Annotated in this window: 60 protein-coding genes, 2 pseudogenes and 1 riboswitch (2 of these 63 cut by a window edge); of the genes and pseudogenes, 21 read left to right on the top strand and 41 right to left on the bottom strand. The window is 36.6% G+C overall.

The window, feature by feature from the left end; genetic code table 11:
• Positions 1-722: the 3' portion of a Gfo/Idh/MocA family protein gene (locus QJV27_RS08340; protein ID WP_281448472.1), read on the top strand. It extends 421 nt beyond the left edge of the window; only the last 722 of its 1,143 coding nucleotides appear in the window; the start codon falls outside the window, past its left edge; its stop codon occupies positions 720-722.
• A gap of 52 nt (positions 723-774) precedes the next feature.
• Here the strand turns inward: QJV27_RS08340 and QJV27_RS08335 are convergent, their stop codons facing one another.
• The gene (locus tag QJV27_RS08335; protein ID WP_281448471.1) at positions 775-2,280 is read right to left on the bottom strand and encodes a glycosyltransferase family 2 protein; all 1,506 of its coding nucleotides are present in this window, start codon (positions 2,278-2,280) and stop codon (positions 775-777) included.
• 243 nt (positions 2,281-2,523) lie between these two features.
• Between QJV27_RS08335 and QJV27_RS08330 the strand changes: the two genes are divergently transcribed.
• From QJV27_RS08330 to QJV27_RS08320, 3 genes are all read left to right on the top strand, one after another.
• Complete coding sequence (locus tag QJV27_RS08330) at positions 2,524-3,567, top strand: NAD(P)-dependent alcohol dehydrogenase (RefSeq protein WP_281448470.1); 1,044 nt, start codon at positions 2,524-2,526, stop codon at positions 3,565-3,567.
• Positions 3,568-3,655: 88 nt separating this feature from the next.
• Positions 3,656-4,933, top strand: coding sequence for an MFS transporter (locus QJV27_RS08325; protein WP_281448469.1), 1,278 nt, complete (start codon positions 3,656-3,658; stop codon positions 4,931-4,933).
• Between the two features lie 183 nt (positions 4,934-5,116).
• The gene (locus tag QJV27_RS08320; protein WP_281448468.1) at positions 5,117-5,926 is read left to right on the top strand and encodes a universal stress protein; all 810 of its coding nucleotides are present in this window, start codon (positions 5,117-5,119) and stop codon (positions 5,924-5,926) included.
• A gap of 1 nt (position 5,927) precedes the next feature.
• Here QJV27_RS08320 and QJV27_RS08315 read toward each other — a convergent pair whose 3' ends face one another.
• Positions 5,928-6,869 (bottom strand): COG2958 family protein, encoded by a 942-nt coding sequence (locus tag QJV27_RS08315; RefSeq protein ID WP_281448467.1) that lies wholly within the window; start codon positions 6,867-6,869, stop codon positions 5,928-5,930.
• Between the two features lie 81 nt (positions 6,870-6,950).
• Positions 6,951-7,697: an SDR family NAD(P)-dependent oxidoreductase gene (locus QJV27_RS08310; RefSeq protein ID WP_281448466.1), complete on the bottom strand. Its 747-nt coding sequence runs from the start codon at positions 7,695-7,697 to the stop codon at positions 6,951-6,953.
• Positions 7,698-7,881: 184 nt separating this feature from the next.
• Between QJV27_RS08310 and thiM the strand changes: the two genes are divergently transcribed.
• From thiM to QJV27_RS08295, 3 genes are read left to right on the top strand one after another with little or no spacing between them, the layout of a single operon-like run.
• Complete coding sequence (thiM, locus tag QJV27_RS08305) at positions 7,882-8,700, top strand: hydroxyethylthiazole kinase (protein ID WP_281448465.1); 819 nt, start codon at positions 7,882-7,884, stop codon at positions 8,698-8,700.
• A gap of 33 nt (positions 8,701-8,733) precedes the next feature.
• A complete protein-coding gene (locus tag QJV27_RS08300; RefSeq protein WP_281448464.1) occupies positions 8,734-10,113 on the top strand; it encodes an MBOAT family O-acyltransferase in 1,380 nt (459 codons plus the stop codon).
• A complete protein-coding gene (locus QJV27_RS08295) occupies positions 10,088-11,128 on the top strand; it encodes a hypothetical protein (protein ID WP_281448463.1) in 1,041 nt (346 codons plus the stop codon). Before QJV27_RS08300 ends, QJV27_RS08295 begins: the two co-directional genes overlap by 26 nt.
• A gap of 200 nt (positions 11,129-11,328) precedes the next feature.
• On the opposite strand, the gene QJV27_RS08290 is transcribed toward QJV27_RS08295, so the two are convergent.
• Together QJV27_RS08290 and QJV27_RS08285 are read right to left on the bottom strand one after the other, a co-directional pair.
• Positions 11,329-11,946: a glutathione S-transferase family protein gene (locus tag QJV27_RS08290; protein WP_281448462.1), complete on the bottom strand. Its 618-nt coding sequence runs from the start codon at positions 11,944-11,946 to the stop codon at positions 11,329-11,331.
• A gap of 49 nt (positions 11,947-11,995) precedes the next feature.
• Positions 11,996-12,685: a TVP38/TMEM64 family protein gene (locus tag QJV27_RS08285; RefSeq protein WP_281448461.1), complete on the bottom strand. Its 690-nt coding sequence runs from the start codon at positions 12,683-12,685 to the stop codon at positions 11,996-11,998.
• Between the two features lie 118 nt (positions 12,686-12,803).
• Between QJV27_RS08285 and QJV27_RS08280 the strand changes: the two genes are divergently transcribed.
• The gene (locus QJV27_RS08280; protein WP_281448460.1) at positions 12,804-13,853 is read left to right on the top strand and encodes a COX15/CtaA family protein; all 1,050 of its coding nucleotides are present in this window, start codon (positions 12,804-12,806) and stop codon (positions 13,851-13,853) included.
• A gap of 50 nt (positions 13,854-13,903) precedes the next feature.
• Positions 13,904-15,355: a metalloprotease TldD gene (tldD, locus tag QJV27_RS08275; RefSeq protein WP_281448459.1), complete on the top strand. Its 1,452-nt coding sequence runs from the start codon at positions 13,904-13,906 to the stop codon at positions 15,353-15,355.
• Here the strand turns inward: tldD and QJV27_RS08270 are convergent.
• Entirely contained in the window at positions 15,352-15,951 is a 600-nt protein-coding gene (locus QJV27_RS08270) for an IMPACT family protein (protein ID WP_281448458.1), read from the bottom strand. The genes tldD and QJV27_RS08270 overlap by 4 nt on opposite strands.
• 621 nt (positions 15,952-16,572) lie before the next feature.
• Here QJV27_RS08270 and QJV27_RS08265 point away from each other — a divergent pair.
• From QJV27_RS08265 to QJV27_RS08255, 3 genes are all read left to right on the top strand, one after another.
• On the top strand, positions 16,573-17,811 hold the full coding sequence (locus QJV27_RS08265; RefSeq protein WP_281448457.1) for an MFS transporter: 1,239 nt from the start codon (positions 16,573-16,575) through the stop codon (positions 17,809-17,811).
• 197 nt (positions 17,812-18,008) lie between these two features.
• A complete protein-coding gene (locus QJV27_RS08260; RefSeq protein WP_281448456.1) occupies positions 18,009-20,450 on the top strand; it encodes a mechanosensitive ion channel family protein in 2,442 nt (813 codons plus the stop codon).
• A gap of 80 nt (positions 20,451-20,530) precedes the next feature.
• Positions 20,531-21,244 (top strand): MarC family protein, encoded by a 714-nt coding sequence (locus tag QJV27_RS08255; RefSeq protein ID WP_281448455.1) that lies wholly within the window; start codon positions 20,531-20,533, stop codon positions 21,242-21,244.
• 53 nt (positions 21,245-21,297) lie between these two features.
• Here the strand turns inward: QJV27_RS08255 and QJV27_RS08250 are convergent, their stop codons facing one another.
• From QJV27_RS08250 to QJV27_RS08220, 7 genes are all read right to left on the bottom strand, one after another.
• Positions 21,298-22,284: a HesA/MoeB/ThiF family protein gene (locus tag QJV27_RS08250; RefSeq protein WP_281448454.1), complete on the bottom strand. Its 987-nt coding sequence runs from the start codon at positions 22,282-22,284 to the stop codon at positions 21,298-21,300.
• Entirely contained in the window at positions 22,250-22,861 is a 612-nt protein-coding gene (locus QJV27_RS08245; protein WP_281448453.1) for a thiamine phosphate synthase, read from the bottom strand. The genes QJV27_RS08250 and QJV27_RS08245 overlap by 35 nt, the downstream gene beginning before the upstream one ends.
• Positions 22,862-23,620 (bottom strand): thiazole synthase, encoded by a 759-nt coding sequence (locus tag QJV27_RS08240; RefSeq protein WP_281448452.1) that lies wholly within the window; start codon positions 23,618-23,620, stop codon positions 22,862-22,864. It abuts the gene before it with no gap.
• Between the two features lie 2 nt (positions 23,621-23,622).
• Complete coding sequence (thiS, locus tag QJV27_RS08235; RefSeq protein WP_281448451.1) at positions 23,623-23,820, bottom strand: sulfur carrier protein ThiS; 198 nt, start codon at positions 23,818-23,820, stop codon at positions 23,623-23,625.
• Between the two features lie 2 nt (positions 23,821-23,822).
• Positions 23,823-24,749 carry an FAD-dependent oxidoreductase gene (locus QJV27_RS08230; RefSeq protein ID WP_281448450.1) on the bottom strand — a complete coding sequence of 309 codons (927 nt, stop codon included), beginning with the start codon at positions 24,747-24,749 and terminating at the stop codon, positions 23,823-23,825.
• A 131-nt stretch (positions 24,750-24,880) separates the two neighbouring features.
• Positions 24,881-25,002, bottom strand: a riboswitch (TPP riboswitch).
• 189 nt (positions 25,003-25,191) lie between these two features.
• Positions 25,192-25,770 carry a uracil-DNA glycosylase family protein gene (locus tag QJV27_RS08225; RefSeq protein ID WP_281448449.1) on the bottom strand — a complete coding sequence of 193 codons (579 nt, stop codon included), beginning with the start codon at positions 25,768-25,770 and terminating at the stop codon, positions 25,192-25,194.
• A 9-nt stretch (positions 25,771-25,779) separates the two neighbouring features.
• Positions 25,780-26,505 carry an NAD-dependent deacylase gene (locus QJV27_RS08220; protein WP_281448448.1) on the bottom strand — a complete coding sequence of 242 codons (726 nt, stop codon included), beginning with the start codon at positions 26,503-26,505 and terminating at the stop codon, positions 25,780-25,782.
• 216 nt (positions 26,506-26,721) lie between these two features.
• On the opposite strand from QJV27_RS08220, the gene QJV27_RS08215 reads away from it, so the two are divergent.
• Positions 26,722-27,561 (top strand): SDR family NAD(P)-dependent oxidoreductase, encoded by an 840-nt coding sequence (locus QJV27_RS08215; RefSeq protein ID WP_281448447.1) that lies wholly within the window; start codon positions 26,722-26,724, stop codon positions 27,559-27,561.
• A gap of 94 nt (positions 27,562-27,655) precedes the next feature.
• Positions 27,656-28,207: an adenine phosphoribosyltransferase gene (locus QJV27_RS08210; RefSeq protein ID WP_281448446.1), complete on the top strand. Its 552-nt coding sequence runs from the start codon at positions 27,656-27,658 to the stop codon at positions 28,205-28,207.
• A 21-nt stretch (positions 28,208-28,228) separates the two neighbouring features.
• Here the strand turns inward: QJV27_RS08210 and accC are convergent, their stop codons facing one another.
• The 3 genes from accC to aroQ are packed head-to-tail and all read right to left on the bottom strand — an operon-like array spanning position 28,229 to position 30,478.
• Positions 28,229-29,578 carry an acetyl-CoA carboxylase biotin carboxylase subunit gene (gene accC / locus QJV27_RS08205; protein WP_281448445.1) on the bottom strand — a complete coding sequence of 450 codons (1,350 nt, stop codon included), beginning with the start codon at positions 29,576-29,578 and terminating at the stop codon, positions 28,229-28,231.
• Between the two features lie 4 nt (positions 29,579-29,582).
• Entirely contained in the window at positions 29,583-30,026 is a 444-nt protein-coding gene (locus QJV27_RS08200; RefSeq protein WP_281448444.1) for an acetyl-CoA carboxylase biotin carboxyl carrier protein, read from the bottom strand.
• Complete coding sequence (gene aroQ, locus QJV27_RS08195; protein ID WP_281448443.1) at positions 30,026-30,478, bottom strand: type II 3-dehydroquinate dehydratase; 453 nt, start codon at positions 30,476-30,478, stop codon at positions 30,026-30,028. Before aroQ ends, QJV27_RS08200 begins: the two co-directional genes overlap by 1 nt.
• A 366-nt stretch (positions 30,479-30,844) precedes the next feature.
• On the opposite strand from aroQ, the gene QJV27_RS08190 reads away from it, so the two are divergent.
• Complete coding sequence (locus QJV27_RS08190; protein ID WP_281448442.1) at positions 30,845-31,387, top strand: septal ring lytic transglycosylase RlpA family protein; 543 nt, start codon at positions 30,845-30,847, stop codon at positions 31,385-31,387.
• Between the two features lie 48 nt (positions 31,388-31,435).
• Here QJV27_RS08190 and QJV27_RS08185 read toward each other — a convergent pair whose 3' ends face one another.
• Positions 31,436-32,389 carry a YihY/virulence factor BrkB family protein gene (locus tag QJV27_RS08185; protein ID WP_281448441.1) on the bottom strand — a complete coding sequence of 318 codons (954 nt, stop codon included), beginning with the start codon at positions 32,387-32,389 and terminating at the stop codon, positions 31,436-31,438.
• A gap of 185 nt (positions 32,390-32,574) precedes the next feature.
• On the opposite strand from QJV27_RS08185, the gene QJV27_RS08180 reads away from it, so the two are divergent.
• From QJV27_RS08180 to QJV27_RS08170, 3 genes are read left to right on the top strand one after another with little or no spacing between them, the layout of a single operon-like run.
• The gene (locus tag QJV27_RS08180) at positions 32,575-32,769 is read left to right on the top strand and encodes a hypothetical protein (RefSeq protein ID WP_281448440.1); all 195 of its coding nucleotides are present in this window, start codon (positions 32,575-32,577) and stop codon (positions 32,767-32,769) included.
• A gap of 30 nt (positions 32,770-32,799) precedes the next feature.
• Entirely contained in the window at positions 32,800-33,930 is a 1,131-nt protein-coding gene (locus tag QJV27_RS08175; RefSeq protein ID WP_281448439.1) for a type III PLP-dependent enzyme, read from the top strand.
• Positions 33,931-33,967: 37 nt separating this feature from the next.
• A complete protein-coding gene (locus tag QJV27_RS08170) occupies positions 33,968-34,357 on the top strand; it encodes a hypothetical protein (RefSeq protein ID WP_281448438.1) in 390 nt (129 codons plus the stop codon).
• Positions 34,358-34,376: 19 nt separating this feature from the next.
• On the opposite strand, the gene metW is transcribed toward QJV27_RS08170, so the two are convergent.
• Together metW and metX are read right to left on the bottom strand one after the other, a co-directional pair.
• On the bottom strand, positions 34,377-34,973 hold the full coding sequence (metW, locus tag QJV27_RS08165; RefSeq protein ID WP_281448437.1) for a methionine biosynthesis protein MetW: 597 nt from the start codon (positions 34,971-34,973) through the stop codon (positions 34,377-34,379).
• Complete coding sequence (metX, locus tag QJV27_RS08160; RefSeq protein WP_281448436.1) at positions 34,963-36,150, bottom strand: homoserine O-acetyltransferase MetX; 1,188 nt, start codon at positions 36,148-36,150, stop codon at positions 34,963-34,965. Before metX ends, metW begins: the two co-directional genes overlap by 11 nt.
• A gap of 225 nt (positions 36,151-36,375) precedes the next feature.
• On the opposite strand from metX, the gene QJV27_RS08155 reads away from it, so the two are divergent.
• The gene (locus QJV27_RS08155) at positions 36,376-36,957 is read left to right on the top strand and encodes a hypothetical protein (RefSeq protein ID WP_281448435.1); all 582 of its coding nucleotides are present in this window, start codon (positions 36,376-36,378) and stop codon (positions 36,955-36,957) included.
• A 316-nt stretch (positions 36,958-37,273) separates the two neighbouring features.
• Here the strand turns inward: QJV27_RS08155 and QJV27_RS08150 are convergent, their stop codons facing one another.
• Together QJV27_RS08150 and QJV27_RS08145 are read right to left on the bottom strand one after the other, a co-directional pair.
• Positions 37,274-38,758 carry a SulP family inorganic anion transporter gene (locus tag QJV27_RS08150; RefSeq protein WP_281448434.1) on the bottom strand — a complete coding sequence of 495 codons (1,485 nt, stop codon included), beginning with the start codon at positions 38,756-38,758 and terminating at the stop codon, positions 37,274-37,276.
• Between the two features lie 1,460 nt (positions 38,759-40,218).
• Positions 40,219-40,962 (bottom strand): HesA/MoeB/ThiF family protein, encoded by a 744-nt coding sequence (locus tag QJV27_RS08145; RefSeq protein ID WP_281448433.1) that lies wholly within the window; start codon positions 40,960-40,962, stop codon positions 40,219-40,221.
• A gap of 279 nt (positions 40,963-41,241) precedes the next feature.
• On the opposite strand from QJV27_RS08145, the gene QJV27_RS08140 reads away from it, so the two are divergent.
• Complete coding sequence (locus QJV27_RS08140) at positions 41,242-42,834, top strand: alginate export family protein (protein WP_281448432.1); 1,593 nt, start codon at positions 41,242-41,244, stop codon at positions 42,832-42,834.
• Between the two features lie 99 nt (positions 42,835-42,933).
• On the opposite strand, the pseudogene QJV27_RS08135 reads toward QJV27_RS08140, so the two are convergent.
• Positions 42,934-43,647, bottom strand: a pseudogene (locus QJV27_RS08135) (IS6 family transposase).
• Between the two features lie 237 nt (positions 43,648-43,884).
• Between QJV27_RS08135 and QJV27_RS08130 the strand changes: the two are divergent.
• A complete protein-coding gene (locus tag QJV27_RS08130) occupies positions 43,885-44,031 on the top strand; it encodes a nucleotide-binding protein (RefSeq protein WP_281448431.1) in 147 nt (48 codons plus the stop codon).
• A gap of 73 nt (positions 44,032-44,104) precedes the next feature.
• Here QJV27_RS08130 and QJV27_RS08125 read toward each other — a convergent pair whose 3' ends face one another.
• The 19 genes and pseudogenes from QJV27_RS08125 to QJV27_RS08045 form a co-directional block, all read right to left on the bottom strand.
• Entirely contained in the window at positions 44,105-44,335 is a 231-nt protein-coding gene (locus QJV27_RS08125) for a recombinase family protein (protein ID WP_456305221.1), read from the bottom strand.
• Positions 44,336-44,488: 153 nt separating this feature from the next.
• Positions 44,489-45,034: a hypothetical protein gene (locus QJV27_RS08120; RefSeq protein WP_281448430.1), complete on the bottom strand. Its 546-nt coding sequence runs from the start codon at positions 45,032-45,034 to the stop codon at positions 44,489-44,491.
• Positions 45,035-45,064: 30 nt separating this feature from the next.
• A complete protein-coding gene (locus QJV27_RS08115) occupies positions 45,065-45,208 on the bottom strand; it encodes a hypothetical protein (RefSeq protein ID WP_281448429.1) in 144 nt (47 codons plus the stop codon).
• On the bottom strand, positions 45,208-45,426 hold the full coding sequence (locus QJV27_RS08110) for a hypothetical protein (RefSeq protein WP_281448428.1): 219 nt from the start codon (positions 45,424-45,426) through the stop codon (positions 45,208-45,210). Before QJV27_RS08110 ends, QJV27_RS08115 begins: the two co-directional genes overlap by 1 nt.
• The gene (locus QJV27_RS08105; protein ID WP_281448427.1) at positions 45,423-46,139 is read right to left on the bottom strand and encodes a hypothetical protein; all 717 of its coding nucleotides are present in this window, start codon (positions 46,137-46,139) and stop codon (positions 45,423-45,425) included. The genes QJV27_RS08110 and QJV27_RS08105 overlap by 4 nt, the downstream gene beginning before the upstream one ends.
• An 18-nt stretch (positions 46,140-46,157) precedes the next feature.
• On the bottom strand, positions 46,158-46,652 hold the full coding sequence (locus tag QJV27_RS08100; RefSeq protein WP_281448426.1) for a phage neck terminator protein: 495 nt from the start codon (positions 46,650-46,652) through the stop codon (positions 46,158-46,160).
• A 334-nt stretch (positions 46,653-46,986) separates the two neighbouring features.
• On the bottom strand, positions 46,987-47,133 hold the full coding sequence (locus tag QJV27_RS08095; protein ID WP_281448425.1) for a hypothetical protein: 147 nt from the start codon (positions 47,131-47,133) through the stop codon (positions 46,987-46,989).
• 367 nt (positions 47,134-47,500) lie between these two features.
• Positions 47,501-49,756, bottom strand: coding sequence for a Hint domain-containing protein (locus tag QJV27_RS08090; protein WP_281448424.1), 2,256 nt, complete (start codon positions 49,754-49,756; stop codon positions 47,501-47,503).
• Positions 49,757-50,458: 702 nt separating this feature from the next.
• Positions 50,459-50,722: a YkgJ family cysteine cluster protein gene (locus QJV27_RS11150; RefSeq protein WP_408869623.1), complete on the bottom strand. Its 264-nt coding sequence runs from the start codon at positions 50,720-50,722 to the stop codon at positions 50,459-50,461.
• Positions 50,712-51,680: a hypothetical protein gene (locus QJV27_RS08085; RefSeq protein ID WP_281448423.1), complete on the bottom strand. Its 969-nt coding sequence runs from the start codon at positions 51,678-51,680 to the stop codon at positions 50,712-50,714. The genes QJV27_RS11150 and QJV27_RS08085 overlap by 11 nt, the downstream gene beginning before the upstream one ends.
• 29 nt (positions 51,681-51,709) lie before the next feature.
• On the bottom strand, positions 51,710-52,267 hold the full coding sequence (locus QJV27_RS08080) for a hypothetical protein (protein WP_281448422.1): 558 nt from the start codon (positions 52,265-52,267) through the stop codon (positions 51,710-51,712).
• A gap of 96 nt (positions 52,268-52,363) precedes the next feature.
• On the bottom strand, positions 52,364-53,419 hold the full coding sequence (locus QJV27_RS08075) for a chemotaxis protein (protein WP_281448421.1): 1,056 nt from the start codon (positions 53,417-53,419) through the stop codon (positions 52,364-52,366).
• Between the two features lie 108 nt (positions 53,420-53,527).
• A pseudogene (locus QJV27_RS08070) lies at positions 53,528-54,181 on the bottom strand (IS6 family transposase); the annotation flags it as partial.
• Complete coding sequence (locus QJV27_RS08065; protein ID WP_281448420.1) at positions 54,160-54,414, bottom strand: KilA-N domain-containing protein; 255 nt, start codon at positions 54,412-54,414, stop codon at positions 54,160-54,162. The gene QJV27_RS08065 and the pseudogene QJV27_RS08070, both read right to left, overlap by 22 nt.
• A 17-nt stretch (positions 54,415-54,431) precedes the next feature.
• Positions 54,432-54,674 (bottom strand): type II toxin-antitoxin system death-on-curing family toxin, encoded by a 243-nt coding sequence (locus QJV27_RS11145; RefSeq protein WP_408869639.1) that lies wholly within the window; start codon positions 54,672-54,674, stop codon positions 54,432-54,434.
• Positions 54,675-54,826: 152 nt separating this feature from the next.
• A complete protein-coding gene (locus QJV27_RS08060) occupies positions 54,827-55,051 on the bottom strand; it encodes a type II toxin-antitoxin system Phd/YefM family antitoxin (protein WP_281448419.1) in 225 nt (74 codons plus the stop codon).
• Positions 55,052-55,599: 548 nt separating this feature from the next.
• Positions 55,600-56,514 (bottom strand): GIY-YIG nuclease family protein, encoded by a 915-nt coding sequence (locus QJV27_RS08055; protein ID WP_281448418.1) that lies wholly within the window; start codon positions 56,512-56,514, stop codon positions 55,600-55,602.
• Between the two features lie 3 nt (positions 56,515-56,517).
• The gene (locus tag QJV27_RS08050) at positions 56,518-56,808 is read right to left on the bottom strand and encodes a hypothetical protein (protein WP_281448417.1); all 291 of its coding nucleotides are present in this window, start codon (positions 56,806-56,808) and stop codon (positions 56,518-56,520) included.
• A gap of 3 nt (positions 56,809-56,811) precedes the next feature.
• Positions 56,812-57,671 carry the 3' portion of a DEAD/DEAH box helicase gene (locus QJV27_RS08045; RefSeq protein ID WP_281448416.1) on the bottom strand. The gene runs 1,075 nt beyond the window's last position, so only the last 860 of its 1,935 coding nucleotides appear in the window; the start codon falls outside the window, past its right edge; the stop codon is at positions 56,812-56,814.

Genomic DNA, 57,671 nt, shown 5'->3' with positions numbered 1-57,671 from the left:
CTATGATGATCACCGCCAAAGAAATTATTCAAAGTGGGGAAATTGGAGAAATCACGGGATATCGTGGGATTCATTCCGAAGGGTTTATGGCAGATGCTGCACCCTATAACTGGCGTTGTGAAAAAGATCAATATGGTGGTGCATTAGGAGATATTGGTTCCCACGCATTGGCAACAGCACGGTTTTTATTGGGGGAATTTGATAGCGTTTGTGGAAAACTGGACACGATCCATACCACCAGACCGACATTGGATGGACAGACAAAATCTGTTTCCATTGATGATCAAGTCAATGCTCTGGTCAGATTTACCAACCACAATTTCACAGGGATTATTACTTCGTCTTGGTTGGCAACAGGGTGGGAAATGCATCACGGTTTTGAAATCTGTGGCACGAAAGGATCGATAATTTTTGATCAGGCCCGTTTTAATGAATTACATCTTTACAAAGCCAACCAAAAAACAGGGCGTAAAGGCTTCACCACCATTGCAGCAGGGCCAGAACATGGTGATTATGGTGCTTTTTGCCCAGCAGGCGGACATCAAATTGGTTTTAATGATTTAAAGACACTTGAAGTCAAAAAACTATTGGAATCTATACAAAATAACCAACAAACTGATGCCAGTTTCAAAGATGCTTTAACCATTGTTCGGGTATCTGAAGCCATCGCAGTATCGTCACATGAAAATCGTTGGGTTAACCTGAACGAAATTCGTAGTTAAAACTATATTCAAACCATCCAAACGGCTATCTGGATGGTTTGAAAAAGTTAATCTACAGGAATGGCCACAATAAGCCAGGCGCAATATACTCAGAAATATAATCCCTTACAGAACTAGGAACGGCGTGTAAAACTCGTAAAAATTGTTCTCCACTTGGAACCTCTTCAGCTGTAGATACCCATTTTATAATATCATCGACAGTTGTCGCGTTATTAATAATAAATGGTAACGGCTTTTCTTGAAATTGATCACCACTATACCAGAAATCAACATTAACAGTTTCATAGTCTTTTGCTTCTAATCGATCTGCTGAAATCAATCCACGTCGGCCATCTGTTGGTAAGAAACATGTATAAAAATGTAAATTACCAGATAAACTTAGTAACGCTTTTTTACCTTCTTTAACTTCAGCAAGTCTAAAAATTAATCTTTCATACACAAAAGGAGAGCTTTGCAACCTTAAAAATTTAGAAGCATTATCTTTTGCATGCATAACAATCAAATCGGGGGTAGAAGGATACATTAACCCCATCATTGGTATCCACCCTTGCGCGTTGGCATGCTCCTCTGTCGCGTGGATAACATGACCTGTTGGATCACAGTATAAAAAGGTCTCAAAGTAAGTTCTGACCCTTACAACAGAAGGTATTTCCATTTCATTGGATGAATTTACAGTGCTATATTCTCTTGGTGTATTTTTATCAACATAAGTTAGATTCCTAATCTTTAAAATAGCACTTTTAAGCATTTCACGATGGATAGGCTCCATCACTTCATAAACCTTGGGAATAAATCTTAGAGGTTCTTCATCTTTCATAGAAGAATGGTCGAAACGTTTCCAATATGTGTGGTTATCTGGACGCTTTTTTACACGTTGAATAAAATGATCCATGCTCCGACAAATATAATGCATTACAAAGGCATCTGACCAATCGATTTCCTGGTCTGGTCCACCCCATTTTACTTTTCCGCCATGCGGCCTAACGTAGCGATCGATACTAATATCGTCAAACCAATGTGGACTGTGATAGGTAGTGCCCATTTTGTCTGGTCGTACAAAACTTTTAATTAAATGATTGTCACCCAATTCTGGTGTAGAATGTTGTAGATAAGCTTCAACAGCTGTTTTACGAGGTCTTAAAATTTGATTTGAATGCCCGTAAATACGCCACGAAAAAGCGACTGCATCCGCATGATCAAAGCGATAAAAAAATTCTGGAAGGCTGTCAAAATGCTTAATATATACATATTCATCACCATCCAGAAATCCCAACCAATCATACTTCCCACGGCACTCTGCCAAAGCTTGTAAAAAACTATCTCTTTGGCGCCAATAAAAACTAGGTTGGTTGACAGGATCCGTCCTGTACAAACGAATATCATAACATTTTGCAGCAGCTTGCAAAATATCCCATGTACCATCTGTTGAGTGATCATCAAAAATAAATAATGTTTTTACCCCAAGGGCAAAGTACCAAGAAATCCATCCCTTAATATCTGAAAATTCGTTTTTAACAAATAAAGCAACAGCAACCGTTGGTAATTGTCTCTGCATCATTACATCCACTTTGCATAATAAAATTTTTGAAATTTTCAAAAATATATATAATAATCGTGTGTTTCTAACATAATAATCAATAATAAAAAAGCTATTTTCAATATTTACAATTAATTAATAATTTCAATAATTAATTAAAAGAATCTGCATATTCAGTATCAGTCACTTTTTTTTTATTTTTCGAAAAATAAGAAAAATGTTACCAACCACAACATATCTACACTATCGTTCTTAGGAGGTTTTATGACTAAAGCTCTTGTCCTTGAAAGCAAAGGTAAACTGAACATTCGTGACATTAATGTCCCAAATGAAATGGGACCTAATGATGTACGAATCAAAATTAATACCGTTGGTATTTGCGGCAGTGATGTTCATTACTATACCCATGGAAAAATTGGTCCGTTTATCGTAAATGAACCTATGGTTTTAGGTCATGAAGCTTCTGGAACCATCACAGAAGTAGGTAAAAACGTAAAAAACCTTAAGGTTGGTGATCGCGTTTGTATGGAACCGGGTATTCCCAACCCTCAGTCCAAAGCAACAAAACTAGGTATTTATAATGTTGATCCTGATGTTGTGTTTTGGGCAACTCCTCCTGTTCATGGGTGTTTGACAGAAAGCGTTGTCCATCCTGCTGCTTTTACTTTCAAATTACCAGACAATGTTTCTTTTGAAGAAGGCGCTTTTGTCGAACCTTTTGCAACAGGTGTGCATGCTTGTATAAAAGGCAACATCAAACCTGGCGATGTTTGTTTGGTTACCGGTTGTGGTCCCATTGGTATCCTGACCGCACTAGCAGCATTGGCCTCTGGTGCTAGCAAAGTCTTCGTTTCAGATGTAGCTGCACCAAAGTTAGAAATCGCTGGACAATATGAGGGCATCGTTCCTGTTAATATTACCAAAGAGTCTTTGGAAGATAAAATCAAAGCAGAATGCGGTAAAGATTGGGGTGTAGATGTTGCTTTTGAAGCTTCAGGACATCCTTCTGCTTATGATACTATTTTAGCCTGTACCAGACCTGGTGGCACAATTGTGTTTATTGGTATGCCAGTTGATAAAGTTCCTTTTGATCTTGTTACTGCACAAAGTAAAGAAATTCGTATGGAAACTATTTTCCGTTACGCACATGTTTACGAACGGGCAGTCAATTTGATTGCTTCTGGAAAAGTCAATTTAAAACCACTTATGTCTGGAATCTATCCTCTTTCCAAAGCGATTGAAGCCTATGATCGTGCAGCATCTGTACAACCAACAGACGTAAAACTACTGATCAAAGTTTCTGAATAGTCTTTAAATCTTTTTAATAAGAATACAGCCCGTAATATTGGTGATATACGGGCTGTTTTTTTTTCAACATTTATGATGGACATCATATATGAGTAACAGTTCAACCAAATCTCGTATGGTCATCGGTATGCCTGTCTCCTTATTTTGGGGATATATTGCCGTTGCCCTTTTTATGGCTGGAGACGGCTTTGAGCAAAGCTTCCTTGCTCATTATATTCACCATGATCTTGGCATTCCAGAAGACAAAGGCAGCTTAATCTTTTCTATTTATGGATTAAGTGCCGCCATTTCCAGCTGGCTATCAGGAGTATTTGCTGAAACTTTTGGTGCAAAGAGAATTATGGTCATTGGGGTCGTCATGTGGATTATTCTTCATGCGGCCTTTATGCAATTTGGTATTATGCCACAAAGTTATTATGCTATTTTTATTTTTTATGGATTACGTGGCTTTGCCTATCCTTTATTCTTTTATGGTTTCTTTTACTGGGTCGTTAGAGAAACACCTGATAATCAGCTGGCCTCTGCGGTAGGTTGGATTTGGTCTATGTTTACCATTGGCTATGGTATTATTGGTTACTTCTTACCTTATTATTTGGTTGAAAAATTCGGTGCAGAATTTACCCTGTGGCAAGCATTAATTTGGGCCATAGCAGGTGCTGCGATTACGATTTTCCTACTAAAGACACCCAAACAGCAGAAATCTGAACTTCAGGAAAATCATTCTTTTAGCCACAGAATGAAAAATATTTGTAACGATTTAACCTTGGTATTTCGTAGCAGAGATTTGGCTATTGCCCTGATCATTAGAGCCATTTGTAATTTCTCTTTATTTGGTGTGCTAACCATCGTATTGCCTAACTTTATGACGGCCAGTAATGGTGGGCAATTTACGTTACATCAATGGCAATTAATCAGTATTTTTATCTATCCTATTCAACCCTTTACCAATGTTTTATGGGGTATTATTGGCGATCGTATCGGTTGGTTAAAACAAATGCGTTGGGTAGGCTTTGTTGGATGTGGTACAGCAACCATTTTGTTATATTATATCCCTGTTCTCTTCCCTGGAAATGTTTATGCCAGTATTGGGGCAATGCTCTTTTTTGCTTTAACAATTACTTCTTTCGTACCAATGGGGGCAATATTCCCGATGTTGGCACCTGATCACAAGGGGGCTGCGGTTTCCATTCAAAATCTGGGCGGGGGACTGAGCCAGTTTCTTGGAAATGCCTTGGTTTCTGTTATTTATTTCATTGGTTTTGGAAATTACGGGGTCTTTATCATCTATGGAATTTTATACTATATCGCTGCGGTTTTAACTTATTTCATTCGGTTAAAACAACCTGGCGTAGATTATAAAGTCTAGCACTATTGATTATTCACGACTAACCAACATAAAATAGTCGTGAATAATACCACAAATATTATTCCTGATTATTGCTTTAAATATACCACTTTAATAATAATAAATTATTATTATGTTTGATTATGTGTCGAAATAACGATAACCAGTATATTTTATACTACATGCTTTGGACAGGAATGCACCATGAATCATACAAAAATAGTTACCTGTATTGATCAATCAGATATCTCTGCTCATGTCACAGATTACGCAGCGTGGATAGCAACAAATCTACATAAACCCTTAGAATTGTTCCATATCGTTGACCAGCATCCTTCACACATCAAAAATATAAATCCAAAGACTATTGATGTACAAGAAAATTATAGCCAAAAACTGCTTGAAACCTACCATCAGCGCGCCCTGGATATTGGTTTGAACCATTCCCTAATCAAAATACATGAGGAGGAAGGGAATTTTCTAGAAAAAATTATCCAGTATGAACCTAATATTGATTTGTTGGTCATTGGCAGACGTGGCGAACAAACTGAAAAACAACAAAACGTAATTGGCAATAATATTCAACAGATTATTCGTTCCATTCATCGTCCAATTCTCAGTGTCGCTGGATCGTTCTCCCCCCCTAAAAACAGTATGATCGCATTTAGCGGTAGCAAGACCTCCCAAAATTTAATTAATCAAATGGCAGAAAAGCAATTATTCTTGTCTCTGCCTTTGTATCTTGTTATGTCTGGTAAACAAAATGATGACCGCCAAGAACTATTGGCTTGGGCACACCAGACCTTGGAAGATGTTGGATACAACGTCACATCATCTTTTATCGTCGGAGGCAGTAATATTGAAGATACTATTGTCAGAACCGTTCAAGAACAATGTATTGATATTTTGATTATGGGTGCTTTTAGTCATACTTCATTATACAATATGATATTTGGCAGTAAAACCGTCGATTTGTTAAGATATCTTAATATCCCAATATTGCACTTACACTAGGTTATTTTAATAACAAGCCACTTCTGTAGTAGCTAGCGACTCTTGTCATAAAAATTTCCATGTCTTTATTTTCTTCTACCAAACGATTAATTGATTGCCAATCAGGCTGGATTTTGAACTGCGCTGGAATAAGTATCTCGCTTTCAGAAGGGTTTTCGATATCCAATCGTATGACACCTATACCGTGCAAAGAGGATAACATCCTTAATTCCTCTTCTGTACCGCCTTCCTCTATCTTTACGCAAACCAAATACCCATAATTGGCCCAGCCAGAATTGCTGACAGTTTGGAAAAAATACTCTCGCACTGTTGAACGTGTGATTGTTTTTTTCACTTCAAACGACCACAAATGAATCATATCACCCCCACCTGCCTGAACACAGGTCTGCACCAACGTGTGCCATTTATCAGGAATAGGCTGCATGGCAACAATATCAGGATGCAACCAACGGTTTCCATGCTTGCCATGATTGTTCTTAGAGCGTTTTTCATTTAAACGCATTGAATATAGATCTGAATTCCGTAAATATTGTATCAACAAAGGATATAAATCTTGTTCTGATTTTATTTCAGATTCAGATTTACTATCTACCTCCTCAATATCTATTTCTTGTTCTAAAATTTGATCTTGGGTATAGGATGGTTCATTGTCTGCATTATGGTTAAACCAATATTTTCTGGGCCTTGGTTGATCTTGTGTCTCGATAAGCGAGTTTGAATTATTGCGCAAAATTCTGGTTGTATGGGAACTAATTTCTGCGACAATTTGGTTAATAAAATCGTTATCAGAAACAAATTTTTGTTTACTATTTTGACGTTTATAATCGTAATATTCTGGATATTGGCCAACTAGCGCAATAGCAATTTCCCTTGCAGTAAAACGTTGATTTGGATGTGACCTTAAAAAAGCAATAACTTTATTAAGTTGAGAAGTATTCTGCATTTTTAACATCCACCAAAATCAACATTTTCACATTCATATATTAAACGACTTGGTACCCTAAGATTAAACGTATTTCACAACTTATACTGACTTTGTTAATCCGCCATCAATCACCAGATTTGTTCCAGTAATGAATTGGGCTTGTTCACTTGCTAAAAATACAACACTTGCAGCAACTCCCTCAGGGGTTACCATTTTTCCCAATGGATTACTCTTTATACATTCTTGGAAAAATTCTGGCTGTTCAAGCTCAATTTTATGCCAAATTCCGCCTTTAAAATATACATTCCCTGGCGAGACCGTATTTACACGAATATTTTTATCCGCAACTCTTAATGCTAATGATTTTCCATAATGATTTAAAGATGCCTTTAATGCCCCATAAGGTTCCGCAAAACCATCAATTTCACTGGCGGAAACACTGGAAATAATGACAACATTACCTTTACCTTGTTTGATCAAATATGGCATCGCCGCATTCATCATGGCAACATTTCCCAACAGATCAATATCAATCGCTTTTTTCCAACTGTCTAAATCTTGACCAGAGGCTAGCGCACTGACATTGGAAACCACAACATCAATTTGCCCCATTTGCGCGTAACTTTTTTGAATCCAATCCTGAATTTGCTCAGGTTTAGACATATCAACAACATATCCACAGGCATTTTTACCCAACTGCTGAACAGCTTGGTCAATTCCCTGTTGATTACGTGCGCAAATATTTACATAAGCACCTTCCTCTATAAATTTTTTGGCAATGGCAAACCCAATCCCTTTGGAACCACCACTGATAAGAATATTTTTACTTTTTAATCCAAGATCCATTACTAAAATCCAATTTTGCTAATTATATAAAATAAATGATGCACATAACTAATGATAAGGTTAGAATGAAGTTTTCATCATATTTTCGATTTTTTCTTTTTAATATGCCTTACACTGCTTTACAAAATCAACAAATTCAGAAAAAATATTTTTTCCATCTATTATCAGCCAATACGACATACTCATGTTTACAGCCCACGATATCGCATCGACTTTAGACAAAATTAGAAATCAAAATCCTTTAATTCACAATATTACCAATATTGTCGTCTCTGGATTTACAGCGAATGTTCTATTGGCCCTTGGGGCATCCCCAGCCATGGTAAATGCAGCCGAAGAGGTACAAGAATTCGTACAAAAAGTAGATGCGTTAGTTATTAATTTGGGAACTTTAACCACCTCCCAAGCCCAGGCCATGCAAAGGGCTGTCGATACCGCCCATCATCGTCATATACCGTGGGTTATGGACCCCGTCGGTATTGGTGCTAGTACTTACCGATCCAATATCGCTGTTGATCTGTTACATCGTCACCCTCGTGCCATTCGTGGTAATGCCTCTGAAATCATGACATTATCGAATGTGTGCAGCAATCATGAAACAAGTACTTATGGACGTGGTGTTGACAGCCACAATCAACCTGAACAAGCCCTGGAAGTCGCAAAAAATTTAGCTATTTCCAGTCATACAGTGGTATCCATCAGTGGTCGCAGCGACTATATTACAGATGGAAAACGAACTGTTCGCGTTGATAATGGCCATAAAATGATGACAAAAGTTACAGGATCTGGATGCAGTGCCACAGCCATTACAGCCGCATGTCTTGCTGTTGAGCCTGATGCTTTGGTTGCCTGTGCCCATGCAATGGCTATTATTGGCGTCGTTGGCGAGCTTAGCATGCAAAATGCCAAAGGGCCTGGAAGCCTACAAATGCACATGTTAGATGAATTTTACTGGTTAAACGAAGAAAAACTTTTAAAAACAGTCAAAATTCAGGCTATATAAAACACTTATTTAGAACATTCGTGAAATGATAAAATGTTATTTAGTACACAAGAATATCTTCTTTTATTTTTACCCCTTGTTCTAATTGCATTTTACAGTTGTGTGCATGTCCGCATTTTGCGTCAGCTGGTACTCATTGGGGCCTCTTTATTATTTTACGGGCTATGGAACTGGCACTTTGTCCCATTTCTTATTCTTTTAACATTTGTAAATTGGTTCATTGCTTGTCAATATAGCAAGCATTTACAAAAACATTGGCTGACTTTTGGAATTATTCTAAACCTTCTGACCCTTGGTTTCTTTAAATACACCAATTTTTTTGCTGGAACTGTTGAAGATATCTTGGGAATTCAACAAACTCATTGGGCCATTGTAATGCCTTTGGGTATATCCTTTTTCGTTTTTCAAAAAATTTCCTATCTTGTTGATTTAAAACGAGGCGCAAAATCAATATATAATATTATTGATTTCTTTGAATTTGTAACCTTTTTTCCCCAATTAATTTCTGGCCCGATTGTTCGACACAACGAAATTATTCCCCAGTTTCAAACCGACCCTGTTAATCCACAATTATGGGAAAATATCAGCAAAGGTCTGTGCCTGATGAGTATTGGGTTAATTAAAAAGGCTGGTATTGCAGATAGCTTGGGCATGACGTGTAATCCATTATTTAATCAGGCATTGCAAGGGCAAACCTTAAATATGGCCCAAGGATGGGCTGCTGCTATTTCCTATAGTTTGCAAATCTTTTTTGATTTTTCTGGTTATTCAGATATGGCCATCGGTGCGGCACTTTTATTTGGTTTAAAATTACCTTTTAATTTCAATGCACCCTATCAATCCCATAATTTGCAGGAATTTTGGCGCAGATGGCACATGACGCTTTCGCGTTTTTTACGAGATTATCTGTATATCCCATTAGGGGGTAATCGATGTGGCCCCATTCGACAAAGCAGCAATTTGATCATAACCATGCTATTGGCTGGATTGTGGCACGGGGCGGGCTGGACTTTTGTTGTGTGGGGGGGATTACATGGCCTGGGGCTCAGCATTAATCACATTTGGAACCGTACTATCCCTTTCACACTGCCCAGACCCGTGGCTTGGTGCATAACTTTGATTTTTTTAATTTTCAGTTGGGTGCTGTTTCGTGCCGAAAATTTTTCAACGGCAACTGAGATTTGGCAATCTATGCTGGGTTTTAACGGCATAGGAAACTATAAAATCCGTCACAATATTGTCTTTTATACTGCTATTCTTTTAGTCTTATTTTGCCCATCCAGTCAAAATCTAATTTATACTTATCTTCGCCCCTCCAAATGGATTGCTATTCTTGGGGGAATTGCAGCGGCTTTTTTTATCTTACTTATTGGGGGACGCATTCCTGATGCCTTCATCTACTTCCGCTTCTAATTCCTGGCGTCGGTTTGCCCTGATATTTCTAAGCACTATGGGGGGCCTGGTTTTTTTTATATGGTTATTTATTGTCTTAGTTGATCCATGGGGGATGTTACCAATCTCCTTACCTGTTCATCGAATACCCATTTCTACAAATGCTCGATATAGTTTCCCAGCCCTAGCAATTAATCCTGAATTTAACTCAGCCATTTTTGGCACTTCAACCAGCAGACCTTTACAACCTGCGGTTTTAAATCAACCATTTCAGGCCCGTTTTGTTAATTTATCGATGAATACTGCCAATCCTTGGGAGCAGGAAAAGTTATTTAATTTATTTGTTCAATACCATCCAAATCCAAAAGTCGTAATTTTTAACACAGATAATATCTGGTGCTTTGCCGATCCAAATGGCGCGGCCAGACCTTTTCCAAACTGGATGTATGAAGGATCACGTTGGAAGGGCTATCTTCAAATGGCCAATCAATATGCCTTACAAGAAGCAGCGAATCAATTTGCATGGCTAATTGGATTTAAAAAGCAACGTTATGGCTCTGATGGTTTTACCCCTCTTTTACCTTCAAATTATCCTTATGTTCCTGATAAAGTTAATAAAGTTTTTGCAGAATGGTGGAAACCAGATAATAGTCTTGCAAATGGCCGTATTCACTCACAGCCCGCTTTGCATCGTTTACAAAACATGATGGCAAAACTACCTGCTGACACTAAAAAAATTATTATCGTTCCACCTTTTTCGGCCGAGTTCTATGGAAATAATAACGGATGGACAAACACAAGCTGGAAAGTATGTAAAGCAAATCTAACGAAGCTTGCACAAACAACCCCAAACAGCATTATGATCGACTTTGCTATTCCTAATAAAATTACGACACAACGAAACAGTTTTTGGGACCCCATACATTACCGTCCCTTTGTAGCAGATATCGTTATGCAGGGCATTATTCAGGCAGCATTGCATCGACAAGAATTACCAGATAATCAAAACAAGATCTTAGGATTTTCTCAGCCTTAATTCTTGAAGTATGGGGCATCTAACTGATAATTTACTTCATAATGCCCCATAAATATCGAAATCTACTGTAAATAAACTACAAATCTTAATCGATTAGAGCAAAATCTTATCTTGCTACTAGTGACCTATTATCTGTTATTTTGAATAAGCTTTTTAATAAGAGGAACCAAAATATACAAATAATATATTGCTTGTGTCTTCTAGGACAACTGCAGTCCCTCTGCTTCAAACGCAGCAATAACACCATGATCTTTAGTCATTTTCTGATAAAATTTATTTAGATGCTCAAAAGAAGATAAATCAATCTTTAATAACTCAGCCCATCTTAAAGTCATAAATAAATACGGATCGGCAACACTGCGAAACCCAGCAATCCATTCTTTGCCTGATAATTGCACGTTTGCCTGCGTATACAATTTTTGTAATCGTGCACGTGCCCCTTTATCCAATGCATCAATCACAGCAGGATCGTTGCTATATTTTTTACCACCAAAAATCAAACTGAAAGCTGGGTGAATATCCGCATTAACAAATGCCAGCCAACGTAATGCTTCTGCCTTTTGCAAAATAGATCCATCCCCCAGTAATCGAGATTGTGGAAATTTTTCAGCGATATAAGTCAATATGGCAACATTTTGTGTCAAAACAAAAGAACCATCAACCAATACAGGAATTTGTCCCGATGGATTTAACTTCAGAAAATTTGCGTCTTGTAAAGTTTCAGGGGTAACATTCTCACTTTCGAATTCAGCTCTACTCCAATGCAAAGCAATATGATCTGCCGTTGAACAGGCCCCTGGTTTTGTATAAAGTTTCATCTTGAACCTTCCCGTTTAAATTGAATCATACCCCTATTAAGGAACAAATCTAAGGTAATAACAAATCATTTTTTTTTCCTAGGGTTCGTTTCATCAAAAAAATTCCTAACCCCGCGGACAGGAAGAACAAGACAGCACTTAAAATAATCTGACCTGTGTGACCTATACGAACCCCACCACCCAACAAAACGAAAACAATCGTTTGAGGGGTACTACCTAAAAATGTTGCAGTAATAAAAGGAAGTAACCGAATACCTACAACGCCCGCTGTTGTATTTAGTAATACAGAAGATCCAACTGGCATCAACCGACAAATCAACACAGCATGAAAAGGATTAGCACGTATAAAACGGTCAATTTTTTGCAGTTTTTTATGTGCTAAATATTTTTTTGCCCAATCACGTCCCAACCATAATGCCCAAGTATAGGTTATAAAAGCCCCAACAACCGTGGCAATTATTGCATACAAGCAACCCCATACAAATCCATAAACTACCCCCGCGGTAAGGCATACCACCTGTCGAGGGAATCCGACAGAACACATTAAAATTGCAATTAATAAAAACAAAAGCCGACCCTGTAGCCCCCGTCTTAATAAGTGATGATCATTTAAGAAAATATCGACACCATGAAAATAACGAGCCAACCATGCAACAATAATAATACCCCCAACCATGAGTAATGGTTTATAAAACTGCTGCAATAAAGATATTTTCGTGGGGGATTTACTGCTTTTCATCGTTAATCTTTGGTTGGGATAAAATGCTTGACTTGCTAAAAGCTTTTTATAACGCTAGAAATTAATATCACATTCTAAAATGCACCTTTATAACCCTTATTAAGATAATTCTCTAGCCATGAATAATAATAAATATATTTCAAACTGGTTATTCTTTATTTGCTTCCTTCTTTTGTGCATGATTGCACTGGGGGGATATACACGATTAACTGGCTCTGGGTTATCCATTATGGATTGGAAACCTATTACAGGGATGCTGCCCCCCCTTAGCCATGATGAGTGGGTTAGGGAATTTGATTTATATAAAACAATTCCTCAATATAAAATTTTAAATAACGGCTTTGGTCTGGAAGGATTCAAGCAAATTTTTTGGGCGGAATGGAGTCATCGCTTTTTAGGCAGGATTATCGGATTGGTAATTTTTATTCCTTTAATCTTTTTTTATTATAAAAAAATGATTTCCAAAGCACTTTCTCTTCGGTTGATTTTGTTTGTTATCTTAGGGGGATTACAGGGGGGTATTGGTTGGTTTATGGTGCATTCTGGCTTTAGACCTGATAGTACAGCCGTTGAACCTGTAAGATTAGTTTTGCATCTAATGTGTGCGCTGGCACTTTATATTGCGATTTTATGGACTGCATTGTCAGTACGTCATCCAGAACCAAATAGGATGCGCAGATCCGTTGCAGAAATTACATTTACAGTCCGTAAACTCCTTTTCGTTGATTGTGCACTTCTGTTAATAACTATTGTTGCTGGTGGCTTTACCGCTGGCACTCATGCAGGACATTCCTTTAATACGTTTCCCTTAATGAATGGCCATTTAGTTCCCAGCGATTATGCCTCTATGTCCCCATTTTTGGCAAACTGGTTTGAAAATATTGCAGCCATTCAATTTAATCACCGTTTATTGGCAACCATTACGGTTATTATGATTTTAACAACAGTTTTTATCGGGTTAAAGGCAACTTTGGATAAACCAATCAAAGATTCACTAATGCTGATGGGATGGGCTGTAATTATTCAATATGTGCTTGGTATAACCACCTTATTGCTTGTCGTCCCAGTATGGGCAGGAACTGTTCATCAGGCGTTTGCCGTTGTCCTGTTAACAACCCTTATCATTGCCCTACATCGCTCACGCACCCCTAAAACGGTCACAGACTGATTCCAATTATCTCTTAAACTCTTAATTTTTTTGAACTGAAAGTATTCCTTATGACTGATCCCATCAATGCACTGGCTATGACTGATGAATTATTTTTTAATCCATCTTCCAGTCAGCTTGACCGTCACCAAACCGAAAAATCTGTCCATGAAACATTAACAGGAATGGATGACGGAGAATTGTTTTTGGAGTATCGCGAAAGCGAAATGATCAGTATTGATGACGGCACCATTCGTACTGCAACAACTGATATTACCTCTGGTTTTGGTTTACGCTCTGTCCTGAATACAGAAACTGGATTTGCCCATTCCAATGAATTAAATGACAAAGCATTAAAACGTGCCAGCGAAACAGTAAGCCAGTTAAAATTGCAACAAACTGGCACCATGTCCGATAATCCTATCCCAACCAATCAACGGCTATACCATCCTGAAAATCCTTTACAACAAGGCAGTTTTTCAGCACGGGCAACTCTGTTGCATGAGATTAACGACTATGCACGTGGAAAAGATAAACGTGTCGTGCAAGTCAGTGCCTCCATCTCTGGGGAGTGGCAAGCCGTTCAAATTATACGAGCAAATCATTTCCGTGTGGCTGATATTCGCCCTTTGATAAGATTAAATGTCACAGTTATTACCGAAGAAAACGGCCGCAGAGAGGTCGGATCGTTTGGATGCGGTGGACGGTATGGATATGACGAAATCACCCAAGAACATTTATGGAAAAGTGCCGTTGACGAAGCTTTGCGCCAATCCTTAGTCAATCAACACAGCAAACCTGCCCCTGCTGGGGAAATGGATGTTGTCTTAGGATCAGGCTGGCCTGGCATTTTGCTACACGAAGCAATTGGTCATGGATTAGAAGGTGACTTTAACCGCAAAGGTACCTCTGCCTTTGCGGGCCTGATGGGCAAGAAGATTGCCGCCCCTGGTGTGACTGTTGTTGACGATGGTACAATTTCTGAACGTCGTGGCAGTCTGAGCATTGATGACGAAGGCACCCCTACTCAACGCACAACTTTAATCGAGGATGGGATTTTAACAGGTTTTATTTATGATCGGTTAAATGCCCGATTAATGAATAAACAATCCACTGGAAACGGTCGACGTCAATCTTTTGCGTATACCCCTATTCCCAGAATGACCAATACCTTTATGTTGGCGGGGCAAGCACCATTAGATGATATGATTTCCAATACCAAACGCGGAATTTATGCGGTTAATTTCGGTGGTGGACAAGTCGATATTACATCAGGTAAATTTGTTTTCTCTACCTCTGAGGCCTATTTAATTGAAGATGGTAAAGTGACCCATCCTGTAAAAGGGGCCACCCTCATTGGCAATGGTGCAGATGCCTTAACAAAAATCACCATGATTGGCGATAAAATGGAACTTGATAAAGGTGTTGGTACTTGTGGTAAAGCGGGCCAAGGCGTACCCGTAGGTGTCGGACAACCTGCGCTTAAAATGTCTGGATTAACCGTTGGGGGAACAGATCTTTAATCTGCTTCTATTACAACAGCCTGTCCCCGAGTAAGATCCAAAACTCGATCATATAATGCGTTATATGCATCTTCGGGGACAGTAATTTTCATTTCTACCTCTGCTCCAAATTCCTCTGCAATTATTTGGGCATCATATTCTGTAATCCTTGCTTTTAATAGAGCATGATCTGAAAAAGAACACAAAATACTAGCCGTCTTTTGAGGAATATACTCCGCACAAGGGGCTTGGCGTAAACATTGGGCGGCTGTACCCCCATAGGCACGAATTAACCCACCGGCCCCCAATTTAATCCCTCCAAACCAACGAATAACCAAAATCAGCACCTGATCAAAATTTTGTTTTTCAATCACCTGTAAAATTGGACGCCCTGCTGTACCAGAGGGTTCGCCATCATCATCGCTGCGATATTTTTGACCAATGCGATAGGCCCAACAATTGTGGGTGGCCTCTGACACCCTTAACTTATGCAACCATTCGTGAACCTGATCTTCTGAAACCACAGGGATAGCATGAGCTAAAAAGATACTTTTTTTAATCTCCTGTTTATATTGATAAGGTCCAGTTAGTTGATAAATAATATTGTTTTTATCCATTAATCAAAAAATACCATTTAAAAAAATTATTAAATATTACTTATCTAATTATTTTTGTTTTCTTATAGTATCAAACCATAAAACTTGCAGGTGTCTATATAATTATTTTTACCAAATTACACGACATATTACTAAGCGCTTACAAGATATTTATCAACGCTAATTTCACAGGAATATATCTTCCCTAAGTCAAAATAAACTTGTGCGTTGCTTTTGCTTACTGATTTTATCCCATGAAATTTTATTTATCTGAATTTTTTTAATGTAAGTTATATCCATACTGAACTGAAACAAAGTAGGCCCCTTGCCCTATGCCTTTTCATACTACTAAGGGCCATAATAATCTTGCTAAATACTGTCGTCCTTAACGACATAGAGCGCTTACACTTTTCTAATTAACTTCTTATTATCCATTTACCAAAGATATGTTTCTGCCAAACCAACAGAAAAAAAATTACACATGAATAACCTTATAAAAAGGCAGCCAAACAAAAACATATTCGAATTTATATCACGTAATGCGGTTTTTATTTTGCTCTAGAATAAAAATGATCATAATGTTTACAACCTCGATAATTTTGTATCAGTTTTCATATCTCTGTATATTATTCGTTTACGGCAATGTCCTCATCTATCACATTTTCCTTTAAACAACTTATCCTTTATCCTGGCTTATGTGCAGCCATTTTGGCGCGCACCTTATCCTCGCTGGCTATGCAGACCCTGGCGGTTGCTATTGGGTGGCAAATTTATGATCTTACCCACAGTGCCGCAGCGCTGGGCTTTGTTGGATTAGCTATGTTTTTGCCGTTACTTATTTTTGTCTTACCTGCAGGGCATGTGTCTGATCGATTTAATCGCAAATATATCGTCATTATTTGCCTGTTTATCGAGGCACTTTGTGCGGCTATTTTATCATGGGGATCATTTGAAAACTGGTTAAATCCCCGTATTATTTACGGAGCACTGGTTTTGTTTGGATGTGCCAGAGCCTTTGAAATGCCTTGTCAAAAAACATTCTTAATCAATATTGTTCCGCCTAAAATTTTCCCCCAAGCCACAACTCTATCTTCATCTTTATTTCAAATAGCATCCATTGTCGGACCTGCATTAGGCGGTATTTTATATGGAATTGGGCCTGATTTTACCTATATTTTTTGCACAATCGGCTTTGTTTTAGCAGCAATTGCAACCGTTACTATTCAATTTAAACCGACACAAAAAACACCCATGCCTTTATCCATTGAAAATTTATTGGGAGGGATTTATTTCATTTTCTCAAAGCCTAGTATCTTAGGGGCAATATCGCTGGATTTGTTCGCTGTTTTATTAGGGGGTGCAACGGCAATGCTACCTATCTATGCCAGAACAATTTTGGACTGTGGGCCCATTGGTTTAGGAATATTACGCGCATCCTCTGCAATTGGGGCATTACTGGTTGCATTGTATTTGACAAAATATCCCATCCGTAATCATGCTGGAAAATGGATGTTTAGCGCAGTTTTTGTATTTGGCATTGCTACTATTATTTTTGGTCTTTCAACTCAATTATCCCTTTCTGTGATTTGTTTGATCATATTGGGGGGTGCGGATGTCATTAGTGTTGTCGTGCGCAGTACTCTGGTTCAACTACTGACCCCTGATTATATGCTGGGACGTGTTTCAGCCATCAACATGCTATTTATAGGTTCATCAAATCAATTAGGGGAATTCGAAAGTGGTATGCTGGCAGAAGCTATTGGTCCAGTTAACTGTGTTGTGATGGGGGGAATAGGCACAGTTATTATTACCTTATTATGGATGTATTTTTTCCCATCCCTTAGAAAAGTTGATCAATTACATAATATTAAACCTCATTAGTATAATTTTTGCTTCGATATTGCTGTCGTAATAACCACTAATTTTCTTGATTTTTTTTCAAGATAAACTTAAGTTTTTTACAACTCATCTACACAACTCAATCTCAATTATTAAAAATTTCCCAAGCATCGCAATATCATAGATGCTTTTTATCTTTATATTTTCCAATTATTTAAAGTCTTTGATCAGGAGCCATTATGAAATTAATTTTACGCTACCTGCTGTTTACGTTTCTACTGCTGGGAATTACGGGAATATCCCCTGCTTTCAGTCAAACCGAGAACAAAGCACCAAGTGCATCCAAAACCACATCTAACCCGCCAATTTTTATTAATATTCCTGATCCCAATACCCAACCAGCTTTGGACAGATTAATTAAAAAATTACGTAATATTAATAAGAACCTACAATCCTTGAATCGATCACAAAATCGTAATGCTTTTAAGGACTTACTGACCCAAGCGCAAGATATTTCGTCAGAATCAACCCGATTAATTAATATGTTAAAACCTAGAGTTACTGGGTATGACCAAGCCATAAAACTAATGGAAACGGTCTCTGGGGAAAAAGATAAAAGCGAAAACAGCAACTTTAACGATTATTATAAGTCGATTGTTAAAAATAAAAACGATTTAAATGCACAAATACAACAAGCAACCATCATTCAGTTAGAAGCAAATAGCCAAGTCTTTCAAATCCAACAATCATTGTCAAATATTCAGCAAGTACAACTGCTTACCCACAACCCATCTCCTTTAACGTATAATTTCTGGCGTCAAATTAATCTGACCAGTGCCAGCGATCAAAAACGAATGAGTGGCCTATATAATGACTTTATCGGTTTATTTACCAACGCCTGGAATACAAAAGATAACGGCCGTTTATTATTATTCGTTGGGATTATTAGCACAATCTTAATGGTGTTTGTTGTTCGTGCTGTTATCGAAAAAGTAATTGCCAGAATTGTCGAGAAGATTATTCCGCCCACACGGTTACGTCGCAGTATCATGACGTTATTCTCTGCTATTTTATGTTCATTCATTGCAGGGATATCTGCAACCATCTTGTTAACCTGTCTAGATTATCAAGATAGTGCAAGCCACCCAGCATTCGACTTTTCCCAAAATATTATTCATCAACTGTATTTTTGTGGATTTATCCTAGGATTGTACAGAGGATTTTTAGCGGTTCAAAAACCTCAATGGCGTCTTTTACCCATCAGCGATAAAACAGCCCAAGCGATTAATATTCTACCTAATATTTATGCCTTAATGATCTTTTTGTTAGGAATTGTAAAATATATCAATACAACCAGTGGGGTTAGCATTTTAGCGCAACAACTGTGTAATGGTTTCTTTACCTGTATTGCTTGTATTCTATTCTTGATGATCCCTATTCGATTACGCAAAATTGGCCAACAAAAACTTAGTACCCAAACTGACAAAGGACCAGATATCAGCTTTATTTTGATTGCCGTTGGATTACCAGTTTTTTGTATTATTTGTATCGCGGCTGTTCTCAGTGGATATATTTATCTTGGATTTTCGATGTGTGTATGGCTGAATTGGGTTATCTTGGTCTTTAGCACTCTCAGCCTCCTAAGAATGCTTTTAAATGATATTACCGCATTAATCTTAGATCCAGATCGTTGGTTAGGCAAAAAACTACAGCTTATTGGTATCAGAGCCCAGCGTATGGACCAACTATCAATCGTTATTACCGGATTTATTACCTTATTAACTATCATTTTAATGATTGCCTCTGTCGCATCACCTGGCAATTTTGACTTACTTTCTTTCGTTGATCATTTAACCAGTACGCTACAAAATCAAAAAATTGGTAATATCAGTATTTCTTTTTCTACTATTCTTGAGGCGTTATTTGTTTTTTTGATTGGAATTTACTGTGTTCGTTTAATACGCAATTGGTTAAACAGCAAATTATTTCCTAAAACAAATCTCGATAATGCAACCCGTAACTCTATTGACACAATATTCAATTATTTCTGCTGGGTATTAATCGCGATGGTTGTTCTCTCCATTTTAGGGGTTACAACACAAAATATTACCTGGATCGTCAGTGCATTATCCGTTGGTATTGGATTTGGTTTACAAGCCATCGTACAAAATTTCGTGTCTGGTCTGATTTTATTGGCAGAACGCCCCGTCCGTATCGGTGATACTGTGACAATTGGTGGTGTTAAAGGTACGGTTATGAGTATCAAGGTTCGTGCAACTGAAATTCAGTTAAGTGATTTCTCTACCCTTATTGTTCCTAATTCTCAATTAATTACATCTTCTGTTCAAAACGCCACACGCAGCCGTCATTTAGGATTAATTTCATTAAAACTGCCAGTTATTTCCGTAAAACAATTAGAAGCTTCACGACAGCTGATTATTGATATTATGAACAACCACCCTGAAGTCGTGGACCCCCCCGCCCCAAAAGTCTTGGTTGATAGTATTACGGAGACTTCTCTCGTGATTTCCATAACCTGTTATGTTGGTCATTCCAGCAGTACTGATGGGGTAAAAAGCGAAATCCTGTCTGAATATCTAGCTAAAATTGGTATATTAGCATCTAGTAATTATGCAATTAAATCCACAGATAAAGAATCCCTTGCATCTGAAAACGAGTAACTTATAAAAGGAATATCTATCCCCTTACTGAAAAGATATGGAATTCCATATCTTTTCTTCCATCATATTACAGTGAACCTATGCATTTTACAGAACCCCTTCCCTTACTTCATGCATTGTCCAGTGTTTCAGGCAGCTTCTTACTGTGTCTGCCTGCATTAATCTCTATCGCTGACCCCTTGGGATCATCGTTAATTTTTTACCAAGTAACTGAAGAAAGAGATGACGATGAGCGCCGTATTCTGGCCAGAAAAATCGCCATAAACTCTTTTATGATTTTAGCACTTTCAGCATTGATTGGTGAATTTGTATTACGGTTTTTTGGGATTAGTATTGACGCTGTTCGCATCGCAGGGGGATTGGTCATTGCAGTCCGCGCATGGACATTATTAAATGCACCAGAACAAAATGCCGATCGAAAACAAAAAGAAGCCGAACAAGGAGGGCGAACCATGGCGCTGCCTAACGGTTTGGATGCGGCCTTTTTTCCATTGACCATGCCCTTTACCATAGGTCCAGGCTGTATTGCCGTGACCATTGCACTAAGTTCTGTTAAACCCACCACAGGCAACGCAGCGATCTTTAGTTTTTATAATGGGCTGTTACTTGCTATTGTGGCTGTCGCGCTGATCATTTTTGTTACCTATACTTTTTGTGACAAAACAATGAGACTACTGGGAAAATCAAGAGCGCGTATTTTATCACGAATGGCAGCATTAATTTTATTATGTATTGGTGTGCAAATTATAGGGACGGGGATTCAAGGATTCTTGATGCCTATTTTTCGCACATAGACACAACTATGTTCCCTTTATTTTCCCCAACAAGGAAAATAAAAGCTTCAAAATTATCGATAGTCCGCCAAAATAGCCAAAGATTTTACCCCTTTTTGTTGTAATTGATATGCTGCCTGTGCAGCTCTGACCCCAGTTTTACAAACACATATAATCCGTTGGGACAAAGGGGGATCCCAATTTATGATTTCATGCGGTAATAACCGCAAAACATTAGGGGCAACAGTTTGCGGAGCCTCCTGAACGCTGCGTAACTCAATAATAACATCATCGGTTCTCAAATCAGCATAATCAATAAACGTTATCCCCTCTTCTTCAGGCTCTGTAGCTTGATCAAAACGAAACTGACTGAACCGCCATGTGCGACAATCAACATTAATCAATTGCCCCAAAGGGGAATTCGTAAAACCCAATAAAATACTTAAGGCCATTTGCGCTTGAATTGCACCTAATATCGCAACAACAGGCCCCATTACCCCAACACTATTACAATTTCCCTCTACGGATGCAAATTTGGGGAACACCGCCCGATAACTAGGCCCGTGACCGCAAAAGCTCCCGACATATCCATAACGTTCGATAACAGAAGCACTGACTAATGGTATAGATACCTTTTTGCATGCATCCGATAAACTATAAGTCACCATAAAATTATCCGAGGCATCGATAACCAAATCAATATTCTGTAAAGCTTCATACACATTACCAGGAACCAGTCTTTGCTGATATGTATCAATTTGACAATCAGGATTTTGCTGGTTTAAAAGAGTTTTTGCACAGAATACTTTTGGTTTGCCAATATCAGTCATACGATACAAAGATTGACGATGTAAGTTATGTTCCTCCACCACATCATGATCATATAATCGGATATAACCAACACCACCACCACACAATAATGGCAAGACCGTACATCCCAATCCCCCACACCCAACCACCAGAATTCTGGACTTTGATAATTTAACCTGGCCATCTTTGCCAATTTCTGGCAACTTCATTTGTCGTTCATATCGTTGCATAATCAACCTTTTTAATGGCACGCAGCCATTCCTGACATCGTGCCACGGGATCCAACGCCAATTGGATATCAGTTACAACAGCAACACTATCCGCCCCCATACCCAAGACCCCAGCAACACGTTGGGGGGTAATCCCGCCAATGGCGACTAGAGGGGTTTGTCCTGCTATCTGCTTCCACAAACGGACACGGTGTAGACCCTGAGGCCCCCATTTCATTTTTTTTAATTTTGTTGGATATACGGGTCCCAACGCCACATAAGCAGGGGTTAAAGATAATGCCAGCTCTAATTCTGCTTCATCGTGTGTTGATAGCCCAAATCGTATATTCGCACGACGCAATGCAGAAAAATCAGCGTTCTGTAGATCTTCCTGCCCCAAATGCACAAAATCAATACCCAACTCTAACGCCAATTGCCAATAATCATTCAAAACCAACGTCGCCCCATATTGTTGGCAACATAACTTGGCCTCAGTTATTTGTTGTCGCAATTGATCGATTGGCGCATCCTTTATTCGCAATTGTACCAATTTTACCCCAACAGGAACAAGTAATTTCAATAAATTAACTGATCCTGTGACCAAATAAAATTTCTCCATCTAGCTCAAATCCGCCAAACCATAAGCAGGGGTAGAGGTATAAGCCATATTGCGTTTTTCCATCACCCCAGCTTGATATCCTTTATGACCTGCTTTAATAGCATCTCGGAAAGCCCCTGCCATCATAATGGGATCTTTAGCTTTGGCCACAGCAGTATTTAATAAAATTGCGTCAAACCCCATTTCCATTGCCTGCACGGCCTGACTTGGGGCACCGATACCCGCATCAATGATTAACGGAACATCTGAAAAATAAGAACGCATCGTCCGTAAACCCTCAATATTGCGCAGTCCCTGTCCAGAACCAATAGGGGCACCCCACGGCATTAAAACCTTGCAACCTGCCTCTAGCAATTTATCACCGACAATTAAATCCTCGGTCGTATAAGGAAATACCTCAAACCCATCTTGACATAAAATTCGTGCGGCTTCTACCAAAGCAAAAGGATCTGGCTGCAGCGTATCCGCATGACCTATCACTTCTAACTTGATCCAAGTCGTATTAAAAACCTCTCTGGCCATGTGGGCGGTCGTAACAGCTTCCTTAACCGTATAACATCCTGCCGTATTAGGTAAAAACCGTTTTTTTACCTGACTTAGAAGATGACGAAATCCCTCCCCCGCAGACCCTTCGCGCCTAAGGCTGACCGTAATAATATCCGTTTCGGATTCCATAATAGCCTTGGCTAAGATATCTGGTGAAGGATATCCAGCCGTACCCAATAATAATCTGGAATTCAATTCATAACCGTAAATCATTACTATCCCCCTTGCATCGGGGAAAGCACTTCGACCTTTGCCCCTTGCGTTAATTTTGTCGTTTCATAAGCGGTTCTAGGCACAAAGTCGCCGTTTACTGCGGTTGCAATAGCTGTACTATCAATTTTTTGTTCTTGAAATAGCACCATTAATGTTTCTGCCTGTGTTTCAATATCTTGACCATTTAAATAAATCTTCATCTTTATCCTCCATGCGAAAGTTTCTGCATCAATTGTTGTGCCATAAACGGTGCTAATAAAAAGCCATGACGGTACATTCCATTCACAAAAAAACGCCCTTCTTGGTACAAAATCTCTGGCATGTTATCAGGGAATGAAGGACGTAATCCTGTTCCCGTTTCAATAATTCTGGCCTCTGCAAATGCAGGATGTAGTGCATAAGCAGATCCTAACATTTCCATCAAAGCACGTGCACTGATTGGACTGTTATCGTGGCTCTCGATCATTGTTGCCCCCAGCATAAATTGCCCATTGTGGCGTGGAACCAAATAACAAGGAAAACGGGGATGCAATAACCGAATTGAACGCGAGAATGTAATATCGTGGGATTCGAAGATTAACATCTCCCCCCTGACTGCACGTAGGTTAGATAAGCAATCTTCTGCCTGAATCCCACGACAGTCAATAATTTTACCACAAGGAGAATTCTTGTGAAAAACGACGCCTTTTTCAATTAAATTTTGCTTTAACTCTTGCAACGACAAACGAGGATCCAGATGGGCCTCAGTCGGAAACAAAAGACCACGTGCAAACCGACTGGATAAATCAGGTTCGACCTGTTCAGGCACAACCCATTCATAATCACTGGTCATTGTTGCAAAGCGATTTAACTCTGCTCCATCTCGTGGGGGGGCCACCACCAATGTGCCTGTCTTTTTAACACTGCTAACATGATCTGACCACCATTGAATAGCCATTACCCCATGATCAACGACTGCCTGTGGAGCGCTTTCCCCTTCACAAAAAGGGGCTAACATACCCCCAGCAAAAATAGAAGCTGTTGGAATTGTTGATGACTCGATGACTTCTACCGCCTCACCGTGTTCACATAATGTTGTGGCAATACATAACCCTGTTACACCACTGCCAATCACTGACCAAATCTTCATAATCTGATCTTTGACTTTTTAACTATATTGTAACTCATTCTTCCCTCTCATAATCAAAGACCCATTTAGATTTTCGGTAAAGAGAGGTTGGTCACTAATGTTTTCTATATCACTGACCTTACAGATCTATCTGATGACGGATCCCGTCTCCCTACGCCAGTGTAAACTGGGTCAGGTTCCAAGGGTCGCTAAACCGAGAATATTCTCTACTAGCCTCTCAGTCTCTTTGGTTGAGACTCCCCCGACATTATTTATTGTTTAAGGATAATAGGGCTGGCATATAAGTCAACAAGAATTTCTTATTTACTGCCCTTGTGCGCGTCATAAGTATTGTGATATTTTGATGTAATGCAGTATTTATTATATATGATGTGGTAAAGCACTAGAAATATAATCTATATTAATAAGATAATAATTAGATACTTATAATCTAATACATATTCTATAATCTCAATACGCGTTTTACCAATACCCTCAATTCCCCTAATATTTCTTGTTCGAAATACGGATTTTTTTTAGCCCAAGCCAGAGTGCGCCATGAAGGGTGTGGCAACGGAAAAAAATTAGGCAAATATTGCTGAAAATTTTTTACTCTCTGCGTTACTTGCCCCTTGCCTAAAACATAATTTTGAGCATAAGACCCAACCAATAGTGTTAATCGAATATTTGGTAAAACCTGTAACAGCCGATCCCGCCATTGTGGTGCACACTCTTTACGTGGTGGTTTGTCACCCCCCTTTTCCAAACGACCAGGATAACAAAACCCCATGGGAATAATGGCTATCAACTGATCGTTATAAAAAACATCGCGATCAATTTGTAACCAATCACGCAAACGATCCCCTGACGGGTCGTTAAATGTTAATCCCGTGTTATGTGCCAACGTTCCTGGGGCTTGACCTGTAATTAACAGTCGAGCGTTTGCAGACCCTGCTTGCAAGATTGGTTTAGGCCCTAGAGGTAAACCTTCACAAATATGACAAGCTTTAATTTCTTTTACTAAATCATTCAAACACTGCATAGGCACGCCTTATCTTGTCTTTGATTGATACTGCTGTAACCACGATTTAACAAATTCTGGTACTAGTTGTGTTGCTGGACCCAAACGGCTTTCATTAAAACGAGAGGTTCCAGCTGAAGGTTCTAAATTTAACTCTATTGTTTTTGCATTAGCAGAAGCAGCCAATTCAACAAATCCTGCTGCGGGGTAAACCTCCCCTGATGTTCCAATAGAAATAAACAAGTCACATTGTAGTAATGCTTTTTGTATTGCATCCATATGATAAGGTGTTTCCCCAAACCATACAATGTCAGGTCTCAAGTTTTCCTGACCACACTGGGGGCAAGGCGTATCCACAAAGCAATTTTGATTCCATGTTATTTTCATATCGCATGCAGTACACCATAACTTGTATAACTCACCGTGCATATGATAGAGATTTTTGCTGCCTGCGCGTTCGTGCAAATCATCGATATTTTGAGTCACAACCAGCAACTCAACCTCTAAATTACGTTCTTTTATCACTCGCTCCCAATCTGCCAATGCTATATGTGCTGCGTTTGGTTTAACTGTCGGTAAATCTTGACGTAATTTATTGTAAAAATCATGTAACTTTTGTGGACTTCTCTGAAAACCTCTTGGGGTGCAGACCTCTTCCATACTATATTTTGCCCATATACCATTAGCATCCCTAAAGGTATCCAATCCAGACTCTTTACTGACCCCAGCCCCAGTTAGCACAACAATTTTTTGCATTACTGGTCCCCTTTTATTATTATTTCAATAAGCTAACAATATATACCCACTCGCCCCGATAATAACAAATATTATCCGTAAAAAAAGTATCGTATTTACATATTATTTAAATCCAGTTTAACTATTATAACAAAAATATGTTATAGTGCATATTATTGCCAAAAAAGCTTAAATTATTTTAATAAATACTTCTTTCCTTAAATTGAGATTTATCTAATGCGTTTTAATATATTTACCCGTTCAAAAAAAGTTGCTGTCGTTACTGGTGCTACTGGTGGTTTAGGCAAACAACTGGTTAAACATTTATTGGCAAAACATTACAAAGTCGTAATGGTTGCTAGAAACTTAATGCAGATGGAACAAATTTCACTTCATTTTGGAAAAAACGTTACCAGTTGTATTTGTGATATTTCTCAACCCAATGAAATCCATTATTTATTACAAGAAATCCGATCACGCTTTGGTCAAATCGATGCATTAATTCACTGCGCGGGCAATATTTATCCAGGCCCTTTGGATCTTCAAAGTGATGATATGATTCAAAAGCAAATTCAAACCAATTTAACAGGTGCCATTATTGTTACTAAAGAGTTGTTACCACTGTTAAAGAGAAATAGCTCTATTATTTTCATCAATTCGCTTGGGGGTTTATTGCCATTAAAAGGAAGTGCTCTTTATTCTGCTGGCAAGTTCGGATTGCGTGGTTTTGCATTGGCATTATCAATGGAACTGCGTCCCAAACGCATTTATGTCTCTTCGATTTTCCCTGGGGCAATAGATACAAAAATGTTGCGTCAGGAAATCAAAAATGGAGGAAGCAATCTCAATTTCTGCACACCTCCGTTATCAGCTGATGAAGTTTGTCGCACGGTTATCACTGCATTACGTAAAAAAAAGCAGGAATATTATTTACCAAAATGGTCCGGAATCCAAATTAAGCTTGTTATGTTAAAACCTGCATTGGTTCAATTATTAATGCCATATATGGAAAGAAAAGGCAAAAAGGGTAAAAAAATATGGGCAAAAAGAAATAGGAATAATTTACAACAAGACTAGAAATCTTTAAAAATCTATTGCTAGACTACTATGAACCTTTTACATGTAGGGTTCTTTATATAATTTTTAATAAATACAAGAACGACCCATAACGATGAATGTAACACAGCACTCTGATTTCAATCCACCTGAAATTGACCTTAAGCAGTATATTCGCTCTATTCCTGATTACCCAAAGCCTGGCATATTATTTTACGATATTTCAACATTGCTAAGAAATGCTGATGCTTGGCAAATTGCAACTGCACGTATGGCACATGGTGTCGCAAAATGGCAACCTGATTTAATTGCGGGTATTGAATCACGCGGATTTGTCAGTGCATCCCCACTGGCATCAGCAATGGGATGTGGGATGATTATGATTCGCAAGCCTGGAAAATTACCAGGAAAAACAATTTCGATTAATTACGATTTGGAATATGGTCAAAACTGTATTCATATCCAAGAGGATGCTGTCAAGCCTGGTCAAAAAGTCGTTATTATCGACGATTTATTGGCAACAGGGGGGACGTTACAAGCTTCTATCAACCTTTTGCGCAAAGTTGGTGCGGAAATTGTGGGTGCGGCGGCACTTATTGAGTTAAAAAGTTTAAAGGGACGTGAAAAAATTGACGTCCCCTTACACTCTGTTATTACTTACGAATAAGTAACATAAATAAGAAAGTCATTATACTTTCTTATTTTTTTCAATAAAATGTTCCAACCAATGGATTGTGTAATCCCCTTTTTGGAACTGTTCATCGGCCAAAATCTTTTGTTGTAACGGGATAGTGGTTTTTATTCCAGAAACAACCATTTCCGCCAAAGCTCTTTGCATTCTTGCAATAGCAGATGGACGATCTGGAGCGTGTACAATTAGTTTTGCGACCATACTGTCGTAATATGGTGGAATAGAATATCCAACGTACAAAGCACTATCTAAACGTACACCAAAACCACCAGGGGCATGGAATACACTGATTTTCCCTGGATTTGGGGCAAAAGTTTCTGGATCCTCAGCATTGATACGACATTCGATTGCATGCCCCTTAAAATGAATATCAGCCTGTTGAACACTTAAAGGTTCACCAGCCGCTACCCGAATTTGTTCTGCAACCAAATCCACGCCTGAAATAAATTCTGTAACAGGATGTTCAACCTGTAACCTTGTATTCATTTCAATAAAACAAAAATGCCCATCTTGATACAAGAATTCCAACGTACCAGCATTACGATATCCCAGCTCGCGCATTGCATTAGAAGAAACATTCCCAATAAATTGGCGTTGTTCATCCGTTAATGCTGGGGACATGGCCTCTTCCAACACCTTTTGATGGCGTCTTTGTAAAGAGCAATCCCTTTCCCCTAAATAAACCACGTTTCCATGTTGATCGCCAATAATCTGGATTTCAATATGTCGAGGTTTATCAAGATATTTTTCCATATACACAGCATCATTACCAAAAGCCATCTTGGCCTCTGTTCTGGCAACTTGCCATGCTTCTTCGAGCTCTTCAGGGCTTTGAGCGACTTTCATCCCTCGACCCCCCCCCCCAGCAGAAGCTTTAATTAAAACGGGGTAACCGATCTCATCTGCAACTTTTTTTGCAGAATTAATATCTTTTAACTCCCCATCTGAACCAGGAACCAATGGAACGTTAAATCTTTCCATTGTTGTTTTGGCCTGAATTTTATCCCCCATCATACGAATATGTTGAGGTGTTGGACCTATAAAAACAATACCGTGTTCTTCAACCAATTCAGCAAAGTCTGCGTTTTCAGATAAAAAACCGTACCCTGGGTGAATAGCCTCTGCCCCTGTGACAACTGCGGCGGAAATAATGGCTGCCTTGTTTAAATAACTCTCTGCCAAAGCAGGAGGGCCAATACAAACACTTTCATCGGCCAACAAAACATGCATAGCATCTGCATCCGCTGTTGAATGTACAGCGACTGTCTTGATGCCCATCTCACGACAAGCCCTTAATACACGAAGAGCAATTTCACCACGATTGGCGATTAAGATTTTTGAAAACATTGTTTTATTCTATTACTGCCAGAACTTCACCGTATTCTACTGGATCACCTGAAGAAACAAGAATGCGCGTTACTTTCCCTGCCTTAGGGGCACGAATTTGATTAAACGTTTTCATTGCTTCAATTAACATCAACACCTGACCTGCTTGTACTTGCTGTCCAACAGTAACAAAAGCAGGTGCAGATGGTTCAGGTGTTAAATACGCAACCCCAATCATTGGGCTTAGTACTGCACCAGGGTCTTTTGATAAATCTTGTGTCGCAACCTGTGAACTGGTTTCAACGGCTACAGGCGCTGCAACGGGGGCAACAACGCCACCACCACCAAGATTTCTGGCAACGCGGATTCTCTGATCCTTTTCTGCAATTTCAATTTCACTTAACCCAGTTTCGGTTAAAATATCTGCTAAAGCACGAATGACTTCTGCATCGACGAGCATTTTGCCCATTAACTGTCCTCTTCTAGAATAATATCTGCTATCGCAGCAAGCGCAAGCGCGTACCCTTGTAAGCCTAGCCCACAAATAACACCTGTTGCTGCTTGCGAAACATATGAATGATGTCGAAATGATTCCCGACGATAAATATTTGAAATATGAACCTCTATAACAGGTAAATCCACAGATAACAACGCATCCAGTGTTGCAATGGATGTATGACTGTAGGCACCAGCGTTAATAATGATTCCCTTGGCCTTTCCTTTGCATTCCTGTATCCATGAAACCAGCTCACCTTCATCATTAGTCTGACGAAAATCTATAGCTATTTCTAACTGCTCTGCGTTTTGAATGCAAATTTGTTCCACATCGTCAAGGGTTGCACTGCCATAAACTTCTGGCTGACGCATCCCCAACATATTCAAATTGGGCCCATTCAAAACATATACCAGCGGTAATACCATCACCTGTTACGCCTTCAATACATAAATATCTTTTCTTTATATATAGACTATTCATCCTAATAAATATAATTTCTTTATTTAATAGGCAACTTCTAAGATCATTACAAATATACCCTAAAGATTTATTTTCTGAATCGTCTTAATTTCATTTGCATTGTTGTTTTATTTACAGCTTATTGATTTTCAAACATAGTATGCTTATATAAATTTCAATACGACATAAATACATTTTTTTCTTTTTTTTGCCATTTTTTTATAAGAGTATGATATAATTATGATTTTATCATGCCATTTATAGTGGCAATATTCTATATTATTCAGGTTCACTTACTAATCTAGGGTGAAATAAGAACAGGATTAAAATACATGCGACGACGTTGTACTAAATTGTTAGGTATTTGCCTTATCACAGGCTTAGGTCTACAAGGAATACAAAGCCATCAAGCATTTGCAGAACATAGAAGTTCAGTAAAAACAACTCATCGGAAACTTGTTAAACACACAAGAAAAAAGGCAACCCCTTATCGAATCCGCCGTCATAAGGCTTATCAAAACCCCCAAAATGAGGCTTATAATACAGATAACAGCCAATCCGAAAGTGGAACAGCTAGCTGGTATGGTGGTCGTCACAATCGATTAAGAACAGCATCAGGATCTCGTTTCAATAGCACCCAATTAACAGCTGCTCATCCCAGTTTGCCTATGGGCACTAAGGTGTTAGTACGTTCTGAAGATACTGGAAACGCTGTCGTAGTAACAATTAATGATCGTGGTCCTTATTCAGGGAATCGAATTATTGATTTATCCAAAGCAGCCGCTGCAAAAATTGGAATGGTCAGAAGAGGTACAGCTCATGTTACCATTACGCCTATTACCCAAAATATCGAAGTTGCAGAAGCACCAGAGTAACAAGATCTAAATTGAGCAGCCTCTGGTCTATATAATCATGGCACTACGTTAAGCAGAGGCTTCTTTTATAACATATTCTTCGATTTTTGAATTAAGTTGTGCACCCAGCAATACCACATAACAAGAAACTAAGAACCACATCATCACAGCAACAACTGTGCCCAAAGGGCCATAGGTACTACTAAAATTAGCTAAGTGTGCTACATAAAACGAAAATCCAAAAGCTGACAGTAACCAAAGAATCGTAGCAACCACTGCGCCTGGTAAAATCCAGCGCCAATTCACGTTTGCTCGACAAGGACCAAAACGATAAAACATCGAAAATGTCCAAATAACGAAAAACAAAACAACAATGTTACTCGCTGTTTTTGCAATGTTTAATGCTGGAATATATTCCCAAATCCAAGGGAAATAATTCATCATATCGTAAAAGACAGTTAAAGGTAGCAACTTGATAATCGCAGGCAGAGCCACAACAATAGCCAGTGTTAAAGACGTTCCCAAAATAGCGCAAAAAGTCAAAGACATCGCCAATAGTTGAAATTTAAAAAAATTTCTTGTTTCTTTGGCATTATAGGCAACATTCAATCCTGTAATCAGCCCCTTGGTACCAACTGCAGAAGCCCACATCGCTAGTACAATCGAAATAGCCAACTGAATTGTCAAGGTTGAATCAGTTTGATCGATGATGCTATGAATCATTTGTTGCAAAAAACTATAAACAGATGGTGGCAAAAAATGTGACAAAAATTTTAGCTGAGGTTCGACCGTTTGAGGATCAAAAATTAAACCATAAACTGAAATTAAACTGCTAATGGTTGGGAATAAAGATAAAGTTGAGTAAAAGGCACATCCCGCCGCAACCAACATTGATGGACCATTGATTAAGGTCCGAATGGTATTCATAATAATGGTTTTCCATCCGCGAAATGAAATTTTTAAAGGAGAATATCGCTTCTCTACAAGAATTTCTTCTGACATCGATGTATCTAAAGCATCCATTACTTTTCTATTCCAACCTTTCAAATATATTTAACAGACGTAAATAAACCATATTCTTGATTTAATTTCTATTACTATACCATTATTCTGATATTTTTTTCTTGCTTTTAAGTAACATCATTACATTAATGTCAGCGAGTAAGCTAAAAATATTCTTAAATTTTTAAAAATATAACATTTTATTGTTGATTTTATTCCAAAAAGGGATCATATCGCAAACACGCAGCAACGCACGTGCCCCTGGCCCTTTAAAGGTTACGCAACGACGTCAAGCGTTCTGGCAAATTGGTAACTCTTTTTTCAAATTTCACAAAGAAAAACCGCCATTTAAATTCGCTGGTCCGTTAGACCGTTCCGCAACATTTTTTCTGTTTAATTAAAACAGTATCATCACAAAGGGATAGGAATTCATGAATTCTAAAATCTCACAATTTATAGCCAATAATCAAATATCAACCCCATGCCTGATCCTTGATGTTGATCAGGTAGAACGCAATTATAACCAACTGCATCAAGCCATCCCTTATGGTGGAATATACTATGCAGTAAAAGCAAATCCTGCTTTGCCTATTTTAAAAAGACTGGTTGCCTTAAACTCTTTTTTCGATGCAGCGTCTTGGGAAGAAATTCAATTATGCCTTGATGCTGGGGCAAAGCCTTCTCAAATTTCTTTTGGGAATACGGTAAAAAAAATATCATCCATTCAGTCTGCTTATAAAATAGGCGTTGAAATGTATGTGTTTGATAGTATCGAAGAAATGCAAAAAATTGCCAAACATGCGCCGGGATCAAAAGTATATTGCCGGTTAATCGTTGATAATCTGGGGGCTGATTGGCCTTTATCTGGCAAATTTGGCACAACAGTTGACCATGCAGTTGAATTACTAATCCAGGCTAAAAATTTAGGGCTAGATCCTTATGGGGTTTCATTTCATGTTGGCAGCCAACAAACCGACCCCAAAGCATATACAGCCGCCATAGAAAAAGCAGCATCATGTTTTACAACATTAGCCGCACAAGGGATCGAACTGCGAATGATTAATTTAGGAGGCGGTTTTCCCATTCGTTATCGTGAAGACGTCCCTGAAATCGAAGAATTTACAACAGCAATTCAACAAAGTCTATTACACCACTTTGGTAATAACATTCCTAGAATTATTTTAGAACCAGGGCGTTTTATGGTCGGTAATGCAGGTATTGTTTCAACAGAGGTAGTACTGTCCAGTAAACGGGGGAAAACCAACGGTCCACGTTGGGTGTATTTGGACATTGGTCGTTTTGGGGGATTGGCCGAAACAGAAGGCGAAGCTATTCGTTATCAAATTGAAACTTCTTATGACGGTTCAACAACGGGCCCCGTTGTCTTGGCAGGGCCATCTTGCGATGGGGTTGATGTGATCTATCAAAAATCTAACTATCAACTTCCCTTAGAATTAACCGCTGGGGATCGTATTTCTTTGTTAAGCACTGGGGCATATGTTTCAACATATTGTTCCACACGCTTTAACGGTTTCGCCCCTTTAGAAGAATATTATATCTAGCTTTAAGATTTTTTATTCCGATGTTAAGCTTGACGACATGAAAAAATATCTTCTTATCATCGGAATATCTTTAGTATGGTCCATTCCCTTATATGCCAGTCCCGAAACGGGGATATTTATAGGAAAAAATGACATCCATACCCTTGGATATCTTAAAATTGAGCAAGCCCCTTTTAATCGACTTTATACAACGATTGATCTTAAAAATATACGATGTGGCGCACATCTAAAAGGATATACTGAACAACAGGGTAAACGTTTTGTACTACACACTGATATACTTGACCCAAGTGCCGATGACGCCCATCAATGCGCCGTAACTTTTACTAACGACAAGAACGTAATTACAATTATTCGTGAAGAAAACTGTCAGAATTGGCATGGCATTGGATGCTCTTTTACCACTTTAAAGTTTTATAAACGTTAACCCTATTAAATTGAAAATTTTAACGCGTTAACAAGAACAGAGCCTGCTCTCCAAAAAAATTGGCTAAACGGATAGAGCGTTCCCATGGGGCACGTCCTCCTTGATCGTCAATTGCCATCCACCGTTCAATTTTATACCCTTCTTTACGCGACAAATTCACAAAATCAGTCATCGTACACGGATGGATATTAGGGGTTTCATACCAGTACTTACCCCAAACATTGGTCATAGGCATTCGACCTTTTAATAAAAGCTGCAGGCGCAATGTCCAATGCCCAAAATTAGGGAAAGAAACGATGGCATAACGGCCAATACGCAACATTTGTTGCAGCACTTCCCTAGGGCGATTAACGGCTTGTAAAGTACGGGACAAAACGACGTAATCAAATCCCCCTGTCGGGTAATGTTGCAAATCGAAATCCGCGTTCCCGTGAATAACAGGCAATCCTTTACCAACTGCCTTTGTCACATAAGACATATCCACTTCAATTCCACGCGCATCACATTGGTGATAACGACATAAATAATCAATTAATGACCCATCACCACAACCAATATCCAATACTTTGGATTGTTGTTTAATCATATCTATAATGCAACGTTGATCAAGACGCATAATGTTCTAACCGCCTTTGTTCTTCAATTCCTGATAAGAACCCTCTAATAGTAATATCTAAATCGGGTTCTTCTAATAAAAAAGCATCATGTCCCTTATCCGTTGCAATTTCAACAAAAGACACCCTTGCCCCCACCCGATTAAGTGCCTGCACAATAACCCTGGACCTAGAGGTTGGAAATAACCAATCCGAAGATAAGGAGATCACGCAAAAACGCGACTTTACATGGGCAAATGCCTGAACCAAATCCCCATCATAAGCATGAGATAAATCGAACCAATCCATCGCCCTGGTAATGGTTACATAGGAATTCGCATCAAAGCGTCTGACGAAATTAGATCCTTGATAGTGCAAATAGCTTTCTACCTGAAAAACCTCGCCGAAAATAGGAAAAGAAGAGTCTTTTAATCGCTCTTGCAACCGTCGCCCAAATTTTCGATTTAACGCATCTTCTGACAAATACGTAATATGTGCCATCATACGTGCAACAGCCAATCCACGATACGGGGTAACCCCATAACGCCAATACTCCCCATCTCGCCAATCAGGATCTGAAAAGATCGCCTGACGCCCCACCTCATTAAAAGCAATATTTTGCGCCGAATGAAAAGATGAGGTTGCAATAGGAATCACTGCATAAACTTGGTCAGGGTAGCTTACAGCCCATTGTAAGGTCTGCATACCGCCCATGGATCCGCCAATAACCGCGAATAATTGTTTGATTTGAAAATGGTCTATTAACATTTTTTGGGCATTGACCATATCTTTGATTGTAATGGCGGGAAAATCAGCCCCCCAACGCCCTATTTTTTGACCATCTTCACGCATAGAGCGTGGGCCCGTCGTGCCCATGCAACTGCCTAATACATTTGTACAAATGATAAAGTATTTATTTGTATCGATCGGACAGCCTGGCCCTACCATATTGCTCCACCAACCAGCTTTTTTGCTGATTGGATTAATATCTGTAACATATTGATCCCCTGTCAAAGCATGACAAATCAAAATCGCGTTGTCTTTTGCTGCTGATAATTGACCATAAGTCTGGTATGCAATTTCCAAAGGTGCCAAATATTGACCATTCTCTAAGCAAATCCCGTCTTTAAACATAATCTTTTGGGTAAGGGGATCCTGATTTTCATCACTATTAAGATAGTTTTCTTCTGACTCAGCCATAAATGATAACGATATCCTTCCCCTTTTATCAGTCAAACCATACTTTGCTACAACAATTAATGATGATTACATATCTTTGCACTTTATAAGATATCTTATTTCATATAAACTGATAAATCTCAAAATAATTATAAATCATTATTGTTTTAATTGGCCATATAATTTTTCTTTTATTAAAAATGAGTGCAATGAATGAAAAAATATGTTTCAGAAAGGTTTTGCCCTATGAATATTCATCCATACGTTTCACCCTCTAGATTATATAAACTATTTTTTACTTTCATCGTCGCTGGATTGGTTACTGGCCCCCTTGCATATAGCGCATCACAACATCACAAAAAAACTAGCCATCATCAGCAAAATATTAAATTGGGCAAGGTCACCTTAACCCCTCAGCCCGACAATGCACTGGCAACAATTGCCCGTAATTTGAATCAAACAGATCTAAATTTTGCCATTCACCGTAATGAACAACCCCTACTATTAATTGGCACGGCCAACCTTTCCTCTACCAAGACTGCTAAAATCGTTTTATTTACTCAAATACAATCTGCCAGCCTATGCGGTTCTGGGGGATGTTCAACAACAGCTTATTTGAAAAGAAATAATCAATGGGTAAAGGTACTTGATTCAGTTACTGGGGATATTGAAATAAAAAAAACAAAGCATAAAGGGATGCATGACCTGTTAATTGGTACGTCTGATTCTTGGATCTGGAATGGCAAGACATATGTAGAATCTCAAAAAGGGCCTAAATTAACAGGATTAAAACGATCAATTGAAAATCATCAAAAAAGTAAATTGTAAAAACGTTTTCTCTTAATATTAAGACAAATAACACCGTACATATGCATCATTGACGTATAACTGTAAGATACCTCGTATAGTATAGTACAAATATGACAAAACTTGAAACAGTTTGCGCTTAGGATTGCGGGCACTCATCTTAAAGAAGATCAAATTAAATAAACTAAATAAACATTATTCTGTTCATAATTATTCATCAAGTTATCATATTCTAGGATTAAATCATCAAACCCTAGGAAACCCAATATTTATAAAACCTCGCAATGGGATTCAGAATGTAAAACCTTTATAAACTATAAAATAAAAGCTTATGCGCTTATTTTACGTTACTTTTTAATTCTAATTCTATATTTTCAGATCGATCATAACGACCAAAACGATCTACAAGGGTGGCACTGGCCTCGTTCATTCCTTGAATATCAACTTGTATTCCTTGCTCACGGAATTTTAATGCAACTTTGTCCAGTGCATATACTGAACTCGTGTCCCAAAAATGCGCATGAGTGAGGTCAATCACAACCTTTTCCACAACTTCTTTTAAATCAAAGCTTTTTATAAACCGCGTAGACGAGACAAAAAACACCTGCCCATTCACCACATAAGTCCTGACATTACCAGTCAGTGTTGATTGAACCGTCATAAAATGAGATACTTTATTAGCAAACGTTAAAGCAGCAACCAATACCCCCGCAAAAACACCATAGGCCAGGTTGCCTGTAACAACGACAATTGAAACTGTTAAAATCATGATAAAACTGGTTGAAAGTGGATGTGTACGCAATTCTAAAATGGATTTCCATGAAAATGTGCTAATACACACCATAATCATAACAGCAACCAAAGCGGCCATTGGAATCATAGCAACCCATTGCTTTAAAAATACAACCAAAATAAGCAAGAAAACACCAGCAACCATCGTTGATAAACGTCCTCGCCCCCCTGAAGTAATGTTAATCACAGACTGACCAATCATCGCACATCCAGCCATTCCTCCGAAAAAACTGGTTACTATATTGGCAACTCCCTGCCCTTTACATTCACGATTTTTATCACTGTCAGTATCTGTAAATTCGTCTACAATGGTTGCCGTCATCATGGTTTCCAATAACCCAACTGCCGCCAATCCAAAAGAATAAGGCAATATAATAAATAATGTGTTTAAGTTCAAAGGCACGTCAGGAATAAAAAACATCGGCAAGCTATCAGGTAAATGCCCTTTGTCGCCAACCGTAGGCACATGCCAACCCAACATCACTGCAATTCCTGTAATCACGATAATACATATCAAAGGGGATGGGATTAATTTCGTTATAAAAGGGAAAAGATAAATGACGGCCAAACCACCAGCAGTTAGAACATAAACATGCCATGATCCCCCGGCCAACTCGTGTATCTGAGCAATAAAAATTAAAATAGCAAGCGCATTAACAAAACCCGTTACAACAGAATGGGAAACAAAACGCATTAACGCACCCAGTTTTAAGTATCCAGCCAACATTTGAAATATACCTGCCAGAATTCCCGCCGCCAGCAAGTAATTTAAACCATGATTATGAATTAATGGTCCCATTAACAACGCCATTGATCCCGTCGAAGACGAGATCATGCCAGGTCTGCCACCAAAAATCGACAAAATAAAAGGAATACAAAAGGCAGAATATAATCCAACGCTAGGATCTACCCCAGCAATAATAGAAAAGGCAATAGATTCAGGAATAAGCGCAAGAGCAACAACCATTCCAGCCAGAACATCCGCACGGATGTTACCAAGCCAGTCCTGTCGTGTAGAAGACAGCAGCATTTGATAATCCTATATAATATATTTTACCCGTATTTCAGGGTTCTATCAGGGGAAATTTAGAATATGACACAGCCACTCTTTTCAAAAAAAGCCAAAAGAGATCCATAAACCTTAAAATTAGGTATTAACGAAAAAAATTTTCAGGGCGGTGCAATAAACATTATAAGCTGGGGTTTCTATTGTAAAATTCACAAAGACAAACGACTTTATAATAAGTAAACTCAACAATATTTTACATGAAATAAAAGGTCAAGAGTAATTTTTTAGTAATGCTTATAAGATAACTAAAACAAGGTATATTTAATAATGTGTCGTTTTTCTTAGAAACCATATGCTTGACTAGCCAATTAGTTTATTTCTTAAGGGCAAGAGAGTTATTATTCTTCAATCGAAGTTTATTCTACTGTTGAAATCACTAATTGACCAACAGATGGTGGCTTTTTTCTTGATTCGTTATCAATCTACTTAGCAAATTTCTACCTTCTATATGAATTTTACAACCGCCCCTAATCAACACTCAAGGTAAAGATGGACAGCACCAAGCATCGTGCAAGGTATATTTCGCTTGTAAACGTAAATCTAGATATTTATGAGAATACTTCATTCCTGCGCCATAATGAGAAGTACAATCTTACTTATCTTAATATTTTACTCAATATTGGCCAATTGAAATATCAACTATAGTCTTTTCTCCTACACCGCTTCCGCTTGTCTTATTTCATAGATAATCATATGAGCTGTATTTTTAAAATGATCTGCCTTTTAAAGAGCATTTCGAGCGCTATATAAAGCTGCTAAACCATACTAGTTTAAATATGAATTATCATCGCCTAGCCTAGCACTTTCATACCAATTTCATTGATCTCTTTCCATTTCAATTCCTAAATCTAGGCTAAGTTAAAAGTTAATTTTTTCTAAAGGAATTTTGAATGATTTTACTATTTCAGCAATATTATCAAAAAATTAGTAGGTTTAGTTTCATTATCTTTTCCAAACATAAACTAACTCCTTAATCAATTAAACGTTTGTTATATATTTTATCTATTATTTGCTCTATAAAAGCTAATGAACCAGAATCTATAGTATTATAACGAAGCGTGAATTCACTCACATATCGATGTAAATGTTTGAAACTTATATGATGAAATATTCCGCAATAACTACGGTTTATCATTTTTACACTCACCTACGCAGTGATTAACTGTTGACACGGCAATCTTTGCAATAACAAAGCATAGGATTGTGGTTTTACACTCAACTGTAGAAATACTTCCGCAATAAGAACAAAGCCCACCATTGTTTTTCATCTATCATATCCAAAAAAACATGAAAAATCTTACAAACCTGATACTTCTGTATCTTGCACCGTAAAAAACTATTCAACTAACTGTTCCCATTATAATAAAATAACATTTGGCTAGCTAAATGTATGATCCTTTATGAATTTATAATATAATCTATTATAAACCACAAATTTTACAATTTGGATTGCGGTCGAAGGCAATTTGATAAAATTGTAAATTCATTGCATTATAATGCAATAATTGTCCTGTAAGGATATTCCCAGTATTTAAAATAATTTTTAGAGCTTCTGAAGCTTGCATTGCTCCAATTATATTAACTAAGGGTGCAAAAACACCTAAAAAAGAACAATTATCTTGCTCGTTATTTACACCATCAAAGAGGCAAGCATAACACGGACAAGATGTATCACGATTATCAAAAACACTTAATTGCCCTTCGAAACGTAATGCTGAACCAAAAACCAGTGGTGTTTTGCTTAAAAAAGCTGCTTTATTAACATTTAATCGAGTTGGCAAATTATCACTACAATCAACGACTATATCATGTTGTTTACATAATAAAATTAAATCACTTAATACTAGTCTGCGAGTAATTACATTAACTTGCACATCTTGATTTTGTTTGTGTATGAAATTTTTTATTACTTCTGCTTTATATTGTCCAATATCTGCATACACATAATGTGTTTGTCGCTGTAAATTAGATAAATCAACTTTGTCATCATCAACGCAAGTTAAATATCCAACGCCTGCTGCTGCTAATAAAGGTATTGCAGCACATCCCAATCCTCCACATCCGATAATTAATATCTTGCTGTTTATAATAGCTTGTTGTCCTTTTAAATCGATTTGAGGCAACAATATATGACGACTATATCTTATTAATTGAGAATCATTCATTACGTAATACTACAAAAAATTGATTATACCCTTATTTCCTTTTTAAAAACTACTATCAAAATAGGTAGTAATAATTATAAAAAAGTACGCTTTTACCTTATCCATTAAAGTTATGAATTATACACTTTGTGCCAATAGGAATTAAAATTTATGAAGATAACATAATAAATATTAAAATATATTAACAAGCGGCATTATACCATGCTTCATCACTCGATGTTTTTTTTCAAAAAAATTAACACAAGTCATTTTTTGTTATCTTTTACATTTATTACATTTATGCCAAATTTAACTCAAGCAATTTCTGCTCATAGTATTGCTTCTGAAAATAACACAACTCTAAATAATAAATGCAAAAGTATAGTTACTGCATCGGGTAAATACGGTCGCAGTCGTTCTCCTGATTGGGGGGTTTTTAATAGTAATAGCGGTTTTGGGCCTATTGGAAATTATTCCTGGTTCGCTTTTGGTCCAAATGCACCTTACGCCCAAACTAGATGGGTAGAAGATTGGAGTGGATTGTGCAACGATCCTGACAAAGATAAGGATTTTTTTAATAAACTTAAATATATTCCCCTTAATGACTCTAATTCTATTTGGTTAAGTCTCAATGGAAATGGGCGTTTACGTTACGTTTTTGATAGCCGCCCATACATGGGATTTGCACAAAAAAGAGATTCTAGTCGCTTTTTACTGCGTAGTCAATATGGTGCGGATTTACGAGTTGGAAGTCATGTACGTGCATATGTCGAACTGATTAATGCGTTAGCTGGTGGTGTTCGTCAATTTGGTTATCAAACTGGGTATCAACGCAGTCGTATAAATTTACAACAAGGTTTTTTAGAACTTAAAGCACACATGTTGGGCGCTAAAATGGGTGTCATAGGAGGACGCCAATTTTTTATCGATGGTCCTCCTTCTATGATCTCCCCTCGTGAATTAACAAATGTTCGCCAAAGCTGGGATGGATTTAGAGGATACGCTTTTTGGAAACGTTTTCGTATAGATCTTTTTGATTTATGGCAAACAGATGAACATAATGATAAGTCAGCTTTTACATATGGTCCCAATTATAACGCTCGTCTTTATGGTGCATACTCCAGCTTAGCGCTTCCAAGTTTTCATGCCTTAGGTAAAAAAAGTCAGATTTTCGTTGATGCTTTTTTTATTGGTTATTTATACAATAGTCGAGGAGGTCCATCTGCTCTTCCAACAGCAAAAATCGGCGGCTGGGAAAAGGGCTCTACAAGAAGAGACAATATAGGTGGGCGTATAAGTGGTAATCTTGGAGTCCTTAACTTTGACTTAACAGGAATATATCAAGGAGGTGAATTCCGTCCCGCAAATAATGGCAAATACAGACCTGTCAGAGCTTATGCATTTAACAGTATTTTCTCATATGTTGTCCCAAACACTCCTGGAAAACTCGTTGTTGGATTACAAAGTGATTACGCTTCTGGTGGGAATTATAATAAAACCCATGGTGCGGTTAGGAATTTTGCTGTACCTTATTTCCCTCAAGCAAATTATTTAGATATGACTTTGTATCTAACCACATCAAATAGCGTTAGCACGGGTCCTTTAATTACATATAACCCTACGAAAAAATCCCTTCTTAAACTACATGCCCCTTTCCTATGGCGTGCAAGTACAAACGATACCATTTATGGCACAGGATTTACTTATCCCCTGCGAGATAACTACTCGGGTAGCTTTATCGGAAGTGTTCCACAATTTACTTTTGCTTATGAAATTGCCCCGCACCTTGTTTTCACAAGTGATATTGCTGGATTTATTGCATCTAACTCTCTTAAAAGAGCAGGTGCACAAAATAGTGCTTTTGTTATGGAGAGTTTGGATTTTAGGTTTTAATAAAATGATTTGGTCTTATCGCAAATTTGAAATTAGGTTGTATTTTGGTATAGAAATGGTGAGTCAGCAAGGAAGTTGGCTATTTAGTCCAAAAATATTCTAGGTAAGATTAATTTGTTCATTGATGGTCCATTTTCCTTTAAAGCCAAATTCTTTTTTTTATCCAAAGAATAGCCTCATATCCTCTAAGCATTTTCATTGCCGTATGGAAAGACTGAAAACACCCATTTCTTGGGATAGATCTCTTTAATCTAAAATGATCATTTTCTATTCCCTGTTGTAAGAACTACTTTGTTTCATGAAAGCAGTGATTAAGGAGTATAGTCCCATTCTTCACGGTTTATATGGTTTTTGGAAAGATTGTTGCTTTGTCTGTTCCGATACGAGTTGGAGCGAACAGATCATCTTCTTTAAAGGCTTTTCTAAAGAAACGCTGAGCTGCTTTGATATTTCTCTTAGCAGTTAGCAAAAAGTCAATCGCAGAACCTGCTTTATCAATGGCTCTGTATAGATACTTCCACTGACCTTTTACTTTAACGTGAGTCTCATCAACCCTAACATCACCGCAATGAGGCTTTCTAAATCCTCTCAAGCATTTTTCTAAGAAGGGGGTATAACGAAAATCCAACGGTTTAACACGCTGTGATCAAATTTCACTCCACGCTCTGAAAACAGATCTTCTATATCTCGATAGCTTAGTGAGTAGCGTGAATACCAATTAATCGCTTAGGCAATCATTAATCCATTAAAATGACGTCTTTTAAAATCATTTCTTGTACGATGAAATAATTTATTCTTTGATCTTTCTAGCATCTATACCTCCCTAAAATAGGCAGGCATATTATCAGAATCTTGTATTTTTTACCTTAATACAGGTTACAAATAATATTCGCAACAAGGCCATATTAAAGATATTTACTAGAAATAAAAAAACATTTAAATAGAAACATTTTTAAACAAGAATCTATTTTGCGTGCTTTTTTTTATTTAGTGCTATATATTAATAAAAAGAACACGTTATATTAATTTTGTTAAAGTAAGAACAAAACAATGAACACTATTGTTATAGCTAGCCAAAAAGGTGGATCATCTAAAACCACTTTAGTTGCTCACTTTACAGTTACAACAGAACAAAAAAATATATCTCCCACCGTTTTAATAGATATGGATCCACAATCTTCTTTGTCATCGTGGTAGAATGTTTGTGAGAATAATATGCCAACATTAAGCTGTATCAAATTTAAAAGACTTACCAGAAAAAATTAAATCCTTAAAAGAAGCTTTGGCTTAAGTCTTTCAGGTTCCTTGCTAGCTGATCAATAGAATGAACATGAATAGCATCACCTTCTCTGACATATTCCAACATGGCTTGTAGTTGAGGTCTTTTTGTATCCACACCACTCATTTTATCTGTGAAGATTTTATCTAGTTTAACCTCATCAAGCTGTCTTTCTGTATTTGGATATTCAGAGCTTACTCTTGTATATCCAATATCACTCATAATAATCTCTACTGTATTCTTTTAAGTTTAAGGTGTTTATCTATTAAACTGTATTCTTATATAAATCAACTTAAATAAATACGAAATACTTTATTTAAACTCATGCGATACGCAGAATTTACGTAAATTTGTTTAATGACCGTTTTATAAAAATTACTGTTCAATAATATCAAACTTTAAACGGCTCCAAAATTTAGAGTGATCGCGACTAATAAATTTACAATATTTTCTGAACCTTTTTCTATAATCTCTTATTGAAAACTCAGCAGACCATGGAAAAATAGGTCTTTTAAAAACTTCGATACTGTAAATATTGTAGCCAAATATAAAAGTAATTTTATTCGGAGGAACAAGGTGAAATTTTTCTAAAGACCCATAACATTCTGGGTGATAAACCCACTCGAAACCATCACTTTCACATTCTGCCTTTTCTTGATCTGATACAGCGTCTATACTCCAACGTTCAAGAATTTTACCCGATGAAGTAATTAAATAAATATAGCAAGCATCTAAACCCATGTCTCCGTAATCTGTTGTAGAAACAAAGAGCAAATAGTAAGAGTGAATTTGGATAACTTTTTCTAAGCATCTTCCCCAGAGTTTATATCGAGTGCGGTGTCCATTTATATAAATTCGACTGTTATATGCTTTAGATTTAATTGGATCTAACGTAATTCGATTATCTTGAATAAATTTCATATAATAACACCGTTTTAATATACACTCATATTATAATTTAACATAAGAATCCATCAGATAAATAGATAGAAAACTTCCTATAACTGCTCCTCCATACGCACCAAATGGCCCTAATAGAACCCCCCCTACAAAGCCACCAGCATACATACCAACCGCTCCAGCGCCATACTCCATTAATTATGTTCAGTCGCAGCAATCTTATCATCCGCAGTTATAATATTATAAAGGGAAACTAAAAGAGAAACATAGAGCGTATATTTTCCTATAGCATTTAATGTTCCTATAGCATTGAATTTTTTAGTTTCTGCATCAAACATTCTGGGATTTTTAAGAGCTTTCATCACTGTTTCCTGAGGATTACCAGACGCTATCAATATTTCTTTTTTTATCATTGTTTTTTATGCTCGGGTAAATCCTTATACATCTTAAGTTGTTCTTCAGAAGATAGTTGCGCTTTCATTGCTTCTACTTGTTCTTTAATAAACTTCTTTTTTTGGTTAGAGGAAAGGTAATGGGGGATTTTAACATTTTCTTTAACATACATACGCAATGTATAATTTTTTAACAGATTTTTTACGCTTTTTCCGTCCTCTTTCTGTTTTTTTGCTTGGAAATAACCAATTGAATGTGTAATCTTACGTAATTCATTCATAATTCTGTTACGCGCGATGCTGGCTTCAACGTAAGCTTGATCTAGAGTCATATCACCAAGATAGACTTTTTTTAAGTAACCCCTACGCATATCGCCAATTCTATTCGTGTAGATTTGCCGTATATGTCTATCCCAATGAAGGCGTATGCCAAGATTAGCAACGGCAATACGTATCTCATCAAATACTTTATCTAATTCTTTTCTTTTATTGATATCATCCAATAAGAGGTTTTTACTGTTAGGATTTTTATTTTTGATATTATTGCATGATTGCAAGGGATAATAATTATAATCATCTATAGGTATTTCTTTACTACCCCTTAAATTACCTATCGTGACTTCTGCTATAGTGACTGTTCCAGGTAATGTGCGATGCCAACTTCTTCCTTGATCGTTACTAATGAAATATTGATTTCCATCTTGGCAAAATAATTTATCTGAGTAATTACTCATTTTGAGTTTTACCTTTTTTTAAGAAACAATATCGATGTCCATAATGATTTCTTTTGCACTTGTTTCACAAACACCAACCTCTGGATGATATTCAAAATAAATATTCATAGAGCATCTATCTTGAAATTGTTCCTCTGCATCAATAAAAACGGGTTCTATTCTTGCATCATCGCTATAGAGTGGAAAAAATGGTTCGTTAAATTGTTCAAATTGTTCACTAGCCCAAGCATCATTAAACCTAACAGAAAAGGCTTTAGCCATTTGCATAGCTGGAACGTTCTCATTGCCAGTTAGAGATAATTCCATAGTTACCATTGATCGTGACCATAAAATTTTATGTTTATCTGTATAACGAGTTTCAGTAAAAGACATTGATTTTTCATCTATAACTTGCAAAACAGCATAAGGAGGTTTAGGTGCTGAAACTCTGTTTGTTAATCCTTTAATAATAGTCAGTTTTGCCCCTTTAATTGGAATAGATTTTTGAATGAATTTACCAACTAAATCGTACATTTCTTTGTAACTAAGATTTTTTAACTCTGGAAACTCTCCATCTTTTGGAGCTTAAGCAGTAACTTTTGCAGGCGTTTTCTTCATTTGTTTTGTAGTTTTCTTTACTGGTTGCTTATCATTTGTTTGATTATCATCTGTCATTGATTTATTCACTTTCTTAAATTGACTGTTAAAGCATAAAAAAATACGCAGTGATTGCGCCTTTGGTTTAGATATTTTCTGATTTTCTCTATAATTTAGCCATAAAAAAACGACCTCAGAACGGGTCGTTTGTTATCAGTTTGATATTGCGATCTATCTTTTAGACGCAAGAGTTTCAATGAATTATGCCCCATCAAACTTTATTGGCTTTGTTGATATAGCCAGCAAGCTCATTGTTTTTAGACCGCATGCCTTGAACTTCAATCTGCGCTTTTCCATCATCTGTATTTTGCAATTCATAACGAATATTATTATCGAAAATTACTTTATTCAACGGCATATTTTGAATTTCCTTTTTATCTTTTCAAAATATTGCTGAGGAACATTTTTCATATATTGATCTAGGATTGTTTTATAAACCATAGCGCTGACTATCGCAGAGCATGTTCTAATCTTACTTTCTTTATCATAACTAATCCTTTGACAAATCCACGCTACAAGGAAAGTAATCAAAATATGTGAAAATATCTTTTGAACAAAAAAGAGAACTAGGGCTTAGAGAAAAATGGAAACTTAACGAGCCAATCGATCTCATCTAGAAGATCTTCGGATTGAACAATATAATTCCAGTCTAAAGCAGGTTGCTTTACAGCGAACTACAACTTAAATATTATTTGCGACAAAATTCTTAGAACCATTGATAACAATTATCCTACTTTTTGTTGCATTCTCTCTTGATGGGGCAAGACATAAGGGCCACCAGCTAAGATACGAATAACTAATATTCCCAATCGTGCTGATGGTTTTGACCTGATGTTTAACTCTGCGTTTCCATTCGTCCAGCGACAAGCAGATCGTTCTTGAACATCCCATCCTTTCAAATTTTTATTAGCCACATGGTCAGTAATTCGATAATATTGATTGGTTTCTAGCATTGTAATATCACCAATTAGTACTCCTAAATGACGACGATCATCGACAAAAGGACCAACGACAGTGCTTGGTTGACTAGTATTGGAAATTAGTCGAACCTTTGTAACTTTCGAAGGAATTTTAAATACAAAACGATCTTTTTGCTGGTGAGATGGATATATGGCCTTACCGTCGTTGGTTAACAAATATAAACCATAGTCATTTGTTGTTATTATTTTCGAATATAAATCCGCTTTATAACCAATTTCCTCTGATCTCTTCGTGAATTTACGGTAGAGTGGCTCAACAATCTCTCTCGCTGTTACTAAAGGTGCGGCAGAATCTTGTCCCCACCTTTTATTTTTATTCACAATGCTGATAACGTTCGTATCGGAGATAAAATTAGATCGATTACCAGTGTCTAGATAGCTTTCTGTTAAAGCGCCGTCAGCAACCACTATAGAATGATCATCCGTTTCAAAATGATAATATGTATATTCGGTAATAGTTTTATCATAAAAAATTGTTGAGTTATTAACCAACATGCGAACAGGAATAAATTTATCCTCGATAAACAAACAATGCTCTGACGTAACAAGTAAGTCTTTAAACGGGACATTATCTGCAATTGCATTTTTTAAAATTCGAATAGGATAATTTGTTATGTCTGAGAATACGTTTGAATTAACCTTCACATGATTATACCCAGTCCAAACAACTTTACGATGTGTTTTTACTCTATCTTTATACACGATTACTTCATCGCCAACAGTCAACTGTTCGACTGGTCTGCCTCCACTGACAGTTTCGATCAAGGTTCCAGCCAAAAAACAAGAAACATTGGAACCATCATACTCGGTTATATGAAAGTAACCATTCGGGCCAGTCCCAAAATAGGAACCATCAAATATTGAACCTTCGTAAAAAATTGCAGGGGATTTATTGTCCGACATTGCAAAAGTTCTTAAGTTAGGGGCTTGTGATAAATTATAAAGTCCGTTAATCCCTTTACCCGCTTCGTAGAAATAATCACCTTTCGTCGTGGATCCAGCATTGCCAGTATAATATTCAGAGAGAAAAGTATTATTCTCTGTTAAACCCCCAGAATTATTAACTATGTACCCGTTTGCCACGAAAGAATTTTTAAGCGTGCCGTCATTGGTGATCGTTGTTGTTGCACCTGTAATTGTGATACCGTCGACAACAGCGCCCGCATTAATCTTTAGATTGCCAGCACCGACAAGATTAAAAGGACCCGTAACCGTCTGCTTTCCATCAGTGTAATAAGTGACCCCATCTTCTCCCAGTGACGCCGTCCAGTTACCCCCTTGATAAACAGGCAAATCATTTGTTAATGTGAAAGCATTGTTTGTATTATAAGCTACATTTCCTAAAGCTTTAGCAACATTTACGCTGCCAAAACTTGTATTATATCCGAGATAAATATCATCTTTACTGTTAGTAGTGGCACTTGAGTCTATATAAGGGTTATTTACCCTAATATTCTGAGATGGGTTTTGGAGCGTTAATTTACTACCAGCATTCGAAATTTGAAAAGATTCTGGGGCGCTATTTTCTGCCCCTTGAGAAAGATCCAATTGCCCTGCCGAATTACTGGTTGATAGCGGGTTGTAAAAAGAATCGCTATCCGATTCACCACCAGCAGCCCCACTAGATCGATTACCTGAATTAATGGTCACACGAGCAGAGACATATGTATTTCCTTCGGATATACCAGCTACAGATACATTGCTATTGAATATCGTAGAATTTTGTAATTTACCACCACTGTTAACCGTCAGTGTTGATGGTGTAGACCCTGAGGAATTATTCGGAATGGCAATTATCCCGTCGACAATTGCGTCGCTATTGATCGTCAAACTAGCGCCTATAAGATTAACGGGTCCTGTGTAGGTGTTGTTACCATCAGTGATAACAGTCTGCCCATCTTGGACCGTTGCAATCCAATTACCACCAACAAGACATGGGTAATCGTTTGTAATTGTTACTTTGCTATAATCGTCGCTATGTATGATACTGTTATCAACCATGCTTAACCTCGTATGTTCCGAATTACAAATTTTTGTTAAGTATTTTTTAATATTTGATAATATATTTGAAATATTCGTTTTCGAATTTTAGACATAAATTTGAGATTGTATTTTACATATAGAATTTCAAGACTATTACAAAATATTATTTTATTTTTTATTTAAAAAATTTTTAATTTATTTTTATAATTATTAAATTTTATTTATAATTATTAACGATTAATAATAAATAAACAAATTAATGTTATTATATTACTTAAGATGTATTTTTTTAATACTTAGTAATTTTATTCTTAGTTTAGACTACATAATGATTTTACGTCGTTTATTTTTCACGAAACTACTTTATTTCAACATAATATATTTATAAAAGGTTTATAATTTACCTAGGAATGTTACTGGAGTTTCTACGGCGGTTTTACATTCTTATAGAACTAGATAAGACTTATCGAAAATTTTTAAAAGTTTATTTCAAAGATAATGAAAAGAGTTATTTACTTGTTATTTTCTTTATTATCAGCAGACTATGTTTTATCGCCTCACAAGATATTATTTTATTTTTAATCAAATCATCTAATTTTTGATTATTATTGCCCTCGTAATCATGTAGTGTAATCTAGTAAATACATTTATATAAATAAAACATATTATTTAATATAAAAGTTTTCTATAAATTATATTAATAGTTAATGAATAAGAAACTTATTTTATTAATTGAATTTTTTTGCATGCTTCTAGATTTAATTCAACAAATTGATTCCATGTATATACATTACTAAATTTCATTTTATATTGTAAATCGATTTGGCATATTTCTGGTCTATTTTTATATACTGAACATAAGCGAGTGCTTTCTTCATAAAATTGACAAACACCATCCCCACGATCTAAATCAAGCGTTTCCTCTGATAAATTTACGTGTTGGCAACAACATCCACATTTATAACAAGGGAATTTAGACGTCACATAAACCTGTTAACCATTTTTTAACACTTCTATTATTCCCTGCTTCGTATGGTAATTTTATTCCTTCCTTTTCAATCATAGAGTTCAAAATAAAATGACGTTCTAACTGATTGTTTGTATTTTCAAGATTAGTAACGAATTGATTCAATTCACTTATATTGAAATTAAATTCGATTTTAGATAACTCTATAAGATAAGCATCTAACTCTTTATTAATCTTTTTATAATATTCTAAAGTCAGATCATAATAATTTTTAAATTTGTCTAAAAATTGCCAAATACGTCGCATTATAGAACTTTCTTCTAAAAAGAAATTAAGTCCTAAAGTAATTAATCCTGCAATCAACGCGCTTACGAAGTTTTGGATGCAAGAACCAAAAGGCAATGTAGATAAAAAGGTTAGATGGTTATGAATTATAGTTCCTAAAAACGCCCCCAGGTTCAGTGAAACAAGTTTGAAACATTGTTTTGTCAACTCCCCAACAGATAGGTTTTCTGGATTAAAAAAAACTATTTTGGCAATTTTTACAATATTATTCCATGTTTCTCGAATAATCTTCCCCCACATTTTTGTTGTCGTTAAAAAAATATTGAGTATCGTATTCGTGATACTCGATAATACGCCACCCAACATGCCATCTTTAAAAGAGGTTAATATATCCTGAAATTGTTTTTTAACTCTTTGTATAATATTTTGAAAAATTATTTTCACATCGTTAAAAAATATAGAAATTTCAAAGCTAATATTTTTGTATTTATTATACAACTCAGGAACTGTATTTTGAAATTCAAACCATACTTCAGCTAATACTAAACCAAGAGCTTGCCTTAGTCCCATTCGAACGCCTATATTTGTGGCTTGAATACCTGTATTCTTTAAAAATTTGCTACTTGTATAATAAGTTAAATTTATTTGTTGCTCATAATTTTTTCGGCTTTTTTTATCTGCCTTACGCATTTTTTCAGGATTTATAGATTCTAGTTTTGTTACACGTCCCTTTTCTTTTCTGATTTTTCTTTCAGTTTTTGATATTCGTTTTTTTCTTGAGGTGTCTCTTGTGGCATGGAAGCTAATTTGCGTTCTTTACTCTCAATTATTTTCTTTTTGTTCGCAATATTAGCTGGTAATGATTGTAAAAAATCATCTACAGATTTTTCTTGTTTACTTTTATTAACTGTTTCGATTGTGGATTGTAAATTCTGTTTTTGATTTGCTAATTCTACGCCATTCAAATCAGCAAGAACTCTTCCTGGATCATCATGAATTTCTTTTGCTGAAATGACATGATCCAAATTTCTCTTGTCTTTTTGACTTAATATCTTATTTGTATAAGCGTCTTGCAAGCCATCTTCACTCTTTTGTTGTTTTTTATGCTTTTTTCCAGTTTCGATATAGTTTGAATATTGATGATATTTATCGCTGTCGTATTCCCCTATGTTTTTATAACGCGATTGATTTTCTTTAGTTACATATATATCTTTTCTTACGTTATGAATTGTATCAACATCACCACCAGTTTTGTCTGTGATTAATAAAAAATCCAACCCAAATGAAGTAATTAACTTTGTTTGACCAATTGATTTAGCTCTTCAGACCAATCAAATGAAACTTTTGTTGAAACAGTCATTATTATTTCTCTCTTAATTTAACTTTTGAAATGCATCAAACTCTGTTTGATTATTGGATAAGGTAAGATCCAACCCTTTTGTATCTAATATTTGAAAACCATTCTCATCAGTCAAAATTTCTAAACCATTATTCTTTGTTTTAAATAGTGGTTTAGAAATAATATTAGCCATCATTGCCGCTAATTTATAACCATTATCTATAGTCAAAGTAGCACTTTCACTCAATTTTTCTATTTGTTCTTTGTCTTTATTTTTAATTAATACGTTAATTTCTTTTAAAGATTCAAAATACTCTTGAAATACATTATTTATTTTATTTAATAATAAATATATTCTATCTATAGCGTTGATTATATAAGTTAAGTGTGATCTTGCCAATGACATTTTTGCACACGCTTCATCTACCTCTTTGAGGGTTTCATGAGCTTTATTATATGATTTTGTTCCATGTATTGCATATGCTATACCGCCTACAGCTAATATAGGAGCAACAACAGATGCACCAAGAACCATAGCACCACCTGCCATTCCCCATCCACCTGTTGCTAAAGATCCTCCACCAATAGCCGCCATAGTAGCATTATAAGCAGCCACTCCTGATAAACTTGCAATAGATGTTCCTGTGGATGCCGCAGCGAATGTCATAACTCCACCATAGACAGCAAATCCAGCAGCAGCACTCGATATACCACCACCTACGATCGTTGATAAGTATCCTATTGCGCTAATTGCTACTTGGCGTATTTCATCTAATTTATGCTGAGGAACATTAACATCAACATGAGCATAATTCTGAACTTTTCTATTTTGTAAAATCTCTACAACCAATTGATCACATTCATCAAAGCTTTTGCCAATATTTAATTGTAGCTTTCCTAAATTTTCTAATTTTTTGCTTGCAATATTGTTTATATCATCAAGTAAAGATTTTCTTTTTTCATATTTATCTTTTGTATCTCTTAAAATCTGATTTGCTAATTTCTTTGCTTGATATCCATCATATGTTTTCTTTCCACCAATTGCGGTTAAAGTGGCTGCTCCGCCTAATAAAATAAATGGTAATGGCATATCATTAATCCCATTTTTAAATTATACTTTAATATTATTAATGTATACTATAAGAGGTCTTATTAGAAATAGCTAATATGGCTGTGATTGTTGGCATGGTGAGGGGATTTAACAAGCAAGAGGATTGTTTAAACCGAAGATATTTTGAATGAGATTGATTTGCTCTTCGATCGTCCATTTTCCTTTAAAACCAAGTCCTTTTTTTATCCAGAGGATGGCTTCATATCCTTTGAGTGTTCTTCTGGCTGTATGAAAAGATAGGAAGTAACCATTTCCTGATATGCCTTTCTTTAATCTAAAATGATCATTCTCTATTCCCTGTTGTAAAGATTTCTTAGTTTCATGGAAATAATCATTAGAGAGAATATCCTCATTCTTCATTGCTTTTACGATTTTTGCAAAAGTTAAGGCTTTATCTGTTCCAATATGAGTGGGTGCAAAGAGCCTATCTTCTTTAAACGCTTTTCTAAAGAATCGTTGTACTGCTTTGATATTTCTTCTGGCAGTCAGTAAGAAATCAATTGAAGTGCCATCTTTATCAATGGCTCTGTATAAATACTTCCACTGACCTTTGACCTTGATACAGGTTTCATCAATTCTAACCTGACCACAATGCGGTCTTCTAAACCCTCTCAAACGTTTCTCCAATAGTGGAGTATAGCGTAATACCCAACGGTTTAACGTGCTGTGATCAACATTTGCTTCACGCTCTAAGAACAACTCCTCAATATCTCGATAGCTTAAACAATAACGACAAGGCCAACCAGCTTAATATTATTTTCAGAAAATGGCTGTTTTCCGTCAAAGCGCAAATTCCCGCTTTGGGAGATTTCTGCGATTAATTTAGAGGTTTGTTCGTTTCTTAACCATTCGCTAGGCTTCTTGGAAATTCCCATTCCAGATGCTCTATGACAATCATTCAAACAATAACGACCCTCAATGTCTTGCCTAATTGCAGTATGCGCGAAGATTAATCCATTTTTAGTATTATCCATTGAATGTTTTATAATTATTACAAGTTAGTAACTTTATAAGAAAATCTTTGCAAATACTGAGCCATATTCTCTTGAGATATTTTACCTTGTGCAAGGTCAATCATAATCTCAACATATCGTAAATCATCATATTGTCGTAACTGATACCCGTTGTCTAGTAAAAATAAATCTGTTGTTAAAAAAGCAGTTCTTTCATTTCCATCAACAAATGGATGATTTCTACTAATACCAAGAGCATAAGTAGCAGCTAATAAAAATATGTTTTGATTTCAATAAGCAAAATGCTGTTTAGGCTTATTTAAAGCAATTTCAAGTAAATTCTCATCACGGATACCTTTAGAACCACCATCCTTATTTAAGACCATTGAATGAATTTCGTATATATCCTCTTTAGATATCCAATTAGGTTCAATCATCTTTTGGAAAGTTCAGTTAGTGTACGGCTATGATGTTGTAATCTTTCTTGTATTTTAATCTTACGATTTGTTCGGGAGGCATTAAGCAAAAGATTATAATCTTCTACAGATAATAATACTAAACGATCTCTATTATGGTTAGTGATAAACACAGGTTCTCTTTGTGCTACATCACTGTATGTACCAATATTTTGTTGAAAATCTGTTGATGTTACACGCATATTGTACTCCATGATTAATAGTATATATTATAGATAAATTGTTTATTTTATCAACTAATTTCATTTAGCTTATTTAAACACTAATCTTGATTATCACTATAAAAATACGAAGAAAAATTTATGGAGACCCCCACAATCAATTAAATATATCGACAGGTAATCATAACCTAGTTTTATCCATAAGCTTGTTCGATAAGTCATTGCACTACATTTGTAATTACATAATAATTTATTTATTATAGTTTGATCTGAAGGTAAGAAATAATGAGCACTATTCAAATTAGAGAGGATGAAAACTTAAAAAAAGGATGCTTATAGAGCTTTTGATAAGCTTAATTTATCCCCCCAGATGCTCTAAGGCTACTTTTACGTTATGTTGCTGAAAATAAAAATTACCTTTTTCAGAGATTTCAGTGATGATCAGTGATAATGATCAATATGATGATATTTTAACAGTTGCGTGTGGACGTTTAAATAATCCTGCAAAACGTGTCAGAGTTAATTTAGATGATCTTTAATATTGAATCCGCTTGTTAAACAACTAATAATTATCTTAATTGGATTTTTTTTGTAAATTTGTTGTATTGATAATTTATAATTTGTCCGTTTACCAACAGCTCAACTGCTTTCTGAATAACATCTAGTGGCGCAACAAACCATTCTTTAGGTCGATGATGGCGACCCTCTTTATCTGCGACTGATAAATCAAGGCAAGATTCACCGAAAAAGACATGTAAATAATATTCAAATTTCTGAGGATTAATATTAAAAGCTTGAAACTCTGCAATAAGCTCAACATCAGCCATTAAATATGTAGCTTCTTTCTTTGCATTTACAATACGTTTTTCAACAGTAGTAGTTGAAAACCCTATTTTATATAGATGATCAATAGACTGAATTTGTGGATCTTTACTTTTGGATTTTAGGATATAGATATACCCTGTAGATGTATCGTCTTCAGTAACTCCACTAAAATGAGTATAAAAATTAGAATTTGCTTTCTCATTCGTTTCTGAAATGATACGCCCATCTTTATATAAAGCTTTAGCCAGTGAGCGATAAAGCATTGTAGATTCTGTACCATTCTCAAAAATAGTGCGTGTCCTACCATCTTTGCGAAAACGTTTACCACCAACAGTTTTCTCTTCTTGAGTAAAATTAATATTAGCAAGATAGACAAGTAACCCATTTAAAACATAATAACTTCCTTCAATGAGTTGATACCCTTTATCATTGAAAGGCAATAACTTACGCTTACCTTCTCTAAGCTCTCTATGAACATCTTTAAATAGATGTTCAAACTGACCAAAATCTTTACATCGTTTACGTTGTGCAACTTCATCTGCGACAGCACGTTGTGCAGGCACATGCCTAATTTTAAAGATGTCACCATCTTTACCATCATCTAATAAACCTAAATCATCATCATTAAAAATATCTTCTAGTGATTTAATATCTGACATATTTTAATCCTGATGCTCTGGAAGTAAGTTATGTTCATCATAATCAGCTAAAGCCATATATTGTTCAGGATTTATCTTAATAGCCTCTAAGCGACTAGCAAGCATATACTCAGTAATATTAGTCATATTTTTAGTCGGTTCTCGTCCATACTGTGTTACAAAACTATTAATTTCGTTAAATTTAGAGACTAATTGTTCATCAATAGTTAAAGTAGAAGTCTTTTTTTTAACTTTTAAAAGTCCTAAATCATCATCAGCAATCAACTGACGAAGCCAGTTAAAATCTTCCTCCATATATTACACTCCAGCACGTCTACGTTGTTCACGAATATAGATTAAGCATTCAGCTAATCGCTTCTCAATTAAGTTGTTTGACTCTAGACTAGGTTCACGATTAAATTGATTTTTAAAAGATTTTAACTTAGGCCACAACTCAAACGCTTCTTCCTTAGACATGCTTATTTTTGTAGCCTCAATTGATTCTTTAATTAATTTAAGCACATTTACTGTGACATCCTTTGATAGAATCTCAAATGCCTTTTGGAATGGATTAATAGACTGAATTAGATCGATATTCAAATCATCTATATTAATAAATTTATCTGCCATACGAACAAATTTCTTATCACCAACATCTTTTATTTCTGCTGCACTAATTACTGAATCAGCAACTAAATATTGGCTTATTTCCTCAAGTTCTGTTTTTGTTAAATCAGGATATTTAGTTTGAATAATTTTTGGAATAAGCACTTTATTGACTATTTCTGGCTCGACCTTACCTGCTGAACCTGCAATTACTTTGTCATCTTGAAGGATAGCTGCTTTTAGATCCACAAGATCATTTTCGATAATCGCTTTTGCTTTTGCTGTACTTGGTTCTTTAAAACCTTTAATCGTGAGAATTCCTGGTGAGACAATATCCTCATCATCACGTTTGGTTTTAAACTTAAAGTTTGGTGCAAGTATCTGCTCCATTAATAAAGAAGCTGTAATTGCTTTCAGCATATTGTTTACTGCATATTTTACTTCATCATCCTGAGCATCAGGTTGTGCTATAAGATTAGTAAATTGTGCATGTGATTTATTTGAACTATCTCGTGTACAACGTCCAATAATTTGCACAATTTCAGTCAAAGAGCCACGACAACCAATTGTTA

The sequence above is a fragment of the Commensalibacter oyaizuii genome (genome assembly GCF_029953265.1).
GTDB classification, from domain to species: Bacteria; Pseudomonadota; Alphaproteobacteria; order Acetobacterales; family Acetobacteraceae; genus Commensalibacter; species Commensalibacter oyaizuii.
Note: the sequence above shows the minus strand (reverse complement) of the source record. Positions and strands in the feature narration are given on the sequence as shown.

Coding starts and splice junctions, on each gene's coding strand:
- QJV27_RS08335 (WP_281448471.1), bottom strand. CDS start 2,280: ATGATGCAGAGACAATTACCAACGGTTGCTGTTGCTTTATTTGTTAAA.
- QJV27_RS08330 (WP_281448470.1), top strand. CDS start 2,524: ATGACTAAAGCTCTTGTCCTTGAAAGCAAAGGTAAACTGAACATTCGT.
- QJV27_RS08325 (WP_281448469.1), top strand. CDS start 3,656: ATGAGTAACAGTTCAACCAAATCTCGTATGGTCATCGGTATGCCTGTC.
- QJV27_RS08320 (WP_281448468.1), top strand. CDS start 5,117: ATGAATCATACAAAAATAGTTACCTGTATTGATCAATCAGATATCTCT.
- QJV27_RS08315 (WP_281448467.1), bottom strand. CDS start 6,869: ATGCAGAATACTTCTCAACTTAATAAAGTTATTGCTTTTTTAAGGTCA.
- QJV27_RS08310 (WP_281448466.1), bottom strand. CDS start 7,697: ATGGATCTTGGATTAAAAAGTAAAAATATTCTTATCAGTGGTGGTTCC.
- thiM (WP_281448465.1), top strand. CDS start 7,882: ATGTTTACAGCCCACGATATCGCATCGACTTTAGACAAAATTAGAAAT.
- QJV27_RS08300 (WP_281448464.1), top strand. CDS start 8,734: ATGTTATTTAGTACACAAGAATATCTTCTTTTATTTTTACCCCTTGTT.
- QJV27_RS08295 (WP_281448463.1), top strand. CDS start 10,088: ATGCCTTCATCTACTTCCGCTTCTAATTCCTGGCGTCGGTTTGCCCTG.
- QJV27_RS08290 (WP_281448462.1), bottom strand. CDS start 11,946: ATGAAACTTTATACAAAACCAGGGGCCTGTTCAACGGCAGATCATATT.
- QJV27_RS08285 (WP_281448461.1), bottom strand. CDS start 12,685: ATGAAAAGCAGTAAATCCCCCACGAAAATATCTTTATTGCAGCAGTTT.
- QJV27_RS08280 (WP_281448460.1), top strand. CDS start 12,804: ATGAATAATAATAAATATATTTCAAACTGGTTATTCTTTATTTGCTTC.
- tldD (WP_281448459.1), top strand. CDS start 13,904: ATGACTGATCCCATCAATGCACTGGCTATGACTGATGAATTATTTTTT.
- QJV27_RS08270 (WP_281448458.1), bottom strand. CDS start 15,951: ATGGATAAAAACAATATTATTTATCAACTAACTGGACCTTATCAATAT.
- QJV27_RS08265 (WP_281448457.1), top strand. CDS start 16,573: ATGTCCTCATCTATCACATTTTCCTTTAAACAACTTATCCTTTATCCT.
- QJV27_RS08260 (WP_281448456.1), top strand. CDS start 18,009: ATGAAATTAATTTTACGCTACCTGCTGTTTACGTTTCTACTGCTGGGA.
- QJV27_RS08255 (WP_281448455.1), top strand. CDS start 20,531: ATGCATTTTACAGAACCCCTTCCCTTACTTCATGCATTGTCCAGTGTT.
- QJV27_RS08245 (WP_281448453.1), bottom strand. CDS start 22,861: ATGGAGAAATTTTATTTGGTCACAGGATCAGTTAATTTATTGAAATTA.
- QJV27_RS08240 (WP_281448452.1), bottom strand. CDS start 23,620: ATGATTTACGGTTATGAATTGAATTCCAGATTATTATTGGGTACGGCT.
- thiS (WP_281448451.1), bottom strand. CDS start 23,820: ATGAAGATTTATTTAAATGGTCAAGATATTGAAACACAGGCAGAAACA.
- QJV27_RS08230 (WP_281448450.1), bottom strand. CDS start 24,749: ATGAAGATTTGGTCAGTGATTGGCAGTGGTGTAACAGGGTTATGTATT.
- QJV27_RS08225 (WP_281448449.1), bottom strand. CDS start 25,770: ATGCAGTGTTTGAATGATTTAGTAAAAGAAATTAAAGCTTGTCATATT.
- QJV27_RS08220 (WP_281448448.1), bottom strand. CDS start 26,505: ATGCAAAAAATTGTTGTGCTAACTGGGGCTGGGGTCAGTAAAGAGTCT.
- QJV27_RS08215 (WP_281448447.1), top strand. CDS start 26,722: ATGCGTTTTAATATATTTACCCGTTCAAAAAAAGTTGCTGTCGTTACT.
- QJV27_RS08210 (WP_281448446.1), top strand. CDS start 27,656: ATGAATGTAACACAGCACTCTGATTTCAATCCACCTGAAATTGACCTT.
- accC (WP_281448445.1), bottom strand. CDS start 29,578: ATGTTTTCAAAAATCTTAATCGCCAATCGTGGTGAAATTGCTCTTCGT.
- QJV27_RS08200 (WP_281448444.1), bottom strand. CDS start 30,026: ATGGGCAAAATGCTCGTCGATGCAGAAGTCATTCGTGCTTTAGCAGAT.
- aroQ (WP_281448443.1), bottom strand. CDS start 30,478: ATGGTATTACCGCTGGTATATGTTTTGAATGGGCCCAATTTGAATATG.
- QJV27_RS08190 (WP_281448442.1), top strand. CDS start 30,845: ATGCGACGACGTTGTACTAAATTGTTAGGTATTTGCCTTATCACAGGC.
- QJV27_RS08185 (WP_281448441.1), bottom strand. CDS start 32,389: ATGGATGCTTTAGATACATCGATGTCAGAAGAAATTCTTGTAGAGAAG.
- QJV27_RS08175 (WP_281448439.1), top strand. CDS start 32,800: ATGAATTCTAAAATCTCACAATTTATAGCCAATAATCAAATATCAACC.
- QJV27_RS08170 (WP_281448438.1), top strand. CDS start 33,968: ATGAAAAAATATCTTCTTATCATCGGAATATCTTTAGTATGGTCCATT.
- metW (WP_281448437.1), bottom strand. CDS start 34,973: ATGCGTCTTGATCAACGTTGCATTATAGATATGATTAAACAACAATCC.
- metX (WP_281448436.1), bottom strand. CDS start 36,150: ATGGCTGAGTCAGAAGAAAACTATCTTAATAGTGATGAAAATCAGGAT.
- QJV27_RS08155 (WP_281448435.1), top strand. CDS start 36,376: ATGAATATTCATCCATACGTTTCACCCTCTAGATTATATAAACTATTT.
- QJV27_RS08150 (WP_281448434.1), bottom strand. CDS start 38,758: ATGCTGCTGTCTTCTACACGACAGGACTGGCTTGGTAACATCCGTGCG.
- QJV27_RS08145 (WP_281448433.1), bottom strand. CDS start 40,962: ATGAATGATTCTCAATTAATAAGATATAGTCGTCATATATTGTTGCCT.
- QJV27_RS08140 (WP_281448432.1), top strand. CDS start 41,242: ATGCCAAATTTAACTCAAGCAATTTCTGCTCATAGTATTGCTTCTGAA.
- QJV27_RS08130 (WP_281448431.1), top strand. CDS start 43,885: ATGAACACTATTGTTATAGCTAGCCAAAAAGGTGGATCATCTAAAACC.
- QJV27_RS08125 (WP_456305221.1), bottom strand. CDS start 44,335: ATGAGTGATATTGGATATACAAGAGTAAGCTCTGAATATCCAAATACA.
- QJV27_RS08120 (WP_281448430.1), bottom strand. CDS start 45,034: ATGAAATTTATTCAAGATAATCGAATTACGTTAGATCCAATTAAATCT.
- QJV27_RS08115 (WP_281448429.1), bottom strand. CDS start 45,208: ATGGAGTATGGCGCTGGAGCGGTTGGTATGTATGCTGGTGGCTTTGTA.
- QJV27_RS08110 (WP_281448428.1), bottom strand. CDS start 45,426: ATGATAAAAAAAGAAATATTGATAGCGTCTGGTAATCCTCAGGAAACA.
- QJV27_RS08105 (WP_281448427.1), bottom strand. CDS start 46,139: ATGAGTAATTACTCAGATAAATTATTTTGCCAAGATGGAAATCAATAT.
- QJV27_RS08100 (WP_281448426.1), bottom strand. CDS start 46,652: ATGTACGATTTAGTTGGTAAATTCATTCAAAAATCTATTCCAATTAAA.
- QJV27_RS08095 (WP_281448425.1), bottom strand. CDS start 47,133: ATGCCGTTGAATAAAGTAATTTTCGATAATAATATTCGTTATGAATTG.
- QJV27_RS08090 (WP_281448424.1), bottom strand. CDS start 49,756: ATGGTTGATAACAGTATCATACATAGCGACGATTATAGCAAAGTAACA.
- QJV27_RS08085 (WP_281448423.1), bottom strand. CDS start 51,680: ATGCGTAAGGCAGATAAAAAAAGCCGAAAAAATTATGAGCAACAAATA.
- QJV27_RS08075 (WP_281448421.1), bottom strand. CDS start 53,419: ATGCCATTACCATTTATTTTATTAGGCGGAGCAGCCACTTTAACCGCA.
- QJV27_RS08065 (WP_281448420.1), bottom strand. CDS start 54,414: ATGGATAATACTAAAAATGGATTAATCTTCGCGCATACTGCAATTAGG.
- QJV27_RS08060 (WP_281448419.1), bottom strand. CDS start 55,051: ATGCGTGTAACATCAACAGATTTTCAACAAAATATTGGTACATACAGT.
- QJV27_RS08055 (WP_281448418.1), bottom strand. CDS start 56,514: ATGTCAGATATTAAATCACTAGAAGATATTTTTAATGATGATGATTTA.
- QJV27_RS08050 (WP_281448417.1), bottom strand. CDS start 56,808: ATGGAGGAAGATTTTAACTGGCTTCGTCAGTTGATTGCTGATGATGAT.